Below are 57,671 nucleotides of genomic sequence, written 5' to 3'. Positions count from 1 at the left end.
TCATCACTAACATGACAATAAGGGAAGATTGCATCACGATGTATACCTTCAAGTTGGATTTTATTTTGTAACTTTGGATAGACAAGCATTAAAGAACCTTTCTCTTTAATAAGATTCTTGCTGTCACTTTCAAGTATTGCCACTAACATTTCTTCTAAGTCTTTTATGTATACGATTCTTAAATCTACAGGATAACTTGCATTATATGGTGGAAGTTTGTCGTCAAAGGCATGTGGATCTTCACTATGTATTGTCTCGTACTTCTCTAGTTTAAGTTTTTGAATCAGTTCGGCTGTCATACGATCTCCTTTTTCTTTTATTGTAACGATACTTAAGTTCCTGTGCAATTAAGACGATAAAAAAAGATGCTTTCGCATCTTATTCGGTCACTAACCATAAAACTTGTTGAGTATTTTCTAAGAATTGGCTAATAATGAGGCGTTCACGTAATTCGTGGGCAAATTCTCCACCTGCAGCAAGTGCAATAGCATCAATGCCATTATAACTTAGACCACTTACATCAGTTCCTCCGCGCATCACGAGAGTACGATAGTCAAGATTGTGTCTTTCACACATTGCTTTGAATCGTTTTAAGACAGGATTGTCTTCACTATGATGATAGGCATGAAGTGATTGATCAACACTTACTTCTAGCTTAGCACCAAACTTATCAACGGATGCTTGTAGGGTATCTAAAACATGTTGAACTTGTGCTTTTCCTTTTTCTGTATCGAGGCTTCGGACTTCCATCGCAAAACGAGTCACTTCCGGTACAACGTTTGTAGGATAATCACAGATTACACGACCAATATTAGTTGTGGTATCTTCATCAATCTTCAAAAGTTTCATATTAGAGATTGCATCTGCCATGACTTGAATTGAAGAAATTCCTTCATCAGGAGCTTGACCAGCATGAGCTGCTCGTCCTGTAATTGTTCCAAGAATATCATAGTAGTCAGGTCCTCCAATTACTGCAGCACCAGGTCCGCCACCACCATCAAGAACATAAGCGATTTTCCCTTTGACAAGTTCTTTATCAATATTAAAGGCACCTAGGATTCCAACTTCTTCACCAATTGTAAAGAGTAGTTCGAGTGGAGGGTGGTCTAAGTTGTTTTCACGAAGGACAGCTTCCACTTCTATAATTTGAGCAATACCTGCTTTGTCATCAGATCCTAAAATTGTAGTACCATCTGAGACAATATACAAACCATCTTCACTAAAGGAAGGTTTTACGCCATTCCCTGGTTCAACAGTATCCATATGTGCTTCAAGAATAATAATATCTTCATGAGCTTTTGAGCCCTTACCAGGAACCTTGACAATAACGTTTCCAGCATTAGACTGCGGTACAGCTTTACGAGACACCATATCCTCATGAACTTCATATCCAAGCTCAGTAAAATATGCAATTAAGTAATCAGCAACGCCACGCTCATTCATGCTTTGGCTATCAATTTGTACAAGTTCCATAAAACGTTGTAATGCACGATCTCTATTAATCATTAGAATCCCTCTTTTCTATTAGTATAAATTGTAACAGAAGTCAAAAAATTGTCTATACCTTATTATGTTTAAAATGTTAGTTAAAAGTGTTAAAATGAAATTATATAATTGGTGAAATACTGAACAAGAGAAAGATACACGAGAGGAAGTTAAAATGTACATACTCACACTAATTAGTATTATTCTTATTCTTGCTTTTGGATTGTATAAAAAACGTTCGTTGCTTAAAGATAATAAAGAGGCAGATACCAAATCGTTTTTTATGAAGTATGGCGTTGTTGCGATAGTTATTCTTGGTGTTGTGTTTACAATTGATTATCAAAATAGAAACATTAGTACAAGAAATCAATGTATTAATGACACTGTAATTCGTAATCATAATTCCTATTTCAAAGACAGTGATGCTTATAATCTCTGTACTACCGAAGGGAACCGAGAAGTCTTTGTAAACCCAAATAAGGCGTATCAACGTTTCATGCTCGACTATGGCTTTGATGCCCTCGGATTTGCTGCCTCAAACTTTGAACCGCAAGTTATTACTAAACAAGGAATGCGAAGTTTTAGTCCTTGTTGTGATCTCTATCGAGACGAAGACAGACCTGTGTTAAAATTCATCGATATATTCCAGATATCATATATGAAGATTCCAATTAATCTTGTCACAAAGGAAGGTTACAGCGTTACGATTACTGGTAACTCATATTTTGATTCGTATACCGACAGTAGTGGAAAGCTTGTGAAAGCGGAACCCGGTCGTATTTTTCTTGAGTCAAGTGTATCTATTAGTAATCCAACGATTCATGAATTTGACATAGGGGTCAAAGATATTAAAGTAGTATCCGAAAAGGGAGAAACTGCTAGATTTATACCATTTGATAATTATTTAAGTTTAGAAACAGAAACGATTGATGAAAATGGTAATAAAAGATTTGTGCATCTAAAAAGTGATGAAGGTGTACACTTCAAGATTATTTCGGAGTTACCACAAAATGAGAAACACTTTTTTGAGTTTGACACATTTTTGGGTACTAAAGAAAAGTATCAGGTAAAACTATAGACGTTTATTAGATTAATTTTGAAAGGAAGGGCAGATAATGATCAAAGATAAATCAAAACTGCGTTTTGCTCAAGCCATTAAGAGATGTATGCTTAAGGACTCGATTGATAGTATCTCTGTTGCTCAAATTGCTGAGGAGAGCGGTTTATCACGGCAAACTTTCTACCGACATTTCCTTGATAAGTATGATCTTATTAACTGGTATTTTGATCAACTCTTGTTTGAGTCATTTAAAGAAATGGGTAAAGGAAAAACTGTCTTTGATGGACTTGTACGTAAATTCAAGTATATACAGTCGGAGCAACTATTCTTTACTGTAAGTTTTCAATCCGACAGTCAGAACTCTTTAAAAACTCATGATTATGAAATGATTCGAGACTTCTATATTGATCTAATTACAGATAAAACAGGCAATAACCCTGATGAAAGTATGACATTTTCAGTAGAACTCTATTGTCAGGGTGCAGTCTTTAAAACGGTGGATTGGCTTCAAAAAGGAATGAAGGAAACACCTGAAGAACTGGCACATTTAATGATACAGGCGATGCCTGATCCTATGAAAATACTCTTTAAAACACTCACGATTCTCTAATTGTGAGTGTTTTTGTGACAGTACAAGGAAAGTGTAACTCCACAAACAATTAAAACTTGTTAAAATAATAACAAGAGAAGGAGGGACTTTATGAATCGAATTATTTTGAATGAAACATCGTACCATGGTAAAGGTGCAATCGAAGCTATTGTTGATGAAGTAAAACTACGTGGGTATCAAAAAGCACTCGTTGTAACGGATGCTGACTTGATAAAATTTGGTGTAAGTACTAAAGTTACAGATTTATTAGATAAAGCTGGACTAGACTATGCAATTTATTCTGAAGTAAAACCAAATCCGACTATTGAGAACGTTCAAGATGGTGTAAAAGCATTTCATGACAACAATGCAGATTACATTATTGCTATTGGTGGTGGATCACCAATTGACACTGCAAAAGGGATTGCGATAATTGCTACAAACCCAGAATTTTCTGATGTACGCTCACTTGAGGGAGTGGCCGATACTAAGAAAGCATGTGCACCAATCATTGCAGTTGCAACAACAGCAGGTACAGCGGCTGAAGTAACGATCAACTATGTAATTACTGACGTCGAAAGAAAACGTAAATTCGTCTGTGTCGACCAACATGATATACCAGTTGTAGCGATTGTTGATCCAGACATGATGGAAACAATGCCAAAATCATTAATCTCATCAACAGGTATGGATGCATTAACACATGCAATTGAGGGCTATACTACAGTAGGTGCATGGGAAATGACAGACATGTTCCATCTTAAAGCTATCGAGCTTATTTCTAAATCATTACGTGATGCTGTAAAAGGCAATGCTGAGGGTAGAGAATCAATGGCCCTTGCTCAATATATTGCGGGCATGGGGTTCTCAAACGTTGGTTTAGGAATTGCGCATTCAATGGCTCACACATTAGGTGCAGTTTATGATACACCTCATGGAGTAGCTTGTGCAATGATGCTACCGATTGTAATGGAGTTTAACCAAGAAGCAACAGGAGAACGTTTTAAAGAGATTGCGAAAGCAATGGGTGTAGAGGGTACAGATACAATGTCACAAACAGAGTATCGTAAAGCAGCCATTGATGCCGTAAGACAACTTTCTGTCGATGTAGGAATCCCTACAAAGTTACCAGAATTAAGAGAAGAAGATCTTGATTTCTTAGCAGAGTCAGCATTAAATGATGCATGTACTCCAGGTAATCCACGACAAGCGACAATTGAACAATATAAAGAATTATTTAGAAAACTTATGTAATCAAAGAAAAAGCGTTAATCTCACATCATACGAGATTAACGCTTTTTTTGTGCTTAATGATACATCAATAAAACAATGAAAAATGTATTCGTTAGGTTAATTGGTAATTACTTCTGTTCCGATATTGTTTAATCTTGAAATTATTGTTTTAGGAACAGAAGATTCGGTGATAATTATATCTATAGCTTTTGCATTATCTACGAAATATGTAGAAGTGCTCCCGATTTTGTCGGAAGTAATTATTGATATTGCTTGCGAACTTTGTTGGATGACTGTTTTCTTTAATATTGATTCTTCAAGGGATGGTACAGTAATACCTTGATCAACATCTATTGAAGATACTCCCAGTACACATAAATCAAAGTGTATATCCTTTATTGCCTGAAGTGTAGTTCCGCCTTGTAGTATTTTGCTTTCTTTGTTCAATTCCCCGGGAAGTAAGTAAATGTTAATCAACTTGTGATTGGTTAAAGAAAGTGCAATAGCGGGGCTATTTGTAATAATTGTTCCAGAATAATCTAGTGGAATTTGCGTTGCAAGACTTAAGTTAGTTGTGCCACTGTCAAGGTAAATAACAGAACCGGATTGCAATAGTGGAATAGCTAATCGTGACAGTTCTTCTTTTAGCCCAGGATGTTGTCCAATTCTTTGTTCGAAAGCTACAACCGAAGCATCTACCCTAAGGGCTCCGCCATGTACTCTCTTGATTAGACCTTCTTTTGAAAGTTCCTGTAAATCTTTGCGTATGGTGTCTTCAGTAACACTTAATTCGTTTGTTAATTCATTAACAATAACTCTTCCATTTTCTTTTAATTGATCTAATATGTACTCGTGACGCTCTCTTTTTAACATTTCAACCCTCGATTCTAATCGATTCTAATCGATTTTAATTGACTTTTATTGATTTTACATATAATCTAGATATGTAAACGCTTTATATAATCGTTTATCATTGATTTTCGCGAAACAATGAATTTCAATTAATGTAATTATACCAAAATTACTGCAGAAAGGGAGGATGAATTTTGAAATTAGGAATTTTTTCAAAAGTATTTATTGATTATTCAGTTGAAGATGCGTTTAAAAAAATTGCGTCATATGGATTACATCATGTACAGTTTAATTTTTCCAACGTTGGACTTAACAGTCTGCCAAAAAGTGTAGGAAATGATATTATTTCAACAATTAAGAAAGTAAGCGATGATTATGGAATAGAAATACCGATTGTTTCTGGAACCTTTAACACTTTGGAGTTAAACGATACTAAGCGCCAAGACAACATGAAACGCTTTGACGAAGTGTGTAGAGTTGCATCAATCCTTAATATTCCATTTGTATCAATTTCTACCGGTAGTTTCAATCAAGATGACTTTTGGAGCTCTCATCCTGATAATCACTCAGAAAATGCTTGGAAGATGTTGTACCAATCATTGGATGTGATGCTACAGTCAGCCATGAGGTACGATATTGTAATTGTCGTTGAACCCGAGCAGGCAAATGTTGTGAGTTCTGTTGAAGATACTATAAGACTTATGAAGCATTATGATAGTAAACATTTACGTGTATTATTTGATGCCGCAAATATTGTGACTTACGAAGATAGAAATACTTTAGAAGAAAAAATAAATGATTCTTTAAAAAAATTAAAAGAATATATTGTAATAGCTCATTGTAAAGACTGCAAGTTTATAGAAGGTAGAATTGAATTTGCTAGTGTTGGACGAGGGGACTTACCACTTCGTGAATATATAAACTCTTTAAGTGAGTTTTACCACGGTCCAATTATAATGCACGGTCTTAGTGAAGAAGATGTAGAATTTGCCTTAAACTATTTAGAAAACGGGAGATAAGTATGAGTAAAGAGAGAATAGTAAAAATTGGAGTACTAGGAGCTGGTCAAATATCACAAGCTGGACATTTTGATTCGATTCGTCGTTCAAGCAATGCTATGTTATATGCAATTTGTGATGTCGATACATTCCTACTTAATGAAATGAACAATATATATCACCCAACGAAGCTTTATACAGATTATGATGAGATGTTGGCAGATCCTGAGGTAGAAGCTGTTGTAATTGGAATTGCTGACCAATATCATGTTGCTATGACAGAAAAAGCAGTAAAAGCAGGTAAACACGTTTTAGTTGAAAAACCCTTAGGAATGTCAATTGAAGAAGTTGTACATCTTGGAGAAGTTGTTAAAAAAAGTGATGTACATGTACAAGTTGGAAATATGAAGAGGTTTGATGAAGGGTTGCAAGAAGCTAAGAAATTTATTGATGATGGAATGGGAGAAATTATTGGCTTAAAGGCATGGTATTGTGATAATACTTATCGCTATACAACCACTGATAATGTACAACCACTCATTATCGAAGGGAAAAATGTAAAACGTCCTTCTGGCGATCCAAAAGCAGATAAACGAAGATATTATATGAGAGGACACGGTAGTCATTTGTTTGACACTGCACGTTATTTGGGTGGAGATATAGTTGCTGTTACTGCTTGGCTTACAGAAAAATACGGATCGTATTCATGGTTTGTAACTGCTGAGTATAAAGACGGTTTCGTTGCTCAATTAGACTTAACACTTCAAGTTCGAATGGATTGGCACGAAGGGTTTGAAGTATATGGAGAGTTTGGATCAGTTATTGGGAAGACATACAATCCTTGGTTTTTAAAGGCAAGTGATGTTGAAATATTTAAGTCTGAAGATAACAGTTACCATCGACCTATAGCAGCGGACGGTCATGTATACCGTAGACAAATTGAAGATTTTGCCAACACTATTATTACGGGTAAAGTTGGAGATGGCGCGACTATCCAAGATGGAATTGAAACTATGAAAATTATGAGAGCAGTACAGTTATCAGTTGAAAGAAAAGAAAGGGTAGTCGTAGCGGATGTAACAGGTGATTTATAGGTATGAAAAAATCATATTTCATAAATGAAGGAATAAAATTTTATTTTGAAGATGATGAAAATGATGGTTTTCCATTTCTATTTATGCATGGTTTAGGTGGGAGCACAGAACAAACCATGTCAGTTTTACAAGCTACCCCAGGGATTAGGAGAATAAGTTTTGATTTTCGAGGTCATGGGAAAACTATTGATATTGGTGGAGTATCAAACTTAAGTTTTAGTCAATTTTCCAAAGACGCTTTAGCATTACTTAAGCATCTTGGAATAAAAAAAGCAAACATTGGGGGATTTCTACAGGAGCGGGTGTATCGCTACACCTGGCACTCTCTAATTCAGATGTTGTGAATAAGCTAGTATTGTCAAGACCTGCATGGAATGATGGTCCTCAGGAATTGAACATTCAAGAAGCTTTTGAGAGTATATATAAAATTCTGATTGATGAGCAAATTACGGATAAAAAAGACGCATATAAGAAAACAAATATTTATATTATGATGAATGAAATTTCGAAATATGCATCAAGTACATTGCTCGGACAATTTGATTATATTAATGCATCTGAGACTGCTGAAAAACTTAATTACATACCAAAAGATGCACCAAATCATGACAGAAATGAGTGGAAGACTATAGAATGTGAAACTTTGATATTGGTTTCTAAAAATGATCCAATTCACCCATATAAATATGGCTATCTACTTAATGAGTATATTCCAAACTCCAAACTTGTTGAGATTACATCGAAAGATGTATCGAGTGTTCAGCATAATATTGATTCAAATATTACAATAAAAGAATTTCTAGAATAAAAAATCATATAAAGGAGAAGAAAATATGAAAAATATGTTTATGAAGTTCATCAATAAATTAACGAATATTGGTGGTTCTTTACAAACACCAATTGCAATTTTGCCAGCTGCGGGGATCTTACTTGCGTTGGGAACAATATTTACTAACCCTGCGTTCGTCGAGATGATGCCTTTTGCTCAAAATGAAACTATGAATAATGTGTTTAATGTTCTGTTGTCTACTGGTAATATTATATTTGCAAACTTACCATTGATTTTTGCAGCAGGTGTCGCAATCGGGCTTACTAATAATGACGGAATTGCAGCGCTTTCTGCAATCGTAGGATACTTAATAATGAACGTTACAATCGGTGGAACCATGGGTATTACACCTGAAATGGTTGCTGATTCTAATATGTATGCAACTATTTTGGGCATTCCTACAATCCAAACAGGAGTATTAGGGGGATCTTTGTAGGTGTACTTGCATCTTCGATTTTCAATAAATTCCATGATGTAAAACTTCCAAGCGCTCTTTCATTTTTTGCAGGTAAACGAAGTGTTCCAATTATAACTGCATTTGCATCACTTCTTCTAGGATTTGTTTTAATTATCGTTTGGCCTCCAGTTCAAATAGGAATCAATAATCTTTCTAGTTTTATAGTAAATCTCAACGCTGGTGTTTCTGGCTTTATGTTTGGATTTATTGAAAGACTAACTATTCCATTTGGTATGAATCATGTTTGGTGGCCAACATTCTGGCTACAAGCTGGTGAGTATGTTAATAAAGCAGGTCAAGTAGTAAATGGGGATCAACTGATTTTCTTTGCACAGTTAGCTGATGGAGTTCCAATTACGGCTGGTAACTTTATGAACGGACTATTTGTGCTTAAGATATTCTCAATGCCTGCTGTCGCTTTAGCAATTTATCATACAGCAGATAAAAAACAAAAAAGCAAAGTTTATGGGATTTTAGTATCAGGTGCTCTAACTTCACTGATTGCTGGTGTGACAGAACCACTAGAGTTCCTATTTATATTCAGTGCTCCTGCCCTTTTCTTGGTATATGCAGTAGTAACAGGGTTAGGATTTACAATTATGAATTTACTTGGTGCGCACTTAGGTCTATCTTTCTCGGGAGGCTTACTGGACTTCTTGTTCTTTAACTTATTAACAACTCGTACAAATTGGTGGATATTAATACCTGTAGGATTAGCGTTCTTCGCAATTAACTACTTTATGTTTAGATTTGCAATTGTTAAGTTCAATTTGAAAACTCCTGGACGTTCTAAGGATTTAATTGAAACCAAAAGCACGGTAGAGTATGACGGAGATCAAATAAGTAATATCATTAAAGCGTTGGGTGGAAAAAATAATATTAAGAATGTGAATGCATGTTATTCACGACTACGAGTAGATGTGATTGATACTTCAATTGTTGATAAAGACATATTTGCTGAACAACTAGAAGCTTCAGGAATAAGTGTTTTAGGAAATAATGTTCAAGTAATCTATGGTAATCAAGCAGTTCCAATTAAAGAAGGCGTTCTAGCAGTATTAAGTGGAAAAGAAGCAGAAGTGTTGAGTTCAAAAGTGGAAGCTAATATCTCTAAAGATCCAAAAAAATTAATTGAAATTGCTGCTCCAGCTACTGGAGAAATATTAGAACTTGAAAGAGTAGAAGATAAAGTTTTTTCTGAAAAAGTAATGGGGGATGGCTTTGCGATTGAGTTGACAGAAAATACAATATATGCACCAGTGTCGGGTAAAGTAATCAGCGTTTTTCCGACTAAGCATGCAATTGGTATGGTAGACGATTTTGGTAACGAAGTGTTGATACATATCGGTTTAGATACTGTAAAACTAGACGGAGACGGTTTTAGATTACATATGGCTGTCGGTGATTACGTAGAGCAGGGTGATTTAATCGCGGAGATTGACATTGACCTAATTAAGAGTAAAGGATACTCAGTTGTTACGCCGATAATTTTCACAAATCTTGACCAAGCAAAATATTCAGTCAAAATTGTAAGTGAGAAGATGGTAAAGTCAAATCAAAAAAAAATTATTGATTTATAAAAAGGTATTTAGTATATAAGTAGTAATAAGCAACAAATATATAAAAGCGTTAATCTCACATCAAACGAGATTAACGCTTTTTGCTTATGGTAAACGATTACCAGCTGCTTTATAAAGATCATACCATTCACGATGTGTAATCTTTACTTCTGATGCCTGGCAGATTCTTTGAATTCGTTCAGGATTCATACTTCCGATAATTGTTTGGATGTTTGCTGGATGACGTAGTATCCATGCTACTGCAACTGCTTCATTGGAAATGTTATAGTTTTTACCAACAATTGACATTGCTTCATTCAATTCAGGAAAGTCAGGATGGTCGACAAATACTTTATCAAAGTAACCACTGTAGAATGGAGACCATGCTTGTAAGGTCATATTATTTAGACGTGCATACTCAATAATACCACCATCACGGTTAATTGCAGGACCATCACCCATGTTTACATTAAAACCAAAGTCTAACATTGGTGTATGTGCAATACTGAACTGTACTTGATTACAGAGTAATGGAACATCGAGTGAGTTAGCAAGTAATTGTGTTTGATATGGATTTTGATTACTTACGCCAAACCATCGTACTTTACCTGAAGCTTTTAGTTCCTTGAAAGCTTCATTAATTTCTTCTGGCTCCATCAATGCATCTGGACGATGAAGTAATAATACATCGATGTAATCTGTTTGTAGTCGCTCAAGAGATTCGTCAACTGACTTCAAGATATGTTCTTTTGAGAAATCAAAAGTTCCTTGATTAATTCCACATTTTGTTTGAATAATAACAGAAGAACGCTCAATGCCCAACTCTTTAAAAGCTTCACCAAAGATTACCTCTGCTTGTCCTTTTCCATAAATATCAGCATGATCAAAGAAGTTAATTCCACACTCAAGTGCTGTGTTAATAATCTGTTTAGCTTCTGCTAATGTCTTTGAACTCATTCTCATACAACCAAGTCCAATATTTGAAACATTTAAATCACTATTTCCTAGAATTTGATATTTCATGTTATACCCTCCATGATTGAATAATATCATAATTAAAGAAACATTGAGACTTAATGTTCGTGATTTCAATACAATACTTTAAGCAAATTGACTGAATGGTTGTATAGTTTCATAAATATATGAAACTATATTGAATTGTTTTCTGAAACAATATACAATTTACATATTATACATTTGGGGGAATTAATTTATGGATATTTCAAAGCGCAAAAAATATACAAACAGGCTCGTATTATCATCCTTACTTTTTGGCTTGTTTTTTGGTGCAGGTAATCTTATCTTTCCGGTAAGTCTTGGGCAGAATGCTGGAGCATCCGTCGTCGTTTCCTCAATTGGTTTTATTATTACAGGTGTAGGCTTTACGTCACTTGCGGTTATTGCATGTGAGCGCAGCAAGGCAAAATCATTAGTAGAAATGCTTTCGCCATATGGTAAAACCTATGCGTTTATCTTTACTAGCTTACTCCTCTTAACAATAGGGCCGATGTTCGCACTTCCTCGTACCGCAACAGTACCTTATGAAGTAGCAATTCATGCTCTATTTCCAGAAGTAAATCATACGGTTGGTCTTGCATTATTTTCTGGTATCTTTTTTGGACTAGCGTATATAATGGCGCTAAAACCAAATAAGATTAATGTTTTTGTAGGGAAGGTAATTAACCCACTCTTCCTTACCTGTCTAGCAGTATTCTTCGTAGTATTTATCTTTAATTCTATGGGTGGCTTTTCAAACTATGAAGCAATGGGTGGCTACAATTCTAATGCCTTTCTCCAAGGTTTTGAAGATGGCTACCAAACGATGGATGTACTTGCAGCATTAATTTTTAGTTTTGTAATTATTGGAGTCAATTCCGAGTCAAAAAGCAGTAATTCGATGAAACATAAGGATATTATTGTTGCTTCACTATTTGCTGGATTGATGATGGCATTCATTTACACAGTACTGGCACTCATTGGCGCTTCTTCACTTAATCAAATGGCTATTGCTGTTAATGGTGGCGTTGCTTTAGGTCAAATATTCAATTTCTATTTCGGTAATTTTGGATCCTTCTTCTTATCTATAACCATCACATTAGCTTGCTTAAAAACAGCAATCGGATTGATTACATCATGCAGTAATTTCTTCATGAACTACAGTTCAAAGCTTAATTACAATCGCACAGTAACGCTTGTAACACTCCTTGCATTTATCGCATCGAACTTTGGATTGAATGCAATCATCCAACTTGCTTTACCTGTATTGAAGTTCCTTTACCCACTCGCGATTATGCATGTATTTATGAATTTAATGTACAAGGACTTAAGTCATAAACAAAGCTTAATTCGTATTGTTCTCATTACTACGATGATTGCAAGTGTCTTTGAAATTCTTGCAATGCCTGGTGTTTTCGAGAATCTTAAGTTTAGTAAAGAATGGGTACTCATCTATAAGACATCCTTGCCATTATCATCAGTAGGTTTAGCATGGGTTAACTTTACAGTAATTGGACTTGTTTTAGGATATCTAATCACGCTTATCCATTCACCGAAACAAAGCTTACATCATGAACACTAATTGACTCTCTTGCGGAGTCTTTTTTAATCCTTAAGAAAAGCTTAAGAATTCAGGCAAGCCTTTATTAAGAATTAATCGTCATACTAGGTGGTGTAAAGAGGTGAGAAATATGAACTTATGGATGTTAGGAGCATTTGTTCTTATTATATATGGAATGGTAGTACATGATGTATAATAAGGAAAGAAGTGGGGATGCGTATAATGAAAAATATATTAATCGTTGAAGATGATGAAGGGATTCGCGAAGCAATAGCTGTCTATATGACACAACAAGGTTACAATCCAATCCTTTGTGGCAATGGAGAAGAAGGTTTACAAGCTATGAAGCTTCATACAATTCATCTTGCAATTGTAGATATCATGATGCCGGTAATGGATGGCATTGAGATGACCCTCCATGCACGAAAAACATATGATTTTCCAATCGTCTTTTTAAGTGCGAAATCTGAAGACATTGATAAAATTACGGGATTAAACATCGGTGCAGATGACTATGTTACCAAGCCATTTGGTTCCATGGAACTTATCGCTCGTGTGAAAAGTCATTTAAGACGTTATGAACGTATGCTTGAATATAAGGAAAATACGAAACAACCAAAGGAAAAAACAAAACTTCAAGTTGGACTAATCGAACTTGATATTTATCAAAAGAAAGTATGGGTTGAGGACAAGCGTGTTCATTTGACACCGAAAGAATTTCAAATTCTAGAACTCTTCATGAATAATCCCAATCGTGTTTTATCTGCCGAACAAATTTATGAATCAGTTTGGCAAGAAATGGCAATAAATACAGAAACTATTATGGTTCATATTAGGAAATTAAGAGAGAAAATAGAAGTAGATCCAAAGAATCCACAATACATAAAAGTAGTATGGGGAGTTGGCTACATTCTAGAAGGAGATGTTACCACGTGAAAAAACGTACAATAATATATTATGCGATACTTCTGCCAATTATTATTGCCTTAAGTATGACGATGTTTGCAAGTTATCAAAGTAAGGGTGTTACTTACAATGCCGTTAACAATTCAATTGACAATGATTTACCAAATCTAGTTTTAAAACTTACCCAAGAAGCTGGATTCGATGTTGATATAATGACTAACGGTGAAAGTAATGCGACCTTGAAGGAAATTTTTGAAAAGCGTGTTTCTCAAAATGCTAAAAACATACTTGAAGACTCACATCTTCAATATACAGTTGTGGACAAACTGAGCAATGAGGTTCTATTTACGAATGTGGAAGATACTTCTTCCGTTTATGAAAATAAGGCTTACTACTTTCCCTTAGAATTATCGTTTTCAGACGAAGGTTATATATCAAGAGACAGCAGTAGTTACACACGAAGATACTCAGTAATGGAGTCCGTTGTATACTATGGCAATCGTTACCTATCGGAATCTGATCCTTTGATGAAACTTCTAGATTCTAAAGAATCAGTGAGCCTACCTAATAATTTAAAATTTATCATTAACGTTGATGAAGGTGTCCTAACAGATACAAGTAGTTACCTTTACCAGCAGTCAATCCGATATAATGATGAATTCATGGTATATTCTATTATAGGAATGGCAATTGCTTTCGGAATACTCTTCATCTTTATCTTAGTATATCCTCTAAGTATTACTCGTGAGGTTGGAATTCATAGTTTTATGATTCAACAAAAAGCGTTGTTTAATGTTATTGCGGTTGGGATTGTGGCGACAGCTACAGGTCTATTATCGATGTTTATGACAGACATTACATCAACTGGAAAACTAACGGTGTGGGTCCAAGAATACATTGTCGTTCCGTATGGACTCAAGTCACCTACAGGTCTTGTCGCAATCATTAATATTTTATCCTGGTCAATACTCTTTTATGTAATGACGCTGATTGCTTTCTACATTAAATATATGTTTGCGGATGGTTTTGGTCGATTCTTAGTTGAAGATACAGTGCTTGGTAGTATATTACGATTCTTTAAACGAACAATCCATTCAATCTTAAGTGTAGATCTCACGAAGAAAAATAATGTAATGATATTTGTCGCTGTCTTTGCGACCCTACTGCTAATTGCTTTTCTTCTTCAACTAGGACTATTTGGGCTCTTACTTCTCTTTATTCTATCCTTTGCATTTATTGTCCTCGTATTAAAGAAACAAGATCAGATCCAACTTCAATATGTGGAACTCTTAGAGACAATTCGTCGTATTGGAAATGGGAACTTTAATGATATTAGTGAAGAAGCAGAACATGGAATATTTAGATTAGCATATCAAGCTTTATCTCATGTTCGGATTGGGTTTAAGAAAGCTGTTCGTGATGAAGTAAAATCTCAAAATATGAGAACAGAATTATTGACTAATGTATCCCATGATTTAAAGACTCCTGTGACAGGAATTCGTAATTACGTAGAGCTACTACAAAATCCAGAGACAACACAAGAACAACAATCAGAATATGTTGAGAAACTTGATTCGTATTCAAAACGCTTAACAGTACTCATCGAAGACTTATTTGAGTTGAGTAAAGTAAACAGTGGTAATATCCAATTAAATAAAGAACCACTGAATATTGTCTCGCTATTAGAACAAGTATATGCAGAGCATCATGATGAGTTTGATAAACAACAACTTACTGCAGTGTGGAAAATAGATGAAGACATTCCTCTTATATCTTTAGATGGTAATAAAACACAACGTATTTTCGATAATATCTTCAGTAATGTTCTAAAGTATAGCTTGGAGAACACACGGGTCTATATAAGTATTGAACATCGTGATGGTGTAAGTATTGAAGTTAAAAACATTGCCCGTCAACAGCTTGATTTTGAACCTGAAGAGATTGTAGAACGCTTTGTACGAGGAGATCGTTCAAGGAATCAACAAGGTAGTGGATTAGGTCTTTCAATCGTTCAAAGTTTTACTCAAGCACAAGATGGTGACATGAAAATTGAGACCGATGGCGACCTCTTTAAGATAATTCTAAACTTTCAAAAATAAGAAGACTTAGGTCTTCTTTTTTAAATGTGATATGCTAGTAATGTAAGCTAGAAAATCTCAAACAGACAGTATTGATTTTGATAGCGCTTTGTTAGTGAAATATCACAATAAACAGTGAATATTTTGATGCTTTTCATTGTAATGAAATAGCCATTGTGATATTATCAACAAGTGGGTAAACCATAATGCTATTAAAGGTCAAACTTAAGTGTTTGAGGCGTTGTTTTTCTAGGGCGGGAAAAACGGTGTCCCAGGCACTTTTCTGCATTTTTAGAATAAGGGGTGATAAAGAATGAATATGAAATATAGTGTAGTAGCACTATTCATCGGTATAGCGTTAATGTTTGTATCTCTACCTATTGGCGGAGGCTTTATCGTTGGTGTTATTGCATTAAGTGTTCTAAAGTTTCTTAGGAAGAAATTCTATACAGTTATTTTAGAACAAGAGACATTTAATGTCCGTCAATACATAGGATATGTCATCATGACAATGATTCTTATCATTGGTCCATTAGGATTGTCATTTTTTATGCAAGATATTATCAGTCCATATTCAGTGTTTGCAGTATTTTTCTTAGATAGAATCTATCTTTACCTTTCAAATCTCTTTAAGAAAGAAGGTGAATCACATGTATCAAGCTGAGCAGATATCAATTCTCATAATAACGTGTGTATTATCAGCTGCATTTATATTTGTAGGTTCGAAGATAAGAAAATTATCGCCTAGGGATGTTCCTAAAGGACCCCTATTAGCGGTAGTACTTGGAGTTGAGATGTTGATCAACTTTACTGTTGAGAACATGGGGAAGAAACACGGAAGAACGATGGCAGCATATATAGGAAGTGTCTTTATTTATATATTTGTTGCGAATATATCGGGTCTCTTTGGTTTACAAGCACCAACATCTAACTTTAGTGTAACCTTAGTATTAGCACTGATTACGTGGCTTATGATTCAGATTACAAAAATACGAGAGAATGGCTTTAAAGGATACCTTAAAGGATTCCTGGATCCATTTCCCTTATTCCTTATTCCGAATATATTCTCAACGGTAGCGCCCTTAATTAGTATGTCGTTGCGTTTATTTGGGAACGTTATTTCAGGATCAGTTATTATGGGCTTGATTTATACATTTACTGCATGGTTAAGCTCGTTTATTCCGTTTAACGTAGCAGGATTTAACTTTGTATCTTTGGTTGTTACACCATGGTTACATTTATATTTTGATTTATTCTCTGGATTTCTCCAGGCATTTATATTTATATCGTTAACATCTATTTTTATAGCTATTGAATATAGCGATGAGGAGGAAAATTATGGATAGCGTAAGTATTGGTAAAGGATTGGTTGCTATTGCAGCCGCACTCGCAGTTATGACAGGTATCTTTTCTACAATTGGACAAGGATACGCAGCAGCTAAAGCTGTTGAAGCAGTTGGTAAAAACCCAGAAGCAAACAAAGAAATCCGAGCAATGTTAATTCTTGGTGCTGGTATTGCTGAAACAGCTGCTATTTATGGTATGTTAATTGCATTTATTTTAATCTTTGTATTCTAAAATAGGAGGCTAGTATGGTAGATATTGCAGCAAAATTATTTCCCAATGTTGTGACAATTCTTAGCCAACTATGTGCAACCTATATTATTTATCGTTTATATCGCAAATACATCCATCAATCAGTCTTGAACTATCTTGATGCGCGTGAACAAGCTATGACAGAAGCAAGTGAAACTGCTGAATTTGTTAAAAAAGAAGCAGAATTAAATAAAGAAAAACTTGCTCAAGAGCGCAAGCAAATGCTTCGAGAAGTTGATGACGTTAAATCTGCATTAATGAAAGAAGCAAATGATAGCTACGCAAGTCGTTTGGATGAAGCAAATCGCGTTATGGAACAAGAAGAAAAATCATTTAGACAATCTTTAGAAGTTCAAAAACAAGAAATGGTCAAAGATGTTGAAGAACATGCTGTTGATCTTGCTTATGAGCTTTCGAAGAAGACATTAAATGAATTTGATATGAGCGAAGAGATGATGTTAAAAAGACTTGAAGAATCGATTGGTAAAGTGAAATGATCGATCTTTATGCTCAAGCGCTTTATCAATCAGCTCAGGATGTTTTAGTTTGCTATGATGCACTGGATTCATTAAATAAAGTCACGACATCGATTGAACGTTTTGTAAATCGTTGTGAACAATCACAACAGTTTTATGGTGAAGTACTCGAAATATTCGAAGAAACATATCCTAAAGAACTGGTGTCATTTATTAACGTATTATATGAAGACGGCATGTTACGTCAAATTCCAAGAATCTTGGAGTATTATCGTGACGAGTTAATCAATGATAATAAACTGTGTGTTGCACGTATAGAAATGAGCAAGGAATTATCAAATCAATTTAAAGAACGTATAGAAGCTCTTATCAAAGAAGAACATCCAATGCGTTTAGAAATGACATATGTATTAAATGAAGACTTAATTGGAGGTTTACGAGTCACAATAAATCATCAACAATTTGATTTATCGTATCTTGGTAAACTTCAAAGTATTGTAAGTGAGGTGAGGTCATGAGTTTACAATCAGAACAAATCATTGAAAAATTAAAAGAGAGAATTCAATCGATTGAACTGCCTGATCTATCAGAAGAACACGGTGTTGTTAGTACTGTTGGTGATGGTATTGCTTTCGTTCGTGGTTTAAGAGATGTAGTTTCTGGAGAATTGCTAAAATTCGATGGGGATACCTATGGTCTTGCATTAAACCTCGAAGAAAATCAAGTTGGGGTTGCTCTTTTAGGGAGTGATATGAACATTCGTGAAAACGACATTGTTCGTAGAACCTCACATGTTGTTCAAGTTGGTGTTGGAGATGCTTTACTTGGTCGTGTTGTTGATGCTTTAGGGCGTCCAATCGATGGTAAAGGGGATATTAAACCTGACGCTATGTTAAACCTTGAACGCATGGCACCTGGTGTTATGACACGTGAGAGTGTTCATGAGTCATTATTTACTGGAATGAAAATCGTTGATGCTATGATACCAATCGGCAAAGGTCAACGTGAATTAATTATTGGGGACCGTCAAACTGGTAAGACAAGTATGATTTTAAGTACAATCTTAAGTCAAAAAGGTCAAAACGTTAAATGTGTTTATGTAGCAATCGGACAAAAAGCTTCAACTGTTGCTCGTGTTGTTAAAAAACTTCAAGATCATGGAGCTCTTGATTATACTGTAATAGTTTCAAGTGCTGCTGATGAGTCTGCACCACTTCAATACATTTCACCTTATACAGGGTGTGCAATTGCTGAATATTGGATGGATAAAGGTGAGGATGTTTTAGTTATCTATGATGACTTATCAAAACATGCTGTTTCTTATCGTACCATTTCACTCTTGTTACGTCGTCCTTCGGGTCGTGAAGCGTATCCTGGTGATGTTTTCTACTTGCACTCACGTTTATTAGAGCGTTCTGCAAAACTTAACAAACAATATGGTGGTGGGTCTATGACTGCTCTACCAATAATTGAAACTCAAGCAGGAGATATTAGTGCGTATATTCCTACAAACGTTATCTCAATTACTGATGGTCAGTTATTCTTAAACTTAGATGCATTCAATGCAGGACGTCGTCCTGCGGTAGATAGTGGACTTTCTGTTTCACGTGTTGGTTCAGCAGCTCAAACAAAAGCAATGAAGCATGTTTCATCATCACTAAAACTTGAACTCGCTTCTTACTATGAACTTCTATCCTTTGCACAATTTAGTAGTGACTTAGATCCAGAAACAAAACGTATTATTGATCATGGGGAACGTCTTGTCGAACTTCTTAAACAAGAAGATTCAAGTCCACTATCTCATGAAATGATCGTTTTAAGTTTATTCCTAAACAAATACGGATATCTCGATGAACTAGAAGTAAAAGATGTTCTACCGTTTGAAGCATTAATGCACAAACGTATGAGTACCGTCTATAAAGAAATAGTAGATACGATTGCAGAAACCCATGAGCTTTCCGATGAAACAATCGAATCATTGAAAACAATCATGCCGCAACTGATTCAAGAGTATCGGGACATGAATTATGGCTCGTAGTCTAAGTAGTCTTAAAAAAAGAATGGCGACCATAACAACAACTCAAAAGATTACAAACACAATGAAGCTTGTATCAATGAGTAAGTTACAACGTTATGCAAACCTTAGAGATCAGTTCAAAGATTATTACAATGCGTTAATGGATCAACCTTTAGAAGCAATCCAATCTGATAAAGAAAAACTAGCAATCTGTATAGTTCCTGATTTAGGATTGGTATCAACATTTACTAAAGGTATCCTTAACTATTGTTTGAATCATGAGATTAAACATGTCTTATGGATTGGTCATCAAAATTATGAAACAATCGAACGACATCCATCGTTGTTTGTTCATAATGACAAAATTTCAAGTGAAAAAGTAACAAAAGCACAGCTTCAAGAAATGATTGATGAACTTAAAGATTCATACAATCTTGTGGCTTTAGAGGTAGGATTAATTCAACGTTCAACCATGAAAATTGAAGAAATCCCTGTATTCTATTCCTTAAAGTTTAGTGATACAACACTCTACGAACCTAACTTTGAAGAAGTCTCTACAAAGACATGTCAAGTTGTTGCTTTAGCAATCCTTGAACACATTCGATTATTAAATAAAGCCTCAGAACACATGCTTCGTCAAATTGCTATGGATAAAGCAAGTGAGAGTGCTGAAGATATGCTCGACAGTTTGAAACAAGATTACAACAAACTTCGTCAAGAACGTATTACCCAAGAAATATCGGAAATTGTTTCCGGAAAGGAAGTGAGTGAATGATAGAAGGTAGAATTAGTCAAGTTATTGGTCCTGTTGTGGACGTAGTATTTGATCGCGAATCAATGCCAAAGTTATACCATGCATTAATCGTTGAATCGACTCCTCCTATTACATTAGAAGTTGCTCAACACGTTGGTCATGATAGTGTTCGTTGTATCGCAATGAATCCTACCGATGGCTTGTCACGTGGTATGAAGGTATTAAGTACGAACGCACCAATCAAAGTACCTGTTGGTACAGAAATATTAGGTCGTATGTTTAATGTCCTTGGCGAGCCTATTGATGGCTTTGAATGGGATTTTAAAGGTGAAAAGAAATCAATTCACCGTAGTGCACCTTCATTTGAAGAACAAATGACATCAACACAAATCTTAGAAACAGGAATTAAAGTTATTGATTTACTTTGTCCTTATCCACAAGGTGGTAAAATTGGATTGTTTGGTGGTGCTGGTGTTGGTAAAACAGTCTTAATGCAAGAGTTGATTCATAACATTGCAACCAACCACAATGGTCTATCCGTTGTTGCTGGTGTTGGAGAACGTACTCGTGAAGGAAATGACTTGTATCATGAAATGAAAGATTCAGGCGTTCTCGACAATACAGTTCTTGTATATGGTCAAATGAATGAATCACCAGGAGCAAGAATGCGTGTTGCATTATCAGCTCTTACAATGGCAGAACATTTCCGTGATGAGAAACATCAAGATGTTCTCTTATTCATCGACAATATTTTCCGTTTCACACAAGCGGGTTCCGAAGTATCAGCGCTTTTAGGTCGTATGCCTTCAGCTGTTGGATACCAACCAACCTTAGCAACTGAAATGGGACAATTACAAGAACGTATTACATCAACTCGTAATGGATCTATTACTTCAGTACAAGCAATCTATGTACCTGCTGATGACTTAACTGACCCAGCAGCCGCAGTTGCTTTCTCGCACCTTGATGCGAAAACTGTTCTTGATCGTAATATCGCAGCACTTGGTATTTACCCAGCTGTTGACCCATTAGAATCAGGCAGTAACTTATTAACAGCAGATGTTGTTGGAGCAAAACACGTACGTGTTGCTAATGAAGTCCAACAATATCTCCAAAAATATAAAGAACTTCAAGATATGATTGCAATCTTAGGGATTGATGAGCTTAGTGACAGCGATAAATTAGTTGTTAACAGAGCTCGTAAGATTCGTAACTTCTTATCTCAACCATTTACAGTTGCGCAAACATTCTCAGGAATAGAAGGTGCATACGTTTCAATTGAAGATACGATTCGTAGTTTCCAAGCAATTCTTGATGGCGAAGTTGATAACATTTCAGAATCACATTTCTTATTTGCGGCAACAATTGATGACGTAAAGGAACGTGCAAATCATGTTTCAGCTTAATGTTTACTGCATGAACAAGAAAATATACTCCGATGACGTGAGTTCATTAACCATTCCCACAGTTGACGGAATGAGAACTTTATTACCCAATCACATGGATACTCAAATTGTATTGGGCAAAGGGCACGGATATATAAAAATTGATAAGCAAAAGCTCCCATTTTCAATGTATAATGGAATTATTAGTTATGAAAGTAATAAGTGTACACTTTTTGTGGATGCTTGGGTGTTTGATTCATCATGGCAAGAAGACAATCGTGATTTGATACAATCAATGATCGCAAGTCTATCGAAACCGGATCAAACAGCTTTTGAGAGGTTGATTAAAGAGTGAGTAAATTAAAGAACAAATTAAAGACGTGGTCAATCCTCCAACTCATCGTTGGAGGATTTAGTACGGTTATCCTAACGGGAACCCTGCTATTAATGCTACCAATATCCACGCAAACTGGGGAAATAACGCCATTTCTTGATGCACTATTTACAGCTACATCAGCAACCTGTGTAACGGGGCAAGTAACCCTCAACACAGCTGCACATTGGAGTTATTTTGGTAAGACAGTAATCATTACGATGATTGAAATCGGTGGCTTAGGTTTTATGACTGTCATCGTCTTACTCTTCTTCTTTATTGGTAAGAAACTGAATATTAAACAACGTAAAGTAGTTTCAGAGTCATTAAACCTGGACAGTATCTCAGAAGCATCTGATCTCGTTAAATATGTTATTCGCTTTGCGGTTGTTGTACAAATCGGGGGAGCACTTCTTTTATCCATTGATTTCCTTCCGCGTTTTGGACTATGGAAAGGAATTTATTTCTCGCTATTCCATAGTATATCAGCATTCTGTAATGCCGGTTTTGATTTGTTTGGTGATAGTCTTATCTCGTTCCAATCAAACCCATTGGTTCTCTTAACAATTAGTTCACTCATCATTATTGGTGGTCTAGGATTTATTGTGTGGAGAGATCTTCTTACGTTTAAAAGAAATAAGAAATTACTACTTCATACACGTATTGTTGTGATTATCACTTCGATACTCTTAGTTGGAAGCTTTCTTCTCTTATTTATGAGTGAAACAAAAAATGGTACCTTCTCATCCTTATCACTAGGTGATCGTATCATCAACGTTTGGTTTATGGCTGTTACACCACGTACTGCTGGATATGCAAACATTGATTATATGATGGTATCTAAGTTTGGTATTCTCCTAACAATCATTCTAATGTTTATTGGGGGATCATCAGGTTCTACTGCTGGTGGAGTTAAAGTTACATCTATTGCGGTTATTGCTATCTATTTAGTTAAAGCAATGCGTGGCGAAGAACCGGTGTACAATCACCGTACCATTCCTATAGAACGTGTTAAACGTTCCCTCATGCTCGTAGCTATGGGGATCACTGTTGTCTCCGTAAGTGCCTTAATACTTACCGCTACAGAGACGATTCCAGCAGGGGTAGGTATTGAATACATCTTAGTAGAGGTATTCTCTTGCTTTGGTACTGTAGGCCTTACAATGGGCTTAACACCACATCTTACAGCAATTGGTAAACTTGTACTCATATTCTTAATGTTTGTCGGACGTATTGGTTTAATTACATTCTTCTGGTCCTTCAAACCAACAAACAAAGATCAAAAAATACGTTACCCTGAAGGTAATGTGCTCGTAGGCTAGGAGGATTCTTATGAAAAAACAAACAATCGCAGTTTTAGGTCTTGGACTTTTTGGAACTGCCGTAGCTCGAGAATTAGCAGAAAATGGTGCTGATGTTATTGCATTAGACTTAAACATGGAACATGTTGAAGAAGTTATTGATGTTGTAGAGCATGCTGTTCAAGCAGACTTTACTAAGATTGAACAACTTGTCGCAGCAGGTGTTGATACGTGTGATATCGCAATTATTGCGACAGGTGAAAAACTAGAAATCACTATCTTAGGAATTATGAACCTTAAGAAGCTTGGTATTAAGGAAGTTGTTGTTAAAACAAAGAACTTCACATACCAAGAAGTGCTTCAAAAAGTTGGAGCTGACCGTGTCGTACTTCCAGAAGTTGAAATGGGAGTAAGACTCGCTCATGAACTCGTAAGTACAGATGTGCTTGATTTAATTCGCCTCGATGATCAATACCATGTTATCGAAATGCATGTACTCCCTGAATGGGTAGGTAAAAGCATTGATGAGTTAAACGTCCGTGAGAAACACGGTATTAACATTATTGCCATGCGTCAAACAGGTTCTAAACAATTAAACATCACAATTAAACCAGATTACATCGTTCAAGAAAGTGATATTATCATCGCTTTATCAGAAGATGAATTCGTAGTAAAATCTAAGAAACTCTAAAGAAGGTGTTACTCATTGCGAGTAGCACTTTTTCTTTACTTAGTAAAAATTGATAGGAATTAGAAAATGCGATGGTATAATGGGGATGGTGATAAAGATGGATATTCTAGCACAATTACAACTTCTCGAGGACTTAACAAACTCAGAAAAGACTTTAGCTAACTATATTATTAATAACGCTCACAACATCCCCAACATGAGTTCACAAGAAATCTGTGAGGGAGCTTTTGTTTCGGTTTCTACGATATACCGTCTCATTACAAAATTAGAACTTAGTGGTATTAATGATCTAAAAGTTAAGATTGCGAAAAGTAAAGGAAGTAATACGACTGCATCACGCATTGATTTTAATTTCCCAATTGTACCAACAGATCACATATCAGATCTATCTGATAACCTTAAGAATCTTTATGAAGAAACTTTATCCAGTACACGTGCTCTGTTTAATAAAGAAGTCCTTTTAGAAGTATCAAAGGAAATGTTGAAAGCTAATAGGATAACACTCTTTACCTCGAGCTCCAATGTCTATTTCGCTCAGAACTTTCAATTTCAAATGCAAGAGATTGGTGTGTATGTTGATGTTCCTTCCGAAGATTACATGATGCGACTCGCTGCATCCAATTCAAGCGCTGATGATCTTGCGATTGTTATTTCGTTTGGAGGAAGAGGTAAGACTACCCGAGAAGTAGTGAAAATCCTTAAAGCGAATAAGACAAAGATTGTCTTAATTACTTCAACACAAGATAACCCGTTAAAGGAGATTGCCGATTACCATATTTTCATGACATCCTTTGAAGATCACTATCAAAAGGTATCGTCATTTTCGTCTAGACTGTCTCTTTTATATATCTTAGACATGCTATACTCAATCTATTTCACAGAAAACTATGAACAAAATGTACACAATAAACTACAAAGTTACAGAAAGATGGAACCAAGTTTGGAATAAATCTTTCTTTTTTTATGTCTTACGATAGAAGTTTGAGAAATTAGTACCATTATTCGTTGTAAAGCTTCAAAATAACTATTCACTTGATATAATCAAAGCATAAGTGAGGGACAATATGACAATAAAAGCAATCGTGCTAGATATGGATGGCACATTATTAAATAGTAATAAAGAAATTTCAGACTTAACTCGAAAGGCTCTTATTGAAGCTCAAGAAAAAGGCGTAAGGGTTATTCTTGCTTCTGGAAGACCTACTCAAGGTATGACACACTTCGCAAAGGAACTTAAGATGGACGAACATCATGGATTACTTGTTTCTTATAATGGAGCATGTGTTATTGATGTTTCGACGAATGAAACAATCTATGAAAAATCATTAACTGTTGAAGAGGGACAAAAGATTTTACGTCATCTAAGCAAGTTTAAAGTAATTCCAATGGTTGAAAAAGGCGACACGATGTATGTAAACGATGTATTCTCAGGAATGATCAATACCTCTCGTGGTGAAATTAATATTATTCAATATGAATCCCGTGGTGGTGGATACCTCTTGGGTGAAGCAAAAGATTTATCATCAATCGTAGATCATCGTCTTCCTAAGATTCTCGTAGCAGCAGAAAAACAATATTATGATGAACATATACATGAAATATTCAGTCCTTTTGAAGGTCACGTAAATGGTATGTTTAGTGCAGAATTCTATTTTGAATTTACAGCACTTGGTGTTGATAAAGCACAAGCTTTAGATACGGTACTTCATATGTATGATATTGAGGCAGAAGAACTTATTGCGTTTGGTGATGGAGAGAATGACTTGTCATTGATTAACTATGCTGGTATCGGTGTAGCAATGGGTAATGCCGTTGAATCTGTTTTAAAAGCAGCAGATGACGTAACTTTATCGCATGACGAAGATGGAATTGCAGTTTCACTTCAAAAATATCTCTAAAAGGCTTGACTTGGAGTTGACTCCAACTGATATCATGAAATCAAACATACAGGAGGTCGCTCTATGGAATATGTAAAATTAGGAAATACAGGTTTAGAAGTTTCTAAAATATGTTTAGGTGGTATGAGTTTTGGCGATCCAACAAAATGGTTTCACCAATGGGTGCTAAATGAACAAGAAACGGAAGAAATTGTAAAACGTTCCCTAGACTTGGGAATCAACTTCTTTGATACTGCCAATGTTTATTCAATTGGTACGAGCGAAGAATACATGGCTAAGGCATTCAAAAAGCATGCAAATCGTGATCAAATTGTAATTGCTACAAAGGTTCATGGCAAGATGGGCGATGGTCCCAATCAATCAGGACTCTCTCGTAAAACAATCATGCAAGAAGTCGAACATAGCTTAAAAAGATTAGATGTCGACTATATTGATATTCTTTACATTCATCGATGGGATTATGATACTCCTATTGAAGAAGTAATGTGCGCACTCAACGACTTAGTTCGTTCAGGTAAAGTATTATACTTAGGTGCTTCATCGATGTATGCTTGGCAATTTGCGAAAGCTCAACGTATTGCGAAAGAAAATAACTGGACACAGTTTAGCGTAATGCAAGGTCACTATAATTTATTGTATCGTGAAGAAGAACGTGAAATGAATCCAATGTGTAAAGATATGGGAGTTGCTTTGGTACCGTATAGTCCTTTAGCAGCAGGACGTCTAACACGTGATTGGGAATCAACATCCCTTCGTTTTGAAACAGATGCAACTGCTAAACGTAAATACGACAGTACTGAAGATAGTGATCGAGTAATCGTTGATAGGGTTAAAGATATTGCTGATAAGTATCAAGTAACTCGTGCACAAATTGCGATTGCTTGGTTATGGCGTAAAGGTGTAGTATCACCAATCGTAGGTGTTACAAAGGTAAAATACTTAGATGACTTTGTAGCGGCACTCGATGTAACATTAAGTGATGAAGACATGGAATATTTAGAAGAAATGTACGTACCTCATAAGATTATGGGGTATGAGTAATCTCTTAATTTTCTTTAAGAAAGTTAAGAATTAAGAAGTTTGTTTCCATAGAACAAAGCTATAAATAGCGGATAATACCGCCTTTTATAGTGTAATCGACCAGATTTTGCAATCTCATTGTGCAAAATTTGGTCTTTTTATTTGAAGCGGTTTCACTTAAGATAAGTTCATAGGATCCTAACTATAAAAACATAAAAAAGGAGAAGTAAGTTCTATGGAGACATTACAACGAGTTCTTTTACCGGTAGCGGAAAAACTCGACCGAAATCGTTACTTAACAGCAATTAAGAATGGTTTCTTCGTCGCAATGCCATTGTTAATTATCGGTTCAATATTCTTATTGATCACGCAATTACCAATTCCACCATACTTAGCATTTATGAAGTCGGTGCTCGGGGAAAACTGGATGAGCATCTTCCTAAAAGTCAACAGTATGGCTATGGATGTTATGACATTCTACGTTATCTTTGGTATGGCAAAAAGCCTTGCAGGTTTCTACGGTATCGATGAGGGCGCCGGACAAGCTGCATCAATTTTTGCATTCTTAATTCTTACACCAGTCGTAGCAGTAGAAGGTGCAAACTATTTCCCTATTGGTAACTTCGGGGCAGCAGGTTTATTTGTTGGTATGATTACAGCTGTACTTGCAGTTGAAATCTTCCGTTTTATTGATGCACGTGGTTGGAAAATTAAAATGCCTGAATCAGTACCAGGAAACGTTGCTCGTTCATTTGAGGCATTAATTCCAATTCTATTTGTAGCTATTATCTTTAACTTTATCCGTTTAGGATTCGAAGCAACATCATATACAACAGCACATAACTTTATCTTTACAGTGCTACAACAACCACTATTATCACTCGGTAATACATTACCAGCGATGTTAGTAATTATGTTACTTGAATCACTATTCTGGTCATTTGGTCTTCACGGTTCAAACATTGTTGGTGCCGTTATGACATCAATTTGGACAGCATTAACAGTTCAAAATGCTACAGCAGTTCAAGCAGGATTAGCTCCTACAAATATCATTACAAGCCAATTCTATTCAAACTTTGTTAAGATTGGTGGATCAAGCGGAACCATCGGTCTTGCTCTAGCAGCAGTGTTCTTCTCGAAGTCACAACAATACAAGACATTAGGTAAACTTGCAATTGGACCTGCAGTGTTCAATATTAACGAACCATTAGTATTCGGTGTTCCAATTGTGCTTAACCCTATTATGTTAATACCATTCATCATTACACCATTGTTATTAACAACAATTACATACTTAGCAATGTCATCGGGTATTGTTCCGTTAACGAACGGTATCAACTTACCATGGACAATGCCTCCAATTATTTCAGGATTTATCCTAAGTGGATGGCAAGGTGCAGCATTACAAGTTGGGCTTATTGCATTGAGCTTCGGTATCTATTATCCATTCTTTAAAGTTCAAGATAATAAAGCATATGCAATTGAAATTGGTGAAGAAGAGTAACCATACTTTATTCATTTATATGATATGATAGGCATGTATAAACATGCCTATTGTGTTTGAATGGAGGGGTCATTATCAACAAAAAGATATTGATAGATGCAATCACAGGTGATGAGCCAGTACACATAAATCAGTTGATTGAAATTCTTGATTTAAAAGAAAGAACCATTCGTGAATTAATTCGTGTACTAAAAGAAGATGGTAAAGATAATGGCTTTGAAGTGTGTACTGTTCCGAGTAAAGGCTACATGCTAGATGTTAAAGATCCATCAATTTTTGAAGCATATTATTCTAATTTAGATGAAGATGTATATAGCAATAAACGCTATCGCATTATGAAGACTTTGTATTATCTTTTGCAACAAAGTGATTACGTAAGTATGAATGATTTGGCAGAGATGTTATCGGTAAGTAGAAACACAGTGATATCAGACAGTCAACTTATTCACGAGTTCCTAGTTCCTTTTGACTTAGTATTGGACTCAAAACCACATTATGGAATTAAGATTGTTGGAGATGAACATAATGTTCGTCATGCAATCTCGAAATATGTCTTAGAATCTGAAAAACCGTTAGAAAATACTGAAACTTATTTTGATTATATTGCGAATCTTGACGTAGAACGTCTAAGAGATGTTACTAAAAAGTTGTTTGAGCAGTATAATGTAAGTGTAAGTGTGGATGCAATGAATTCCATTGTTGACCACATTAAAATATTATTTTATCGTGCTAAAGATCATAACTTTATTAGTTCTATTACTGAAAGTACCAGCCATATTCCACAAGAGTATTATGATATTGCTACTAAATTAGGAATGTGGATTAAAGAAGAAGAGAAGATAGATTTACCAAAAGAAGAAATCTATTATCTTGCTTCACAGATTGCAGGAAGAACATCAATCTCCACAATTTCTGATTTATATAAATATCTTCTGGTATCACAAATACATGATAACTTAAAAATAATAGATGAAGAATTCGATTCTGAATTCTCTGAAGACGAGATTATTAAAGAAGCTCTATTTATGCATATGTATCCCTTGTTGATGCGTATTTCGCATAAAATGGAACTTCAAAATCCACTAATCGACCTTGTAAGTAGTCGTTATGCAAACGTCTTTCTTGTAGCGTTACGATTTGTGGAACTATGGAATACGATTGAGTTTGTAGATATATCTATTGATGAAATTGGTTATATAGCGCTACACTTTGCGGGTCATTTTGAACGTAAAAAACTTGAAACGTTAAATTCTGTGCGACGAGTTCTGATTGTATCCGAGTTAGGACGTGGCAATATGTTCTTAAACAAACATAAGATATCAAGCATACTACCTAACGCAACAATTGGTACTGCCTCAATTATTAGTCTTGATGAGATTGATGCTATGGACTTAGATGTTGTCTTTTCATCAGTTGACTTTGAGAGTGACAGGGACGATTGTCAGACACCTATTATAAAAATTGATGAGCTTATTGAAGAGGAAGATCTTCCAAATCTTAAGGAGTCAGTAATAGCTTGCCAGAATATCCAGCGTACGACCTTAAATCGTAATTATATGAGTGAGTTACTAAACGAAAAATTTTATCGCAAAATTAAATCAGGAGACTATTTGCAAGAGATTGAATCCCTTGCGAATAGTATGGTTGATGAAGGCTATGCCGATGCATCATTTCCTGAACTTGTATTAAAAAGAGAGCGCATTGTAACAACCGTTTATGGTAACGGAGTTGCTGGCCCTCATGGGATGAAACTGAATGCAATAGAAGAAAGTATAGGGGTTATTATTGTTGAAGAGGATATGACCTACAATGATAGTAAGATTCGCATTATCTTCTTGCTTAATATTTGTAAGGGTAGTTTATTCCTCTATCGTGAAATTACACGTTTCTTAACAGCAATAATGAATGATTCTGATTTAGTTGATCAATTAGTTAACGCATCAGATTATAAAGCTTTCTTAAAAACAGTTGACACTATCAAATATTAGAGAACGGAGGGTGTGTATGATCAAAGTATTGCTGGCCTGCGGGGCAGGCATGTCCTCAAGTTTGTTATTGTCGAGAATCAATAAAGAAATTAACGAAAGTGAGTTGGATATCATTGCACAATCGGTATCCAGCACTGAAATCGAAAACTTCGTTAATGATATTGATGTACTCCTACTTGGGCCACAACTGGCGCATTTGTTTAGATATTTTAAAAAAGAATACGAACCCTATAACATTGCTGTTGGTGTTATCAGCATCAGTGCTTATGGGAATATGGATGGGAAGAGTGTTGCTTCCCAAATTGTAGAACTCAACAGTCAAAGGAGGAAAACTGACAATGAGTAGATTAAGAAAAGATTTTTTATGGGGTGGAGCTACTGCTGCAAACCAATGTGAAGGTGCATACAACCTTGACGGACGTGGTTTAGCAAACGTTGATGTCATTCCTCATGGTAAAGAACGATTTAATGTCGTTACTGGTAAACGCAAAATGTTAGAGTTTGAAGAAGGATTCTATTATCCAGCTCAAAACGCAATCGATATGTATCATCACTATAAAGAAGATATCGCATTGTTTGCGGAAATGGGATTTAAGACATACCGTCTATCCATTGCATGGACACGTATTTTCCCTAAAGGTGATGAATTAGAACCTAATGAAGCAGGACTTCAATTCTATGAAAACATCTTTAAAGAGTGTAAGAAGTATGGAATTGAACCTTTAGTAACAATTACACACTTTGACTGTCCAATCCATTTAATCAAAGAGTATGGTTCATGGAGAAATCGTGAGATGATTACATTCTATGAACGTCTCGTACGTGTTCTCTTTACACGTTATAAAGGACTCGTAAAATACTGGTTAACATTTAATGAGATTAACGTCTTACTTCATGCACCATTTATGGGAGCAGGTATTGTTTTTGAAGAAGGTGAAGATCAAGACACAGTGAAATATCAAGCAGCTCACCATGAACTTGTGGCAAGTGCATTAGCAACTAAGATTGCTCATGAGATTGACCCAGAAAACATGGTTGGTTGTATGCTAGCGGCTGGTGCTGTTTATCCATTAACACCAAAACCTGAAGATGTCTTTGCATCTGTTGAAATGTCACGTGGTAACTTATTCTTAATTGATGTTCAATCATGGGGATACTACCCAAGCTACTTCCTAAAAGAACTTGAGAGAAAGAATATTAAACTTGATATTACAGAAGAAGATAAGAAACTTCTAAAAGAAAATCCAGTTGACTTTATTTCCTTCTCATACTATTCTTCACGAGTAGCAACAGCAGAAAAAACAGTTGAACAATCAGAAGGTAACTTAATCAATACAGTTAAGAACCCATACCTTGAAGCAAGTGATTGGGGATGGCAAATTGATCCACTAGGACTTCGTACAACAATGAATGAATTGTATGATCGTTATCAAAAACCATTGTTTATCGTTGAAAATGGTCTTGGAGCTTATGACAAGGTTGAAGAAAACGGTGAAATCATTGATGACTATCGTATTGATTATCTACGTGCACACATCGAAGCAATGCGTGATGCAGTCGATATCGATGGCGTTGATTTATTAGGATACACAACTTGGGGCCCAATTGACTTAGTATCAGCAGGTACAGGTGAAATGACCAAACGTTACGGATTTATCTATGTTGATCGTGATGATTATGGTAACGGAACTCTTGCACGTAGTAAGAAAAAATCATTTGATTGGTATAAGAAAGTTATCGCATCAAATGGTGAAGATTTAGCTTAAATTGAATAAATATTTAGAAAGTCTTCGGACTTTCTTTTTATATTGTGAAATTATTGTTAATGATTGTTAATATCTGATGAAAAGGAATTAATGACTTAGCTTATGACACCTAAAATTTGATATAGTAATCTTTAAAGCTAAATGCTTGAGGGAGAATTTATGCATATACTAACGGATAGTGCTTCTGATATTACTCTTGAAGAAGCAAAACTTTTAAAAATTGATATCGTACCATTAACAACTACCTTTGGTGATGAAGTATTACCACAAGAGAGTCATGAAGACTTCGACAAATTCTTCAAACGACTGATGGAAAGTGATACCTTACCAGTTACAAGTCAACCATCACCAGCAGCTTACCTAGAGTATTATAATAAGTATGATGAGGACATTCTCGTTATTACTTTATCAACAGGACTAAGTGGAACCTATAACTCTGCAAATCTCGCAAAGGATACCAGTGGTAAAGATAATATTTGGATTGTAGATTCCAAGACTGCGATTTTGGGACAAAGAATTCTTGTTGAACATGCAGTAAAGCTTCGTGATGAAGGAAAATCAGTTCAAGAAATCGCTGAGAAACTGGAATCAATTAAAGATCGAGTTCTTACTTTTGGTGCTTTGGATACCTTAAAATACTTAAAAATGGGAGGTAGAATTCCCACAACACTAGCGACAGTTGGTGAATTCTTACGTATTAAACCTACAATCGTTTTACAAGATGGTGAGTTAAAAGAACTTGGTTTGTCTCGAGGTAGAAAAAAGGCAGTGGAAATGCTTCAACATCAAATCGATAAATATGGTATCGATACTGATTACCCAATCTACTTTGGCTACACTCTTGATAGAGAAAATGGTGCTGAATTTATGGAAGAAACAGAAATGAAGTATAATATTAATGATGCGAAAATGGTTCCCGTAGGGGGAATCATAGGAACTCATGTTGGACCAAACTGTTTAGCATTTGCGTTTGTGATAAAGGATAAATAATGAAGGAAAAATTAAGTCAAAAAGAATTACGAATGAAAAAGAGAAAGACACGGTATGCACAGATACTTTTAGTACTATTAGGTCTTTCCGTATTTTATGCTGCATATATGTTTACACAAGCGCCATCAGGGGTCTCAAATAAAGCCCATGAGTATGTAAAGAGTGATTATATCTTAATGATTCTACAGTGTTCTGTAGGATTTGTGGTCGTGTTTTTACCGTCGCAAGTTGAGAAACGTTTTGGTGTCGAAATACCAGATATAATGGAAATCATCTATTTTGTATTCTTATTTTGTGCAATCTATCTTGGTGAAGTTCAAAACTTTTATTATGTAGTTCCTTACTGGGATAACATACTTCATGCCTTTAGCGCAGCAATGCTGGGTGCATTGGGCTTTGTGGTTGTAAACTTCTTCAACAATAAAGATAATAAGATTATAGAGTTAAGTCCATTCTTTGTTTCCTTCTTTGCTTTAGGATTCGCAACAATATGTGGAGTCATTTGGGAAGTCTATGAATATCTTGCTGACCATATCTTGGGAACTAATATGCAGAAATTTATGACTGCAACGGGTGAAATATTAACAGGTCACGCAGCTCTTGCTGATACCATGGAAGATATCATGATTAATTTTATGGGGGCACTGGTCATTGTAACGTTAGGTTATATTCATTTGAAAAATGTTCAAAGAAAGAATCAGCTAGAATCTAAGTAAAGGAAGTGATTGAATGCTGACTTTACGTAAACTTAGGAACTCACTGTTTCTACTTATACTTGCTATCTTGACCCTTTCTTGGTTACCGTTTATTAAAAGAAGAAAAGTAAGTCAAGAAGCGAAGAATCGAGTAGAAGCTGTTTTTAGTGATGCTCAAAATACAAATGCACAGGTATGCATTCTTGAAGATGGACCGGAAGCATTGGCGGCACGTATTGGACTTATTAATGAAGCTAGGAAGTCAATTGACATTAGTTACTATCGAATCGATACGCATAGTAAGGTAAGCTCTATCTTCTATGGTGCCTTGATAAAAGCTGCTGAGCGTGGAGTCAAAGTAAATCTTGTCGTTGATGCTAAGCTTGGAGGAATTGATTCAGACTTTTTATCAGTCTTAACGAATATTGAAAACATGACAGTCTATTTCTATAATCCTGTATCCTGGTTTCACCCATCAACACTCCAAACAACCTTACATAATAAATACTTGATTGTGGATGACAGATGGATAATCAGTGGAGGAAGAAATATTAAAGATACTTTCTATGAACCAATTCATTCGAAATCATCAACTTCATTAGACTTAGATTTATTGATTGAATGTGAGCTTGAGAGTCACATTTACCAAGATTTTTCGAGCTTGCGTCATTCGTTAATGGATAGTACTGTCTCAAGTATTATGCATAAAAAAAGAAATAAAAGAACTCAGAGCATTGAGGATAAGTTTATCGATGCATATAGAAGGTACAATGAAGAGACAAAGATGGATCTTGCTTCGCTTCAATCAAGAATGTATGAAGTGAGCCGTATCCGAGCTGTTCATAATAATTGCAATCTTGGTCTTAAAGAACCGATTGTTGCTTATGCTTTATATTACTTGGCAAAGCATAATAGAGAATCGATACGAATTCAAAGCCCGTATGTGACTGCAGACAAACGAATATTGGAGATACTTAAAGACATAAATACAAAGTCGAGTCTAAATTTGTATACCAATTCCCTAAAAACCTCACCCAATTATCCAGCCTTCTCAAACTATTGGACTCAAAGAGACAAGTTTATGAATACTGGTACTACGGTATTTGAATACCAAAATCACGAAAATATATCCGTGCATACAAAAGCATACTTATTTGATTCATGGGCTGCAATGGGTTCATTTAATCTTGATAATCGCAGTATTAATATCAATACAGAGACGATGATATTTAGTGATGATATTCATTTTCATGAAGATATCCGCAAGATCTTGGATCGCATTGAAAATCAATCGGTGAATCTAAAGAGTTATGGAGATACATATCATCGTGACTATGATAAACCCGTATCTTTTAAGAAACGATTCGTAATGAGACTCAGCGGTATCTTTTCACGTTTATTTAAATCTTTAATCTAAAACATGGTAAAATAAAAGGGTCGAATGAAAAGAGGCGTACTATGAAGTCGATGTTACCGGGAATGCGGATCATTAAGTCAGTTGTATCTGTCTTTATTGTGTTAGTAATAGCTCATATCTTGAACTATTCAACGCCGTTTTATGCATGCATTGCTTGTGTCATCGTCATGAAATCAAATCCAGATGCAAGTTTAGTTTTTGGAAAAGGTCGAATGATTGGAACCTTGTTAGGGGGATGTATTGGCGGCGTCTTTATTCTGATTACAGGATTTTTATCAGTAGATGCATCAAGTCTTCTCTACATTTTATTGATTAGTTTAGCGCTTCTTGTTGATTTTATGATTGCTAAGGGATTAAAAATTGGTGAATATGCGACCTCAATGTCAGCAATTCTTGTTCTATCAGTACTAATTACTCATAACAGTGATGTAGCGACAATGCTTAGATATATGATTAGTAGAACGGTAGAAACAATGATTGGTATTATTGTGGCGATTCTTGTAAATCGTTACTTAAGTCTTGCTACGATTGAGAAGCATCAAGAATAATAAGTTAAGAGAGGGATACTTATGATAGACAATCAAGTCATACTGAATAAAGTAAAAGAATACAATGATTATATAATTAACACACGTCACTACCTTCATGAAAATCCAGAGTTATCACTTGAAGAATTCAAGACTTCTGAGTTTCTTCAAGAAGAAGTAAGAAAACGTGGTTTAGAAGTAACGATGGTCACAGAAACAGGTTTCTATGCCGTACTCGATACAGGAAGACCTGGAAAGATAATTGGAATGCGTACAGATATTGATGCACTTCCAATACAAGAACAAGATAATAACCTTGCAGGAAAGCGTTTATGTAAGTCTAAGATAGATGGAGTTATGCACGCGTGTGGTCATGATGGCCACATGGCAGCGATGCTTGGTGCTGTGAACATTCTATCGGATCTTAAAGATTCACTAAGTGGAAAGATTGTATTTATTTTTGAAGCAGCAGAAGAGATTGGTGCTGGTGTCAAGGAGATGGTGGCTGCACTTAAACCACTTGGAATTAGTGCAATCTACGGAACTCACCTTGCTTCATTTATGGAAACAGGAACAATCTGTGTTGATGCTGGACCTAGAATGGCTGGATCTGCACTTATCGACATGAACATTATTGGACGTTCAGGTCATGGCTCACGTCCTGACTTATCAATCAATCCGGTATTTGGAGCAGCACAAGTTCTTAATGCTTTATCTGTTGCGTGGGTTAATCAACTGGATGTCAATAAAACTGTTACTCTAGGAATTACCCAAATTATTGGGGGAACTGCTAATAATGTTATTCCTGATAAGGTATATATTTCTGGAAGTCTTCGTTTCTTTGATGTAGAAGCAGGACAAGCTGCACTTGATGTCTTAAAACGTGTCAGTGAACAAACAGCTGCAGTCCATAATTGCCGTGTGGAATTTGGTCCTAATACACGAATGGGAACGCGTCCAGTTATTAATGATGATGCCCTAGCTGCTAAGCAAATTGAAACAGTAGCATCACTATACCCAGGTAAGCTTGTTCATGATGTGAAATGGTATGCATCCGAGTCGTTTAACCGTTACCGAGATGTTGCACCAAGTTTATTCGCTTTTGTAGGAATCGCCAACGAGAAGTATGGAAGTGGTGCTGAGCATCATAATGACTACTTTGATTTGGATGATGATGCCCTTCAATATTCACTAGGTTCAACAGTGCTCTTCGCTCTCAACAATCTATAATATCAATGAATACAAAGAAGTGAACTGCTTAGGTGGTTCACTTTTTCATTACGATTTCAGATAGCTTTCTTTGAACTTAGTAGCTTAGAGGTCTATAATTTAAGTAGGAAGGAGAGTAACATGATGAATGATAAAAGACTGAATAGAATGCGAACTGGCAAAGGATTTATTGCTGCTTTAGACCAAAGTGGAGGAAGTACTCCAAAGGCATTGAAGGCTTACGGCATTGATGAATCAGCGTACAAAAACGATGAAGAAATGTTCTATCTTGTTCATGAAATGCGAACACGAATTATTACATCTCCTGAATTTACTTCTGACAATATCTTAGGGGCGATCCTCTTTGAACAAACAATGGCCCGTTATATTGATGGTCGCTATACGGGTGATTATCTTTGGGATGTTAAAGGGATTCTTCCATTCTTAAAGATTGACCAAGGTCTTGCAGATCTCAATATGGGAGTTCAACTCATGAAAGAGATGCCTTTACTAGACACACTCCTAGCACGTGCAGTGGAAAGAAATATTTTTGGTACAAAGATGCGCTCTGTTATAAAAGAAGCAAACAAAGAGGGGATACGAGCTGTAGTAGACCAACAATTTGAAATTGCGAAACGTGTCTATGAAGCAGGACTTATCCCAATAGTTGAACCAGAAATTGATATCAATATACCTGACAAGCAAGAAGCGGAAGCAATTCTTAAAGATGAACTTGTTCGTGCACTTGGAGAATACTCAGATATTCTCGTTATGTTTAAGTTAACACTTCCAAATGAAGAAAATCTCTATGAAGACTTACTTAAAAATGAACAAGTAGTAAGAATCGTGGCATTATCTGGTGGTTATTCACGCGAAGTTGCCAACCACAAGCTTGCAAGCAATAGAGGTTTGATTGCGAGCTTCTCAAGAGCACTTGTAGAAGGCTTGAATGCCAATCAAAGTGAAGAAGAATTCAATGAAATGCTTGGACACTCGATTGATGATATTGCGAAAGCATCCAATAAGTAAGGAACTCCATCAGGAGTTCTTTTCTCTGATAAGGCATGTTAGAGGATAAATATTACAACTTAGCAAGAATACACTCCAGAAAGATTCAATTTGATGTATGATACATTCAAGGAGGCAGAGTCCTATGAACTATCAAAAAACGATTTTAGATTCAATTCGAAATATAAGCATTACCGGTGGAAAGATTAAGACAATTCATGTACGCTTTGTCGAAGAAGATGATATTAGTATTCGGGTAGAAGGTGACCTTAGCGAGTATAAAGAAGAAATAAACTTCCAACATCTTGATATTTATACGATTAATGAAGAACATAAAAATGTAAATATTAATGATCTACCTCGCATCGAACGCATGGAAATAGATTTACCACTACACTATTCAGGTGGTATGGATGTGGATGCAGTTGGAACAATCGTAAGCATTATGTCAAAAGAAATACGAACACTTTCTAGCTTAAGCTTTGATGGTGTTGATCTCGATATAAACGTTCAAAACATTCATTCAAGTATTGAAATTGATGGTGTAAATACTAAGTTGAATGCTAATGGTGTCTCAGGATCCATTGATAGTGATGGTGTCAAGAACCTTGTCTATGTACGAAATGTTCAAAACAGCTTAAACATTGAGATGGATGGTGTTTCTTCCAAAATCTATTTAGTGAATCCTAAAGATGCAGTAAATTATAAAGTTTCTTTAGATGGCTTGAAGTCAAAGATTTACTATAATGGCAAGGTAAATAAAGGTTTTGGCTCCATGCACTTTACATCACCATCGTACAATCCACAATCTCCAACCATCACAATCGATGCAGATGGTCTAAGTTCAACTGTACATATTGATGAAGAATAAAAAGACACGTTACAGTGTCTTTTCTTGTGTGTAATATCTTTGTGATAAATGTAATTTCATTCACAATATTATTGCACAGGAGGGATATTTGGGCAAATGTTTCAAAGAATCATGAGAATACACTGCCATTCACACAAAGAATGTTAAGGCGCTTCGTTATAATATCTTTAGTGAGGTGGAGTAATGAAACGAATATTATCATTAAGTTTATCAATATTTTTCTTATTATTGGGAGTCATCGGTATTATTCTACCTATCTTACCGACAACCCCTTTTTTAATCTGTTCAGGTATCTTTGCGGCTAAAGGATCCAATCGTTTTCATAAATGGTTAACCTCTACCAAAATGTATAAGAAGCATGCAAGTGACTTTGTGGAAAGTAGAAGTATGACATTAGATTCAAAGATAAAAATATTAAGTATCGCAAGTGTGTTGTTGGCAATCGGTTTTATCATGTCGAAGAATACAATTGCTCGTATCGTAATCGTGATACTTGTGATCACAAAATACTATTACTTTATTTTTAAGATAAAAACTATACCTAATAATACTGGAGTCGTTAAGTATGATTGATAAGAAATTAGTAGCTTCTAGCTCAGAAGCAAAGAAACCTATCGCATTCTTGGTGGGCCTTAAGCTTATCCATTTGTGTGTAAATATCATTGTGATAAGTAGTTTAGTCAATGCCCTTGTTCACCAAACTCTAAAGCCTCTGACATCGCTTGTTTTCTTTGTCAGTTTTATTTTGAAAGTGATTCTACCTTACTTTCAAACAAAACTCAATCATACTATTTCCAAACAAGTAAGTTCTACACTCAGAACACGTATCTTAACGACAATGTTTGAGAACCCTGAAGCAAAACATCAATTAACAGATAGTGAATGGGCACAACTCACAACAGAGGGTATTGAACACATTGAAGTATACTTTTCTCAATACATACCACAGTTTTTCTACAGTATGATGGCCCCAGTAATCTTAGTGGCTGTTCTTGGAAGAGTTCATCTTGGAATTGCAATTGCTTTATTTATTGGCGTTCCACTGATACCCATATCTATAATCGCTGTACAGAAGTTTGCAAAGAAACTACTCAGTAAATACTGGGATAAGTATACAGGCCTGGGTAATTCCTTCCTTGATAATCTTGAGTCACTCACAACATTAAAAGTGTTCAATATTGATGAAAAGGCACAAGAAGTGATGGATAAAGAAGCAGAAGAGTTCCGTAAAGTTACAATGCGTGTCCTAATAATGCAATTGAATTCTATTTCAGTTATGGATTTAGTTGCTTATTGTGGTTCGATGATTGCTATCGGTTTATCCCTTCTATCCTATAAAAATGGTGGAATGAGTCTTTATGGAGTACTTATGTTTATTCTTTTGTCTTCAGAGTTCTTTATTCCAATGAGGCAACTAGGTTCTTATTTCCACGTTGCCATGAATGGACAAGCAGCAAGCGATCTACTGGATAAAGCATTAAGCATAAAAGATGAAACTAAGGAACACAGCATGAGTGTTGATGAAAATCTTGGATTTGAAGTCAACAATCTACATGTCACAATCGGTCAAACTGAGATACTCAAATCGATTTCTTTATCATTAAGACGTGGGGAAAGCGTAGGTTTAGTTGGTCCGAGTGGAGCAGGTAAGAGCATGCTTATTCAAAGTCTTCTAGGTCGAGTAACCACAAGTAGTGGTGAAGTTCTATTTGGTGGAGAATTGATTCTGAATCAGAACATCTTTAATCACGTGGCTCTTGTATCCGCGAAACCTCATTTATTTAAGGCAAGCGTTCGCGATAATTTAGAAATGGGTTATCACTATGCTGACGAAAACATGGAGAAAATTCTATCGTTATTAAATCTTGATGATATTAAACTGGATGACATGATTTTAGAACGTGGTGAAAACCTATCAGGTGGACAAAGACAACGTTTAGAGCTCGCAAGAGCACTCCTCAAAGATACGTCATATTATATTTTTGATGAAGCAACTGCCAACATTGATATGGAGAGTGAAGCAATTATTAACGGTATTATTGATGCATTAAAACAAGAAGGTAAGGGGATTCTCTATGTATCACATCGCCTTAAGAATGTGGAATCAATGGATACGATAATGGTCATGGATAAAGGGCGTTGTGTAGAGTTTGGGAATCATCAAAATCTTCTAAGCAATGAAGGACTTTACTATGACATGTATCGAGAACAATCTTCCCTTGAAAACTTTGAATACATGGAGGAACAAGCATGAAAAAAAGATCGTCATTATCAATCATGGTTTCTCTAGTTGTTCTAATGGAATCAATGTTGTTACCAATGATTGCCGCAATTCTACTTGGAACACTCGGACATCTTGCTGCCATTGCGATTCCAGTATTGGGTTCATTAATTCTCTATAGTTTTTCCCAAGGAGAATCTGTTCAACTCTATACAATCTTATTAATTGCATCTGGAGTCTTACGTGGATTCTTACGTTATGGTGAACAATCCTTAAATCATTATATTGCCTTTAAACTTTTAGCGAAAATTCGTCATGAAGTCTTCAAGAAACTTAGGACACTTGCACCTGCTAAGCTTGATGAGAAAGACAGAGGTCAAATAATCGCAACAGTAACCAAAGATGTAGAGTTGCTTGAGGTATTCTATGCTCATACGCTATCACCGATTGCGATTGCAGTTCTAGTTTCCATAATAATGCTTACATTTATTGCATCCTTTGCAGGGATGTATGCAATGATAAGTTTAGTTAGCTACTTACTCGTAGGGGCAGTGCTCCCAATGATTGTCTACAAATATGGCTCACAATCTGCAGACTTAAAACGAGCATCAACTTCAGAGATTAATGCACGACTCTTAGAAATGAGTAATAGTTATGAATCAATTATGGAATACGATGCAGATAAGAAATCACTCGATTCAATCATTTCACTGAACACTGAGATCCATAATGCTCAAGGAAGACTTAGCCATTACACAGGGATAAATAGACTTTTAACTGAACTTAGTGTCATTGGTGGTGCCTTGATGTATCTGGTACTTGCTAAGGAAATAGGTCTTAGCTCATTGATTGTGGCAGTTGTAGCGCATCTTTCAAGCTTTGGTCCCTTAATCTCACTGTCTAACTTAAGCTCTGATTTAGTGCATACTTTTGCAGCAGGTAGAAGAGTCCTAGATTTATTGGATGAAGAACCTGTAATTCAATCGTATGGAAGTCATACTATAAACGATAAGAGCACAGTAAGTGTTGAAAACATTTCCTTTGCCTATGTGGATGAAGATGTACTTAATGATGTGTCGATTCAATTTAAACCAGGTACAATTTATGGTATAGAGGGAGCATCAGGGAGTGGTAAATCAACATTACTTAAACTGCTAATGCGTTACTGGGATAGCCAAAATGGAAGCATACGCTTTGATTCAACATCTATTGCTGATATCACCAATGATTCTCTTCGGTCCTATGAATCAAGTATGAGTCAAACGACAGAGATTATGACAGGAACAATCTATCATAACATCGCAAGTGTTAATGAGAATGCTACAAAGGAAGACGTTTTTGAAGCTGCGAAGAAAGCTTCAATCCATGATTTTATTATGTCATTACCTAAAGGGTATCAGACATTAGTGGATAAGAAATCAAGTTTCCTATCTGCTGGAGAACGTCAACGATTAGCCCTTGCACGCATGTTTTGTCATGACGGAGAAATGTTTATTCTGGATGAACCAACATCAAATATTGATAGTCTTAATGAGGCACTTATCTTAAAGTCATTATATGCTTCGAGTAAGGACAAACTAGTGGTGCTTGTATCCCATCGTCCATCAACTTTAACCATTGCTAATCAGCGCTATATGATGGATTCTGGCAAACTAACAATGAAGAACTCTTTATGAGTTCTTTTTCACGTTTCAAATAGAATGAGATTGCTGTGTTATAATATTTGCAGGAGGGAATAAAAATATGAAAATTGCAGTAATCAGACATTCTTATAAAGATGGAGAGCGCCGCGTTCCCATCCACCCGAAGTTTTTAGACGACATTAACGAAGATGTACTTAGAAATCTAATCTTTGAAAAGGATTACGGTATGTATTTTGGTGTTGATGATGAGGTGCTTGAATCGTATACAGGGAATGCGTGTTTGCCGAAAGATGTTCTCTTACGAGAGTGTGATAAGGTGATTATCACGAAACCAACGTATCAAGATATTGAAATGATGAAAGACGGTGCAACTTTATTTGGTTGGATCCACTCTGTTCAAAACAAAGAGCTGGTAGATTTAGCACTTGAAAAGAAACTAAGCTACGTAGCATGGGAAAACATGTACTATGAGACGAAGCGAGGACGCGTGCATATCTTTCAAACAAATAATGAATTAGCTGGCTATTGTGGTGTCCAACATGCTCTTCAACAAATTGGTGTTGACGGATATTATGGACCTCAACGAAAGATTAAGATAGTAAGCTTTGGTTCAGTTAGTCGAGGAGCAATCCATGCCTTAATGAGTCAAGGTTTTTATGATATAGAAGTATATAGCTGGAGACCATCTCATTTGATTGCCGATCAAATTCATGCAATTACTTATTCACAAATGTACTTTGACGAAAATCATATCCTTAGAGTCGATAAGCCAGGAAAACCTCGGATTGTGGATGAGTTTGCTGCATCTGACGTTATTGTTAATGGAATACTACAAAATCCAAATAAACCGGTCATGTACTTTTATGAAGATGATATTCATCTCTTCAAGAATAATACTCTTATTATAGATATTAGCTGTGATGAAGGAATGGGATTCCCATTTGCACAAGCTACAAGCTTTGAAGAACCAATCCTCAAGTTTGGAAAGATACAGTACTATGCTGTAGATCATATCCCTACTTTATTGTGGGATAGTGCAAGTTATCAGATATCGAAAAGCCTAAAACCTTATCTCTATCAATTTGTATATGATAACTATGGTGAAGTATTAGAGAATGCCATTGATATTAAAGACGGAAAGATTGTTAATAAGAGAATCATTGAATTCCAGAATCGATAAAATAGTGAGTACACTAGAACATGCTCCCCTAACGTTAATACAGGGGAGCTTTTCTTTTGACTGAGAGAAGTGGTATGATGAATGAAAGAGAAACACTACACAATTTGATTGTTTAATACTGATTGATTCACTGCTAGGTATCTAGGAGGGTCTATGAGAAAGAAAACGAAACGACTCTTGATTCTTGTGACAAGTGCAGTTTTAATTGCACTTTTTACTACGTTCTTTTTATGGAATCGAAGACCTCGTGCCCATGTTAGCTTTAGAGACTTAGAAACGTACGAACGCTATGAATTCATTTCGGAACAAAGTTTTTATGATCTCATCGATGAATCAAAGAGCTACTACAAAGACTTAACGATTCTTGTTGATGTCGGTAGTGATAAAGAATACGAAAGTCTTGAGACATACTCAAAGAAGCTTTCTACAGAACTTGGGATTGAGTATAAAGATGATATGGTTCCTTTGTATAAAGATATGAATCTTATCTATATGATGATAGGTAATGATGATGCTAGTGTTGAAATTCCAGTAGAAATAAAGACGCAAGATACAACGGCTCCAAAAATATTCTACACTTTTAATCAAACAGAACATGAAGAAGCTACTGATATCGTAATATCTGAAGGCAGTACAGTAAAGGATAATCTTGCAGTTAGTGCAAAGGACTATTTTTTTGGAGACTATGTTCAAGATATAAGTGTGACTGCAAGCGAATCCTACACTGAAATATTAGATATTGGTGAACATAGTGTTGATTTCACTGCAGTGGACGAGGGAGGCAATGAAGCAAGTTTGAACTTAAAGATAAGTGTTAAAAAGAAAGTAAATAAAGCAGAGCCTTTCTCAGAAGCAGTTGATATTCCAACCACAAGCCTTGTACCTGAGTCAATGCTTAATGATGAACAAATCCTCGTAAATCGCAAGAATTCTTTACCAAAAGACTTTGAGCCTGTGCTAGCTACAATACCTGAAAAGTATGCAGTATCATCAGGATATCGAGCGACTGCGAATACAGTTAATGCCTTTGAGAAACTCGCAGATACCATGGTTAAAGAAACAGGACTTAAAATGTATGTGACATCTTCTTATCGAAGTTATGATTATCAAAGTCAGTTGTATAATGGTTACGTAGCGAAACATGGACAAAAAGAAGCCGATAGATTTTCAGCGAAGCCAGGACACTCTGAGCACCAAACAGGTCTAGCATTAGACTTAGTTGCAGAAGGTGGAACGATGATGACCTTTGGAGAAACGCCTCAGTCGAAGTGGGTAAGTCAGAATGCCCATCGATTTGGATTCATTATTCGATATCTTGAAGGGAAAGAAGATATTACAGGATACATGGCAGAACCATGGCATCTTCGATATATTGGTATGGAAACAGCTACAAAGATATATAACTTAGGATTAACCTATGAAGAATACTTAGAACTAGAATAGAAGGTGGGTGACCACCTTTTATTGTGCACTCAAATAAAAGAAACATAATAAAAAACAAGGATTTAGGAATCCTTGTTGTAATGATACTATGTGTTGTTAATACTAGATTTCTTCAAATAATGTGTCTACTGCTATTTCTACAAGTGTATCGAAAGCTGCCATCTTTTCAGACTGAACCTCTGCAGGCATACTTACTGAATATAAGAGAGTGTTTAAGGCCATATAAGCCACATTAACATCACCTTTAGCTTTTAGCTGCGCTTGTGTAATAATGAAGTTCGTATACTCGATACTACTATCTTTGAGATCTTTAAGTTTTTCTTCAGACAGCTTTTGGTAGAATGAACGGAAGTCAGGATTAGAGAAGTCATATAAGAATTGTGACTTTTCATATTCTCTATATATCCATTTCATCGATTCAATTAATCCACGTTTATTGGGATTATCAATAAGAATTCTTTGAATCTGTTCTTCTAAACGTGTACGAATTCTAATTAATGTATCAACAAAGACATCTTCTTTGGTATCGTAAAGCAAATAGAAAGCACCTGTTGATATCTTAGTTTGAGAAGTTAGATAAGTAATGGAAGTTTTCATATAACCATTTTTTCTCCAACTCTCTTCGCAAATCGCACACATCTTAGTTCTCAGCTCAATTTTATCTTTTTCTGAAAAAGCGTTTGATTTCATCGGATCACCCCTGTTCGTCCTAATAATATCATGTTTATCTAGGAAGATACAGAAGATTTACTTTTTCTTAGTTACTATTTGATTAGAAGCGATAGAACCGGCTCCTAATGCAATTAACCACTTATGTCGTGTGAATAAACCAAATGCAATAAGTGATGTACCAACTGCAAAGTTTACTGCCTTTCCGAGCTCCATTGCTTTATCACTTGGTACAGGAATTTTAGGTAAGGGTAATGGATCAGTTGCTTTATTTACTGAAATAATTGTTTTGCGTATCATTTGTTACCTCCATGTAAAATATAGTACTTGAACTGAACTATTCAATGTTAGTAGAACAGATAGAATCATTGAGATATACAAAAACTTGTAGACTTGGATCTTACTTTTCTTAAGTTTTAAAATATATACCGTAGAAATTATTATACCAGCTAGACCAAAAAGTAGTGTTCCGATATTTATCATATAACTAACTTCTGATGTCACTGCAGACACAAAAAGATTATAGAGATTTTGAATAAGTAATGTAGGTGTTGTAAGTTTAAACATGGAAAATCCTCCTCCGTGAATATTGTCGGTAATTTATTCACAACTTAAGTATATGCTTTCTGTGAATATTTGTCAAATAATATTCAGAAAAAATTTAAAGCGTTTGCGAATAAGAATAAAGCCATAGAGGGGATTCCTCTATGGCTGGTATTTTATTATTGTTTATTCTTTTTTCTGTTAGTTGAAAGTATCGCATAGCCTGACAGTGTTAGTATACACGATGACATGAGAATACTTGATTTTACACCTGTATTTGGAAGTGCTTCTTCTACTGGAACATCTGGAGTAATATCTGGAATAACATCCTCAATATCAATTATCTTCCAGTCTGCAGTATAAACTGCATCTTCTGTAACAGTAGCTGCAATGTTTGGAGTCCACCCTAAGAAAGTATATCCTTCTCGTATTGGAGTTCCCTCGAATACAGGGGTGTTACTGTTTTCAACAATATCCGAATAGACTTGATCATCAAAGATGACTTCACTCTCCACACCGTCTGTATAGATAACGGTAAATGTTTTTACAGGAACAGGAAGTTTTTCCCATTGAGCAGTATATACTGCATCTTGAGTAACCGTATCTGCAATTTCGGGATTCCATCCAGTAAATTTGTATCCTTCTCGTGAAGGCGCACCAATAAACTCTGGTGTCTTACTATTTTCAATAATTTCCGAGTATACTTGGTCTTCAAAAATGACTTCATTATCAACCCCATCTGTATAGCTTACAGAATACTTGTTAATAATTGATTTTTTCGAATAGACTACATTGAATTCTCTATTTTCGAAAGTGAAATTGTAGTTTGTACGTTCAGTATCAGGTTTGGTACGTTCTTCTATTCTTTCAAATTGATAGAGATCTATTTCAGGTACATCAATACTAAATGGAGTATCGTAATCGCCTTGTAATACAATATCATCAGCTATAGAGTTCCCCAACTCATCAACATAATGAATTGTTACATCAGATTGATGTGTAAATTTCACATTTAAGTGGAAACGAACATCTGCAAACGTATAGTTTATGTTGCCGTCATAGTATGTAGTACCTGTACCAAATTGAAGTGCTTCAATACCGTCTTCGTAGGTTGACGTATAAGAATCTTTTAATAATACTTCTAAATCATCAAGGGGAGTATCATTCCACAAGAAGCGGTACGTATCACTGGGCACAAAAATGTGTGCTGATTCATCAGTCTTATCGGAATCGTAGTGAGAGTCCTCTTCGTAAAGGTAAGCATACTCTTCTTCAGAACTATTACTAATGTAAAAGTCATCTGTAGGTGATAACGTGTCAAAGACTGATACATTATCTACTTTACTGAACTCAAAAACACCTAACTTCGGTAATATTAGTCCCCAATCTTTTGTAGTAAATTCAAGTGTCTGATAATCTTGAACACTCAATTCTTTATCTATAACTATAGTGTTATCAGCGAAAAAGATAGACCCAAATGAATTTAATAAGTTTGTAAAGTGATTAAAATCTAAGCCATTACTAAATATGTTTCTAGCAATATATAACACATCGATATTCTTGAGTTTTGCAAAGGAAGAGAAATCATAATCCATGAGTCTTTTCGTTTGTAGAGCATCCAAACCTTCAACATATAATCCTTGAATATCCATTAATTCAATTCCAGTGAAATCAACTACATCAAAAAAATGAAGATTTTCTGGATTCAAGGATATTGATGTAATGCCATCGAGACTCTCGAGAGATAAGTCATCAACGGAGTCTAATCCCATCATTGTTGCAAAGAGTCGTCTTAGATTAATATCTGGCATGACTTCTACGATGTTTTGATCGTTTACATCTTCTGCAAAAGATGTATCGGCATGGATGTTAATGGGCAAGCTTATTACTAGAAACGCAGATAAAATGAATGCCATCAGTAGTTTTTTATATCTCATCATAAATCCTCCCTCAGTGAAAATGCTTGATGATAGAGCATTTTTCAGTATAATTATGGCACCACTCTAACACATTGTGAATATAAGTCAACATTTATTCACGGACTGAAATGTTGTTCATGACGAATTACAAAGTGTTAAGTACTAATAAAAATTAGAGGGTTTTAAGATTTTCAAAAAGACACGATAATGCTTGTGCGAAGTGCCTTATTCTACATTATCGATGTGAAGATTTGTGAGACATCTTATTAAACTAGAAACAGGATAGCAAATATGTAATATGAAATTTTAGTGAAACAATATTTCTATATTCAAATATTGTTTTTTTATTCACTGCTTTTGAATGGTATAATGATTGTATATTAGGTAAAAATACAGGAGGGTGTATGTTTTCTGATTATCATGTACATAGTTACTACAGCGATGACTCAATCTATGAGATGGAAAATGTAGTAATTGATGCAATTAACTTAGGACTTGAAGAGTTATGTTTTACAGATCACGTTGATTATGGAATCAAAGCTGATTGGGGAGAAAAGGGTACAGGTGTTTTTTACTTAGGAAAAGAAGTAAGAAATGTAGATTATCCTCGATATTTTGATGAAATTGAGACGCTTCAAAAGAAATATAAAGATAAAATTGTTATAAAAAAAGGCTTGGAATTTGGTATTCAAATGCATACTATTCCTAGATACCAAGAGTTGTTTAATACGTATGAAATGGACTTTGTGCTTCTATCAATTCATCAGATAAACGATCTTGAATTTTGGACAGGAGAGTATCAAAAAGGTCTGACAATGCAAGAGGCTTATGACGGCTATTATGATGAGCTCTATAATGTCGTTCAAAACTTTCATGATTACAGTGTTTTAGCACATATGGATCTCATTCGTCGTTATCTCGATAAGAATCTGGATTATTTTGAAGAGACTAAAGATGCAATACGTAAAATCCTAGAAGTTGTTATTGAAGATGGAAAAGGAATTGAGATTAATACATCATCCTTCCGTTATGACATAAATGGATTAACTCCTTCTATCGAAATTCTTAAACTGTATCATGATTTAGGTGGAAAGATTATTACTATTGGAAGTGATAGTCATAAAAAAGAAGACTTAGCTCAACATATTGAATCATCAAAGAAAGTTCTTAAGGATATTGGTTTTAAGTATCATTGTACCTTTGATAAGATGCAGCCTATCTTTCATGAACTATAAAAATTACGTGTATAATCTATGCAATTGATAAATGATATCCGCCAATAATAAGTCTACAGTAAGGGGAAAATAATATGACTGCTTATGGTACATTATTTAAGCAATTTAGAGAAGCGAAAGGTTATAGTATTCGAGAAGTATCGGAAGATATTGTATCCTACCAGTTCTTAAATAACTTTGAAAAAGGAAACTCAAATATTTCTTTATCAAATTTTGTAAAAATATTAGAGAAAATAAATTTAACCTATGAAGAATTCTTTGTAGCATACGATGAAACCTTGGAAAAGATAATGGAAAATGCCATAAAAGATTTGCGAGTGGTAGGTTCCTCTTGGAATGCTTTAACGGCACAACAGTTAATTCAAAAGTATAAAAAACTATACCTTGAAACAGAATGGATTGTTTATCATCATTTTGCACTTGCGATAGAAATGATTTCAATTATGGGACGGGGCAATCAAGAAGAAGTCAGTGCTGAATACTTTCAAAGTATGAAACATGAAATTAAAGATTATCTATTCAAGATAGAAACATGGACAGAGTATGAAAGAACGTTGTTTAATAGTTTAAATTTCTTATTTTCAAAAGATGAAATTGTAAGTGTGATGGATCGTTTAATAAGAAATATGAAAACAGGCTCCAATAAACTTAGAATGATAGATGATGAAAGTGCTGGAGAAATAATTGGAAATGCCATTCTTGAGTTATTAAGAAAAGACGCAATAAAAGAGGCAGAAGATTTATTTATTAAAATGAAGGCCAGTATCAAGTTTGATAAGACGATTGCTAATATATCGAATATAATCGAAATGCAATATTTAGAAGGCCTTGTTAAGATTAGAAACAATGATGATTCGGGACTAGTAGATATTTGTAACTCGCTCAATGTCCTTGTGTTACTAAAAGGCTATGACTCGATTGCAAATGCAATGTATAATACCTACTTAATGCACCAAAAGGACAGTATTATTACCGATAAAATAATACCTGGAAGTCCACAATTCACAATTAAATCGTTAGAAGACAATTCATGATCAAAAAGTAAATTAGACTAGAATTATAAAGTAATTAATAACATGAAAAGACCAAGTATCATTTAAGATTCTTGGTCTTAGTTTTAGTGCTTTGGATTAGTCTTGCTCAAAACCACTCTTTTGGTAGAAGTATATAAATACTACACTAAACACTACCAGACTACTTATGAGAACGAAAACTTGTTGTGTATGAATGATGTATGATCCACCAGACATAAATGAATTAATCATCTTTTCTACGATACCTGTGTAAAGATAGTTTGAAAGATTATCGATAGATTCATTAAATTGTGAGAATGTAGGTAATAATGAAAGTATAAATATGAATGGTGACATAATATTACTTGCATTAACTTGTGAGTTTGCCATGATACCTATTACGAGACCAAGCATACAACTCGATAGGGAAGATATTACCGTTACAAATGTAAAAGTTAAGAAATTAATGTTTGCGATATCAATACCACTAACAAAGATAAGTACAAAGTTCATGATTACTGTAATAATGAATGGAGGAATCAAGCTTCCTAAAAAGAATTCAAGTCCGTTAACTGAGGAAGTCATGAGTGCTCGTAGTGTATGCTTCTCTTTTTCTTCTGCCAAGGGAAGGGACGTCATCATGACGGCACCCATTCCGATATTAAAGGATAAACCAAGGTTTAGTGCCATGCCTAGTAACATGTCCATTCTTGATGAATCACCATCAGCTAAAGAAGTATAAAGTATTCTAATAATGACTGTCATAATGACTCCCATTAGAGGGGCACTTAGTGCAGAAGTGTTATTCATAAGCATTCTTACTTTTAAGTATAATACAGCTTTTAATTTATGGAATGATAGTTTCATGATTCAAGGCTCCTTCCTGTTACCTTAATGAACACATCTTCAAGTGTCGGTTCATTTGAATGAATGCTTGCAATCTTTTCATTAAAGAAATAGTCATTAATTTTACTATAGTTTTCAACAGTGTCTTCCAACAATAGGGTGTCACCATTAGTGAGTGTAATATTGTATGATTTTTGATCGTTGTATCGAAGACAAAGTTCTTTTGGAGTTCCGTATTCAACAATATGACCTTCATTTAGGAGTGCAACAATGTCGCATAGCTTCGTTGCTTCATCCATATTGTGAGTTGTTAGAAAGATTGCCACTCCTTCTTTCTTGAGTTCTAAAAACATAGAGTGGATATGTTTTGCGGTTGCGGGATCTAGACCACTTGTAGGCTCATCTAAGAACAATATCTTAGGTTTGTGAAGGACAGCTCTTGCTAAACCAAGACGTTGTTTCTGACCTTTAGAAAGCTTACCAGCCTTTTGTTTACGATTCTCATAGAGACCAACTCGTTTTAAAACTTTGTCGATTTCTTGCTTGTCAACTTTTAGGATGTTGGCGAAAATATTTAAATTTTCTTGAACTGTCAAACGCTCATAGACTCCTACGGTATCAGTTACTAAGCCAATTTGTTCATAGATTTCCTCTCCAATATTTTTGGTATTATTTCCAAGAATGGAAGCTATTCCTTGAGATTGAAGAAGTTGTCCTGTTAGGATCTTAATTGTTGTGGTTTTACCAGCACCAGAAGGCCCCAGGAATCCGAAGATTTCTCCTTCATGAATCTTAAATGAGATATCTTGAATAGCGGTGTAGTCACCAAATTTCTTTCCAATATTTTGTAAGTTTAGTAATTCCTTAGGATTACTATTGAAGTGTAATGTTGTCATAATCATCTTCCTTTCTACTTCTATTTTATGTGAAGAGTATAAGGTAGTTAGAAAAATGAAAGTATGATTTTGAATTATTGTGGAATGGGTAGCTTGATAAGAAAAAATTAAACTATAGTTTAAAGATTTTATAGAAAATAACGTCTAGTACAATAAAAAATTACATTTAATAGTTAACACAAACGAGATTAAGATCTGTTTTAAGTCCTATTTTCACGTAAATATATTTGTGAAACCATAAGTTGCGTTACAGGATACGACACATACGCTATATTTAAACTAGAAAAGGGATGATAAAAATGGCAATTAAAGACCTATTAAAACTAAACCGAGAAAAAATGGGATTAACTCAAGAACAGCTTGCTGAAAAAATATATGTGTCTCGTCAAGCTGTTTCTAAATGGGAACGTGGCGAATCGTTGCCAGATTTAGAGAACATTATTCTACTAAGTGATCTGTATGATATTTCAATCGATCAATTACTGAGAGGGGCAAAATTTTTAAATAAGCCGTTTCAAATAGGGGAATATAAGAATAGTAGACGCCTAACTACGGGAATTTTACTTTCCATACTATTCGCTAGTTTAGCTTCTGGAGGGAAGTACTTAATTGCGTTTATAGTGGTACTGACTATGCTATTAGCTACTACGGTCATAAGCGTAATGGAGGGTAAAATACTAATAACGAAACAAGGAATCAAAATAGTTGAGTATAAGAACTTCATTCAAAAACTAATATCGATTTTTAAACCTAGTAATTCAGTGATTGAGTATTCTTTTGATGATATTGCAAGTTTTAAGATTATATATATAAAGAGAAGGAGATTAAGTCCTTTTGATTTTAATCCAGATATATTTAAGATTGAGTTTTATACAAAATCAGGACAGGTTTATCAACAAGAAGCTTCTCCATATGTGACTGAACATCTTCCAATCCTGTGTGACTACTTAAATAAAAAGGGAATCACAATTAATGATGAATTGGATATTGTTGGAATGATTGTAAGAGGCGATAACATTTATGATTCAGTCCATAACAAAGATACGTATCTAGCAAAAAATTAATTTTAGTAAATATGATATACTATCATAAAATAGTATGGTAATAAGGGAGGATTTTTTTAATGTTTAGGGAATATGGAAAATTAAGTACAATAGTGTATGAGCATACAAAACCTGTTGGTCGCTCACTACAGGGAGATATAGAATACTATACTAGTAAATTAGAGAATATTTCAGGTCGTGTACTTGAAGCAGGGGTTGGGACAGGTCGAATGTTGATCCCATTTATTCAAAGTGGAATTACAGTCGATGGAGTAGACTTATCATCAGATATGCTCAAGCAGTGTGAGCTTAATATGGAAGAATACAATGTTACGGCAAATCTGTATCACCAAGACTTAAGCGAACTATCCTTACCACACACTTATGGTGCGATAGTTATGCCGACAGGCAGTTTCTGTCTTATTGATAGAAAAGAAAGTAAGAAAGTGCTAGATAATTTCTACAATCATCTTAACGATGGTGGAAAAATAATTATTGATTTAGAAATGCCTTCTTACTTCAGAGAAAACGAGGTTACTTCAAACAGTTTTCATCTATCTCAAGATACAGGAATCGTATTAACTTCTTATAGTGAGAAAATGGATTGGTTAGCTCAGAAAACGTCATACATAAGTAAGTATGAACTCGTAAAAAGTGGTAAAGTAGTGGATACAGAAATATCAAACTTTACACTTTACTGGTATGGTATCGAAGAATTCATGATGCAATTATCACTATCTAGATACACCAATATCTCATATGAAATCGGTTATGGTAGTGATCAATCTGAGATAATTACTTTCACGGCTTATAAGTAATTCTTAGAAAAATTAGTGTTATTACCAAATAAAAACAAAGAGAGAGTAAAAAAATTAGCGGAGATCGAGTACTATGAAAATTTTGAAAAGAATATTACTTACTGTCATTAGCATAATAGTGGTATTTTTTTCTAGTATTTTCATCGTTAGAAAAATAAGGATAGAAACAATCCGAGAACTTGTTTATGAAGCTAACTCACCAAACAATTTATCAACCTTGAGAATCTATCAAAGAGGCGGAGATAACGAGGTATGGTTTGTGACCCCTATGGAAATAGAGTGTTCAAATAGTTTTGGTACTCAATCGACACGTACTGATTTAAAGAATGGACATATGATTGATTTTGATTCTGGAAAAAAAGTGGAAATAGTTTGGGATGAAACAGAAACAAGCGGAAAAGTTGTTACTTATCACAATGTTCCATTTAAATTTTTATGTAAGATAAATAAAGAATAAATATGTATTTGAAACAAGAATATTCCAACTGGAAGTAAGGTCTTGAGGTAACTTCCACTTTGATATTAGAAGTGGACTTTACCTTTTCAATTTACCAATAAAATTAATATATCATATATTGTTGACAATGTAAGCGTTTACTGTTATCATTAAAGTACAGATAGGGATATAGGTAAGCACATCAAGTGTAGTAGGTATCATCAAGAACCTCTAGGAAGTATCCTTATCCAGCTTAGGAAGACCCGCTAACGCAGACCACTAACTGTGAAGGGTCTTCTTTTTTAGTGCTCTATTTCACTTGAGTACGAATGCTTATCTACAAGTAATGTGTTATTATTAACGGGAGATAGCACTTTGGAGGCGTTACAATGAATTTATCTACCTTATTTATCACTGTCGTGTTAATAAACTTATTTGCATACATGTCAATTAGATTTAGACCTATACTATTCAAAACAAAACTATTTAAGCCAATGATATGGAATTTCAAACTATCAATGTTACCAATGATTATTCTCTTGGTTACTCTGTCATTAGTCGGGATTGCGATTACTATTGGAAATACATATGAAATTTTCTGGTTATTTGATGTAGCTATTGTATTATTACTTATTGGTGTAGTGATATGGTTAATAATGTTACCAAACTCAGGATATCTTATTACTGAGCTTAATATGACTCATAGAAGTGAAGATGGTGATTTGGTACCAATTTGGTATGATATCGTATCTGTTTCATCCTTTGCGATGTCAGGGATCATCAATACAATTGCGAATATTGCGATTATTCAAATCCTTATGCTTGTATTAATTGACCCTGAAGTCATTACACAAAAGAATCGAATCTTTCTTCTAATATCTGGGTTTATCATAAATACTCTTGTAGCCATAGGTGTATACTTAGGACGACAAATACGATTTAATTCCTGGGACTTATTACATCCTAAATCATTCATTAAGAAGTTAGTGAATCATTTTAATAGCTTGCAAGTATTTAAAGAGTTTGTACTGTTTGTATTTATGCATGCAAGTTTCTTCATGATAATATATTATGCTATGGGGATAACAAGAATAATATAAAAATTAAATACCGGATTTCGGTATTTTTTTTATCTTACAGAATTGTTATGTTATACTTGTATCGTTGTGTTACTATAGTGATACACCACAGGAGGAAGCTATGGAAACAAATGTTATTTCATTACAAAGTCTAACAAAAAAATATAACAAATTCACAGCAGTACAAAATGTAAGCTTAAATGTTCGTAAAGGTGATATTTACGGACTTATTGGAAAGAATGGTGCAGGAAAGACTACACTATTCAAAATGATTTTAGGATTATCTAACCCATCAGAAGGAAAAGTCTCTATTAATGGTAGCAGTACTCAATCTGAGCTATTAAAGGAAAGAAATAATATCGGATTCTTAATTGGATCAAATTTCTTTGGCTACTTAGATGCTTACCAAAATATCGAGTACTATCGTATTCTTAAAGGTATCAAGGATAAGAATGAAACAATTCGTGTATTAGAAATCGTCGGTCTTGCTGGTACGAAAAAACCATTTAAAGAATATTCTATGGGTATGAAACAACGACTAGGAATTGCGAATGCAATTTTAGGTAACCCAGAAATAGTAATTCTAGATGAGCCAGTTAATGGGCTTGATCCACAAGGTATTGTTGATATTCGTAATCTAATCAAACTGCTTAATGAAGAATATAAGATGACACTTGTAGTATCATCCCATATCCTTAGTGAGCTTGATTTAGTTGCTAATCGATTTGGAATTATTGATCACGGTGTTCTAATTAAAGAAGTGGACAAAGAACACTTACAAGACAGTGAAAAAGATAGTGTTATCATATCAACTAATAATAACGCTAGAGCAATGGAACTTATTCTCGCAAACTTTAAACTGGATGAAATTAAAGAACTAAATGGAAAACTTGAACTAATAAATGGGTCAATTGACACAGCTGAAATTGTTGATGTCTTAGTTAAAAATGATCTCAAGGTCAAAGAAATATATAAAGTGAAGAAATCACTTGAAGATGTCTATTTCCACCTAACAGGAGGCGCAAACTCAAATGCTTAATTATATCGTCGCAGATTTTTACAGAATTTTTAGAAAGAAAAGTTTCTACCTTTTCTTAGCAGTATGCTCACTAGGTTTTATAGCCTTAAACTTTATTATGAGTGGTAATAACTATACTTCTGAAATCTATACAATCTTAACTGGAACACTTCTAAACTTAGTTCCAATATTTGTAGGAGTTTACTCGTTTGGAGCAGTTTATACGGATGACTTACGATCGAAATCATTACAAACAGCTATTGGATTTGGTAAGAAGCGATCAGAAATTATCTTAGTTAAACTTATTGATGCTACATTATTGATGCTAATCTTTACATTATTGATTTTAGTTCATGTGCACGTAGTACCGATGGTTATGGGACTTAAACTTGAAGCAGGACATGTTCTTGGACTTAATACTGCAGTGTTAATATCATTCTTAAAATCAATTGGATTCTTCGCATTATCAAGTGTCGCAGTATTCTT

At 35.0% G+C, this 57,671-nt stretch carries 59 protein-coding genes and 1 pseudogene (2 of these 60 only partly in view); 50 read left to right on the top strand and 10 right to left on the bottom strand.

All coding sequences use genetic code 11. The annotated features are described in order from the left end of the window. Both G7059_RS10020 and G7059_RS10015 read right to left on the bottom strand, forming a co-directional pair. Nucleotides 1-299 carry the 5' end (the start) of a YdeI/OmpD-associated family protein gene (locus G7059_RS10020; protein WP_166081961.1) on the bottom strand. It extends 340 nt beyond the left edge of the window, so 299 of the gene's 639 nt are visible here — the first part of the coding sequence; it begins with the start codon at nt 297-299; its stop codon lies off the left edge, out of view. A gap of 79 nt (nt 300-378) precedes the next feature. Continuing rightward, complete coding sequence (locus G7059_RS10015; RefSeq protein WP_166081960.1) at nt 379-1,506, bottom strand: M20/M25/M40 family metallo-hydrolase; 1,128 nt, start codon at nt 1,504-1,506, stop codon at nt 379-381. Between the two features lie 154 nt (nt 1,507-1,660). Here G7059_RS10015 and G7059_RS10010 point away from each other — a divergent pair, with 154 nt between their 5' ends. The 3 genes from G7059_RS10010 (at nt 1,661) to fucO (ending at nt 4,388) form a co-directional block, all read left to right on the top strand. Beyond that, nucleotides 1,661-2,563 (top strand): hypothetical protein, encoded by a 903-nt coding sequence (locus G7059_RS10010; protein ID WP_166081959.1) that lies wholly within the window; start codon nt 1,661-1,663, stop codon nt 2,561-2,563. Nucleotides 2,564-2,600: 37 nt separating this feature from the next. Next, nucleotides 2,601-3,155, top strand: coding sequence for a TetR/AcrR family transcriptional regulator C-terminal domain-containing protein (locus G7059_RS10005; protein WP_166081957.1), 555 nt, complete (start codon nt 2,601-2,603; stop codon nt 3,153-3,155). Between the two features lie 90 nt (nt 3,156-3,245). Continuing rightward, nucleotides 3,246-4,388, top strand: coding sequence for a lactaldehyde reductase (gene fucO / locus G7059_RS10000; protein WP_166081956.1), 1,143 nt, complete (start codon nt 3,246-3,248; stop codon nt 4,386-4,388). A gap of 96 nt (nt 4,389-4,484) precedes the next feature. Here the strand turns inward: fucO and G7059_RS09995 are convergent, their stop codons facing one another. Then, nucleotides 4,485-5,240, bottom strand: coding sequence for a DeoR/GlpR family DNA-binding transcription regulator (locus G7059_RS09995; protein ID WP_166081955.1), 756 nt, complete (start codon nt 5,238-5,240; stop codon nt 4,485-4,487). Nucleotides 5,241-5,413: 173 nt separating this feature from the next. Between G7059_RS09995 and G7059_RS09990 the strand changes: the two genes are divergently transcribed. The 6 genes and pseudogenes from G7059_RS09990 (at nt 5,414) to G7059_RS10705 (ending at nt 10,177) form a co-directional block, all read left to right on the top strand. Then, entirely contained in the window at nt 5,414-6,238 is an 825-nt protein-coding gene (locus G7059_RS09990; RefSeq protein ID WP_166081954.1) for a sugar phosphate isomerase/epimerase, read from the top strand. Nucleotides 6,239-6,240: 2 nt separating this feature from the next. Then, nucleotides 6,241-7,311, top strand: a complete 1,071-nt coding sequence (locus tag G7059_RS09985) for a Gfo/Idh/MocA family protein (protein ID WP_205700213.1) — start codon at nt 6,241-6,243, stop codon at nt 7,309-7,311. Between the two features lie 2 nt (nt 7,312-7,313). Continuing rightward, a complete protein-coding gene (locus G7059_RS09980) occupies nt 7,314-7,655 on the top strand; it encodes an alpha/beta fold hydrolase (RefSeq protein ID WP_166081953.1) in 342 nt (113 codons plus the stop codon). Between the two features lie 146 nt (nt 7,656-7,801). Continuing rightward, on the top strand, nt 7,802-8,119 hold the full coding sequence (locus G7059_RS09975) for an alpha/beta fold hydrolase (protein WP_205700212.1): 318 nt from the start codon (nt 7,802-7,804) through the stop codon (nt 8,117-8,119). A gap of 25 nt (nt 8,120-8,144) precedes the next feature. Further along, nucleotides 8,145-9,121, top strand: a pseudogene (locus G7059_RS10710) (PTS transporter subunit EIIC); the annotation flags it as partial. Between the two features lie 75 nt (nt 9,122-9,196). Beyond that, the gene (locus G7059_RS10705; protein ID WP_370519193.1) at nt 9,197-10,177 is read left to right on the top strand and encodes a glucose PTS transporter subunit IIA; all 981 of its coding nucleotides are present in this window, start codon (nt 9,197-9,199) and stop codon (nt 10,175-10,177) included. 84 nt (nt 10,178-10,261) lie between these two features. On the opposite strand, the gene G7059_RS09965 is transcribed toward G7059_RS10705, so the two are convergent. After that, entirely contained in the window at nt 10,262-11,179 is a 918-nt protein-coding gene (locus G7059_RS09965; RefSeq protein ID WP_166081950.1) for an aldo/keto reductase family oxidoreductase, read from the bottom strand. A 190-nt stretch (nt 11,180-11,369) separates the two neighbouring features. Between G7059_RS09965 and brnQ the strand changes: the two genes are divergently transcribed. The 33 genes from brnQ (at nt 11,370) to G7059_RS09800 (ending at nt 45,670) form a co-directional block, all read left to right on the top strand. Beyond that, entirely contained in the window at nt 11,370-12,734 is a 1,365-nt protein-coding gene (gene brnQ, locus G7059_RS09960; protein WP_166081949.1) for a branched-chain amino acid transport system II carrier protein, read from the top strand. A gap of 201 nt (nt 12,735-12,935) precedes the next feature. Beyond that, nucleotides 12,936-13,649 carry a response regulator transcription factor gene (locus tag G7059_RS09955; RefSeq protein ID WP_370519182.1) on the top strand — a complete coding sequence of 238 codons (714 nt, stop codon included), beginning with the start codon at nt 12,936-12,938 and terminating at the stop codon, nt 13,647-13,649. Next, nucleotides 13,646-15,718: a sensor histidine kinase KdpD gene (locus G7059_RS09950; protein ID WP_166081948.1), complete on the top strand. Its 2,073-nt coding sequence runs from the start codon at nt 13,646-13,648 to the stop codon at nt 15,716-15,718. The genes G7059_RS09955 and G7059_RS09950 overlap by 4 nt, the downstream gene beginning before the upstream one ends. A 298-nt stretch (nt 15,719-16,016) precedes the next feature. After that, nucleotides 16,017-16,361, top strand: coding sequence for a hypothetical protein (locus G7059_RS09945; RefSeq protein WP_166081947.1), 345 nt, complete (start codon nt 16,017-16,019; stop codon nt 16,359-16,361). Next, nucleotides 16,348-17,043, top strand: coding sequence for a F0F1 ATP synthase subunit A (locus G7059_RS09940; RefSeq protein ID WP_166081946.1), 696 nt, complete (start codon nt 16,348-16,350; stop codon nt 17,041-17,043). Before G7059_RS09945 ends, G7059_RS09940 begins: the two co-directional genes overlap by 14 nt. Next, entirely contained in the window at nt 17,036-17,275 is a 240-nt protein-coding gene (gene atpE / locus G7059_RS09935; RefSeq protein WP_166081945.1) for an ATP synthase F0 subunit C, read from the top strand. Before G7059_RS09940 ends, atpE begins: the two co-directional genes overlap by 8 nt. A 14-nt stretch (nt 17,276-17,289) precedes the next feature. Beyond that, on the top strand, nt 17,290-17,790 hold the full coding sequence (locus G7059_RS09930; RefSeq protein ID WP_166081944.1) for an ATP synthase F0 subunit B: 501 nt from the start codon (nt 17,290-17,292) through the stop codon (nt 17,788-17,790). Beyond that, entirely contained in the window at nt 17,787-18,287 is a 501-nt protein-coding gene (locus tag G7059_RS09925; protein WP_166081943.1) for a FoF1 ATP synthase subunit delta, read from the top strand. Before G7059_RS09930 ends, G7059_RS09925 begins: the two co-directional genes overlap by 4 nt. Beyond that, nucleotides 18,284-19,807: a F0F1 ATP synthase subunit alpha gene (gene atpA, locus G7059_RS09920; protein ID WP_166081942.1), complete on the top strand. Its 1,524-nt coding sequence runs from the start codon at nt 18,284-18,286 to the stop codon at nt 19,805-19,807. Before G7059_RS09925 ends, atpA begins: the two co-directional genes overlap by 4 nt. Next, entirely contained in the window at nt 19,797-20,561 is a 765-nt protein-coding gene (locus G7059_RS09915) for a F0F1 ATP synthase subunit gamma (protein ID WP_166081941.1), read from the top strand. Before atpA ends, G7059_RS09915 begins: the two co-directional genes overlap by 11 nt. Next, on the top strand, nt 20,561-21,946 hold the full coding sequence (atpD, locus tag G7059_RS09910) for a F0F1 ATP synthase subunit beta (RefSeq protein ID WP_370519192.1): 1,386 nt from the start codon (nt 20,561-20,563) through the stop codon (nt 21,944-21,946). Before G7059_RS09915 ends, atpD begins: the two co-directional genes overlap by 1 nt. After that, on the top strand, nt 21,933-22,280 hold the full coding sequence (locus tag G7059_RS09905; protein WP_370519181.1) for a hypothetical protein: 348 nt from the start codon (nt 21,933-21,935) through the stop codon (nt 22,278-22,280). Before atpD ends, G7059_RS09905 begins: the two co-directional genes overlap by 14 nt. Beyond that, nucleotides 22,277-23,620, top strand: coding sequence for a TrkH family potassium uptake protein (locus G7059_RS09900; RefSeq protein ID WP_240920494.1), 1,344 nt, complete (start codon nt 22,277-22,279; stop codon nt 23,618-23,620). The genes G7059_RS09905 and G7059_RS09900 overlap by 4 nt, the downstream gene beginning before the upstream one ends. Before the next feature lie 10 nt (nt 23,621-23,630). Beyond that, entirely contained in the window at nt 23,631-24,290 is a 660-nt protein-coding gene (locus G7059_RS09895) for a TrkA family potassium uptake protein (RefSeq protein WP_166081938.1), read from the top strand. 97 nt (nt 24,291-24,387) lie between these two features. Further along, nucleotides 24,388-25,239, top strand: coding sequence for a MurR/RpiR family transcriptional regulator (locus G7059_RS09890; RefSeq protein ID WP_166081937.1), 852 nt, complete (start codon nt 24,388-24,390; stop codon nt 25,237-25,239). 115 nt (nt 25,240-25,354) lie between these two features. After that, nucleotides 25,355-26,188 carry a Cof-type HAD-IIB family hydrolase gene (locus G7059_RS09885; protein WP_166081936.1) on the top strand — a complete coding sequence of 278 codons (834 nt, stop codon included), beginning with the start codon at nt 25,355-25,357 and terminating at the stop codon, nt 26,186-26,188. Between the two features lie 63 nt (nt 26,189-26,251). Then, nucleotides 26,252-27,229: an aldo/keto reductase gene (locus tag G7059_RS09880; protein ID WP_166081935.1), complete on the top strand. Its 978-nt coding sequence runs from the start codon at nt 26,252-26,254 to the stop codon at nt 27,227-27,229. Nucleotides 27,230-27,443: 214 nt separating this feature from the next. Next, on the top strand, nt 27,444-28,712 hold the full coding sequence (locus tag G7059_RS09875) for a PTS sugar transporter subunit IIC (RefSeq protein WP_166081934.1): 1,269 nt from the start codon (nt 27,444-27,446) through the stop codon (nt 28,710-28,712). Nucleotides 28,713-28,768: 56 nt separating this feature from the next. Continuing rightward, nucleotides 28,769-30,700 (top strand): transcription antiterminator, encoded by a 1,932-nt coding sequence (locus tag G7059_RS09870; RefSeq protein ID WP_166081933.1) that lies wholly within the window; start codon nt 28,769-28,771, stop codon nt 30,698-30,700. A 16-nt stretch (nt 30,701-30,716) separates the two neighbouring features. Further along, nucleotides 30,717-31,046 (top strand): PTS sugar transporter subunit IIB, encoded by a 330-nt coding sequence (locus G7059_RS09865; protein ID WP_255489626.1) that lies wholly within the window; start codon nt 30,717-30,719, stop codon nt 31,044-31,046. Continuing rightward, nucleotides 31,039-32,466 (top strand): 6-phospho-beta-glucosidase, encoded by a 1,428-nt coding sequence (locus G7059_RS09860; protein ID WP_166081931.1) that lies wholly within the window; start codon nt 31,039-31,041, stop codon nt 32,464-32,466. The genes G7059_RS09865 and G7059_RS09860 overlap by 8 nt, the downstream gene beginning before the upstream one ends. A 159-nt stretch (nt 32,467-32,625) precedes the next feature. Then, nucleotides 32,626-33,456 carry a DegV family protein gene (locus tag G7059_RS09855; RefSeq protein WP_166081930.1) on the top strand — a complete coding sequence of 277 codons (831 nt, stop codon included), beginning with the start codon at nt 32,626-32,628 and terminating at the stop codon, nt 33,454-33,456. After that, nucleotides 33,456-34,172 (top strand): hypothetical protein, encoded by a 717-nt coding sequence (locus tag G7059_RS09850; protein WP_166081929.1) that lies wholly within the window; start codon nt 33,456-33,458, stop codon nt 34,170-34,172. Before G7059_RS09855 ends, G7059_RS09850 begins: the two co-directional genes overlap by 1 nt. Nucleotides 34,173-34,185: 13 nt before the next feature. Next, nucleotides 34,186-35,568, top strand: coding sequence for a phosphatidylserine/phosphatidylglycerophosphate/cardiolipin synthase family protein (locus tag G7059_RS09845; protein ID WP_166081927.1), 1,383 nt, complete (start codon nt 34,186-34,188; stop codon nt 35,566-35,568). A 41-nt stretch (nt 35,569-35,609) separates the two neighbouring features. Then, a complete protein-coding gene (locus tag G7059_RS09840; protein ID WP_166081926.1) occupies nt 35,610-36,116 on the top strand; it encodes an aromatic acid exporter family protein in 507 nt (168 codons plus the stop codon). Nucleotides 36,117-36,137: 21 nt separating this feature from the next. After that, entirely contained in the window at nt 36,138-37,325 is a 1,188-nt protein-coding gene (locus G7059_RS09835) for an amidohydrolase (protein ID WP_166081925.1), read from the top strand. A gap of 123 nt (nt 37,326-37,448) precedes the next feature. Further along, nucleotides 37,449-38,333 (top strand): fructose bisphosphate aldolase, encoded by an 885-nt coding sequence (locus G7059_RS09830; protein ID WP_166082111.1) that lies wholly within the window; start codon nt 37,449-37,451, stop codon nt 38,331-38,333. Between the two features lie 124 nt (nt 38,334-38,457). Next, the gene (locus tag G7059_RS09825; RefSeq protein WP_166081924.1) at nt 38,458-39,183 is read left to right on the top strand and encodes a hypothetical protein; all 726 of its coding nucleotides are present in this window, start codon (nt 38,458-38,460) and stop codon (nt 39,181-39,183) included. 183 nt (nt 39,184-39,366) lie between these two features. Beyond that, nucleotides 39,367-39,756 (top strand): YbaN family protein, encoded by a 390-nt coding sequence (locus G7059_RS09820; protein WP_166081923.1) that lies wholly within the window; start codon nt 39,367-39,369, stop codon nt 39,754-39,756. After that, nucleotides 39,749-41,437, top strand: coding sequence for an ABC transporter ATP-binding protein/permease (locus G7059_RS09815; RefSeq protein ID WP_166081922.1), 1,689 nt, complete (start codon nt 39,749-39,751; stop codon nt 41,435-41,437). Before G7059_RS09820 ends, G7059_RS09815 begins: the two co-directional genes overlap by 8 nt. Beyond that, on the top strand, nt 41,434-43,080 hold the full coding sequence (locus G7059_RS09810) for an amino acid ABC transporter ATP-binding/permease protein (protein WP_166081921.1): 1,647 nt from the start codon (nt 41,434-41,436) through the stop codon (nt 43,078-43,080). The genes G7059_RS09815 and G7059_RS09810 overlap by 4 nt, the downstream gene beginning before the upstream one ends. A 67-nt stretch (nt 43,081-43,147) precedes the next feature. Beyond that, nucleotides 43,148-44,227 carry a hypothetical protein gene (locus G7059_RS09805; protein WP_166081920.1) on the top strand — a complete coding sequence of 360 codons (1,080 nt, stop codon included), beginning with the start codon at nt 43,148-43,150 and terminating at the stop codon, nt 44,225-44,227. Between the two features lie 153 nt (nt 44,228-44,380). Then, complete coding sequence (locus G7059_RS09800) at nt 44,381-45,670, top strand: D-alanyl-D-alanine carboxypeptidase family protein (RefSeq protein ID WP_240920492.1); 1,290 nt, start codon at nt 44,381-44,383, stop codon at nt 45,668-45,670. 102 nt (nt 45,671-45,772) lie between these two features. On the opposite strand, the gene G7059_RS09795 is transcribed toward G7059_RS09800, so the two are convergent. The 4 genes from G7059_RS09795 to G7059_RS09780 form a co-directional block, all read right to left on the bottom strand. Further along, nucleotides 45,773-46,360, bottom strand: coding sequence for a TetR/AcrR family transcriptional regulator (locus G7059_RS09795; RefSeq protein ID WP_166081919.1), 588 nt, complete (start codon nt 46,358-46,360; stop codon nt 45,773-45,775). Nucleotides 46,361-46,417: 57 nt separating this feature from the next. After that, complete coding sequence (locus G7059_RS09790) at nt 46,418-46,639, bottom strand: hypothetical protein (RefSeq protein WP_166081918.1); 222 nt, start codon at nt 46,637-46,639, stop codon at nt 46,418-46,420. A 3-nt stretch (nt 46,640-46,642) separates the two neighbouring features. Next, nucleotides 46,643-46,906 (bottom strand): hypothetical protein, encoded by a 264-nt coding sequence (locus G7059_RS09785; protein WP_166081917.1) that lies wholly within the window; start codon nt 46,904-46,906, stop codon nt 46,643-46,645. 155 nt (nt 46,907-47,061) lie between these two features. Continuing rightward, nucleotides 47,062-48,822 (bottom strand): MucBP domain-containing protein, encoded by a 1,761-nt coding sequence (locus G7059_RS09780; RefSeq protein WP_166081916.1) that lies wholly within the window; start codon nt 48,820-48,822, stop codon nt 47,062-47,064. A 383-nt stretch (nt 48,823-49,205) separates the two neighbouring features. Here G7059_RS09780 and G7059_RS09775 point away from each other — a divergent pair, with 383 nt between their 5' ends. Together G7059_RS09775 and G7059_RS09770 are read left to right on the top strand one after the other, a co-directional pair. Continuing rightward, nucleotides 49,206-50,036: a histidinol-phosphatase HisJ family protein gene (locus G7059_RS09775; protein ID WP_166081915.1), complete on the top strand. Its 831-nt coding sequence runs from the start codon at nt 49,206-49,208 to the stop codon at nt 50,034-50,036. A gap of 74 nt (nt 50,037-50,110) precedes the next feature. Further along, nucleotides 50,111-51,070 (top strand): helix-turn-helix domain-containing protein, encoded by a 960-nt coding sequence (locus tag G7059_RS09770; protein ID WP_166081914.1) that lies wholly within the window; start codon nt 50,111-50,113, stop codon nt 51,068-51,070. Nucleotides 51,071-51,166: 96 nt separating this feature from the next. Here the strand turns inward: G7059_RS09770 and G7059_RS09765 are convergent, their stop codons facing one another. Both G7059_RS09765 and G7059_RS09760 read right to left on the bottom strand, forming a co-directional pair. Next, nucleotides 51,167-51,916: an ABC transporter permease gene (locus G7059_RS09765; RefSeq protein ID WP_166081912.1), complete on the bottom strand. Its 750-nt coding sequence runs from the start codon at nt 51,914-51,916 to the stop codon at nt 51,167-51,169. After that, nucleotides 51,913-52,791, bottom strand: a complete 879-nt coding sequence (locus G7059_RS09760; protein ID WP_166081911.1) for an ABC transporter ATP-binding protein — start codon at nt 52,789-52,791, stop codon at nt 51,913-51,915. Before G7059_RS09760 ends, G7059_RS09765 begins: the two co-directional genes overlap by 4 nt. Nucleotides 52,792-53,090: 299 nt before the next feature. On the opposite strand from G7059_RS09760, the gene G7059_RS09755 reads away from it, so the two are divergent. From G7059_RS09755 to G7059_RS09730, 6 genes are all read left to right on the top strand, one after another. Beyond that, the gene (locus tag G7059_RS09755; protein WP_166081910.1) at nt 53,091-53,855 is read left to right on the top strand and encodes a helix-turn-helix domain-containing protein; all 765 of its coding nucleotides are present in this window, start codon (nt 53,091-53,093) and stop codon (nt 53,853-53,855) included. A gap of 59 nt (nt 53,856-53,914) precedes the next feature. Next, nucleotides 53,915-54,652: a class I SAM-dependent methyltransferase gene (locus tag G7059_RS09750; RefSeq protein ID WP_166081909.1), complete on the top strand. Its 738-nt coding sequence runs from the start codon at nt 53,915-53,917 to the stop codon at nt 54,650-54,652. A 73-nt stretch (nt 54,653-54,725) separates the two neighbouring features. Next, nucleotides 54,726-55,109, top strand: a complete 384-nt coding sequence (locus G7059_RS09745) for a hypothetical protein (protein ID WP_166081907.1) — start codon at nt 54,726-54,728, stop codon at nt 55,107-55,109. Nucleotides 55,110-55,477: 368 nt separating this feature from the next. After that, nucleotides 55,478-56,188 (top strand): DUF1361 domain-containing protein, encoded by a 711-nt coding sequence (locus G7059_RS09740; RefSeq protein WP_166081906.1) that lies wholly within the window; start codon nt 55,478-55,480, stop codon nt 56,186-56,188. A gap of 100 nt (nt 56,189-56,288) precedes the next feature. After that, entirely contained in the window at nt 56,289-57,206 is a 918-nt protein-coding gene (locus tag G7059_RS09735; RefSeq protein WP_166081905.1) for an ABC transporter ATP-binding protein, read from the top strand. Beyond that, nucleotides 57,199-57,671 carry the 5' portion of a hypothetical protein gene (locus tag G7059_RS09730; RefSeq protein WP_166081904.1) on the top strand. It continues 277 nt past the right edge of the window, so the window shows 473 of its 750 coding nt (coding positions 1-473); the start codon lies at nt 57,199-57,201; its stop codon lies off the right edge, out of view. The genes G7059_RS09735 and G7059_RS09730 overlap by 8 nt, the downstream gene beginning before the upstream one ends.

Source organism: Erysipelothrix sp. HDW6A, from assembly GCF_011400295.1.
Taxonomy (GTDB): Bacteria; Bacillota_I; Bacilli_A; order Erysipelotrichales; family Erysipelotrichaceae; genus Erysipelothrix.
Note: the sequence above shows the minus strand (reverse complement) of the source record. Positions and strands in the feature narration are given on the sequence as shown.

Excerpts from the sequence above, each read along its gene's own strand:
- G7059_RS10015 (WP_166081960.1), bottom strand. The coding sequence starts at position 1,506 with ATGATTAATAGAGATCGTGCATTACAACGTTTTATGGAACTTGTACAA.
- G7059_RS10010 (WP_166081959.1), top strand. The coding sequence starts at position 1,661 with ATGTACATACTCACACTAATTAGTATTATTCTTATTCTTGCTTTTGGA.
- G7059_RS10005 (WP_166081957.1), top strand. The coding sequence starts at position 2,601 with ATGATCAAAGATAAATCAAAACTGCGTTTTGCTCAAGCCATTAAGAGA.
- fucO (WP_166081956.1), top strand. The coding sequence starts at position 3,246 with ATGAATCGAATTATTTTGAATGAAACATCGTACCATGGTAAAGGTGCA.
- G7059_RS09995 (WP_166081955.1), bottom strand. The coding sequence starts at position 5,240 with ATGTTAAAAAGAGAGCGTCACGAGTACATATTAGATCAATTAAAAGAA.
- G7059_RS09985 (WP_205700213.1), top strand. The coding sequence starts at position 6,241 with ATGAGTAAAGAGAGAATAGTAAAAATTGGAGTACTAGGAGCTGGTCAA.
- G7059_RS09980 (WP_166081953.1), top strand. The coding sequence starts at position 7,314 with ATGAAAAAATCATATTTCATAAATGAAGGAATAAAATTTTATTTTGAA.
- G7059_RS09975 (WP_205700212.1), top strand. The coding sequence starts at position 7,802 with ATGATGAATGAAATTTCGAAATATGCATCAAGTACATTGCTCGGACAA.
- G7059_RS10705 (WP_370519193.1), top strand. The coding sequence starts at position 9,197 with ATGAATTTACTTGGTGCGCACTTAGGTCTATCTTTCTCGGGAGGCTTA.
- G7059_RS09965 (WP_166081950.1), bottom strand. The coding sequence starts at position 11,179 with ATGAAATATCAAATTCTAGGAAATAGTGATTTAAATGTTTCAAATATT.
- brnQ (WP_166081949.1), top strand. The coding sequence starts at position 11,370 with ATGGATATTTCAAAGCGCAAAAAATATACAAACAGGCTCGTATTATCA.
- G7059_RS09955 (WP_370519182.1), top strand. The coding sequence starts at position 12,936 with ATGAAAAATATATTAATCGTTGAAGATGATGAAGGGATTCGCGAAGCA.
- G7059_RS09945 (WP_166081947.1), top strand. The coding sequence starts at position 16,017 with ATGAAATATAGTGTAGTAGCACTATTCATCGGTATAGCGTTAATGTTT.
- G7059_RS09940 (WP_166081946.1), top strand. The coding sequence starts at position 16,348 with ATGTATCAAGCTGAGCAGATATCAATTCTCATAATAACGTGTGTATTA.
- atpE (WP_166081945.1), top strand. The coding sequence starts at position 17,036 with ATGGATAGCGTAAGTATTGGTAAAGGATTGGTTGCTATTGCAGCCGCA.
- G7059_RS09930 (WP_166081944.1), top strand. The coding sequence starts at position 17,290 with ATGGTAGATATTGCAGCAAAATTATTTCCCAATGTTGTGACAATTCTT.
- G7059_RS09925 (WP_166081943.1), top strand. The coding sequence starts at position 17,787 with ATGATCGATCTTTATGCTCAAGCGCTTTATCAATCAGCTCAGGATGTT.
- atpA (WP_166081942.1), top strand. The coding sequence starts at position 18,284 with ATGAGTTTACAATCAGAACAAATCATTGAAAAATTAAAAGAGAGAATT.
- G7059_RS09915 (WP_166081941.1), top strand. The coding sequence starts at position 19,797 with ATGGCTCGTAGTCTAAGTAGTCTTAAAAAAAGAATGGCGACCATAACA.
- G7059_RS09905 (WP_370519181.1), top strand. The coding sequence starts at position 21,933 with ATGTTTCAGCTTAATGTTTACTGCATGAACAAGAAAATATACTCCGAT.
- G7059_RS09895 (WP_166081938.1), top strand. The coding sequence starts at position 23,631 with ATGAAAAAACAAACAATCGCAGTTTTAGGTCTTGGACTTTTTGGAACT.
- G7059_RS09890 (WP_166081937.1), top strand. The coding sequence starts at position 24,388 with ATGGATATTCTAGCACAATTACAACTTCTCGAGGACTTAACAAACTCA.
- G7059_RS09885 (WP_166081936.1), top strand. The coding sequence starts at position 25,355 with ATGACAATAAAAGCAATCGTGCTAGATATGGATGGCACATTATTAAAT.
- G7059_RS09880 (WP_166081935.1), top strand. The coding sequence starts at position 26,252 with ATGGAATATGTAAAATTAGGAAATACAGGTTTAGAAGTTTCTAAAATA.
- G7059_RS09875 (WP_166081934.1), top strand. The coding sequence starts at position 27,444 with ATGGAGACATTACAACGAGTTCTTTTACCGGTAGCGGAAAAACTCGAC.
- G7059_RS09865 (WP_255489626.1), top strand. The coding sequence starts at position 30,717 with ATGATCAAAGTATTGCTGGCCTGCGGGGCAGGCATGTCCTCAAGTTTG.
- G7059_RS09860 (WP_166081931.1), top strand. The coding sequence starts at position 31,039 with ATGAGTAGATTAAGAAAAGATTTTTTATGGGGTGGAGCTACTGCTGCA.
- G7059_RS09855 (WP_166081930.1), top strand. The coding sequence starts at position 32,626 with ATGCATATACTAACGGATAGTGCTTCTGATATTACTCTTGAAGAAGCA.
- G7059_RS09850 (WP_166081929.1), top strand. The coding sequence starts at position 33,456 with ATGAAGGAAAAATTAAGTCAAAAAGAATTACGAATGAAAAAGAGAAAG.
- G7059_RS09845 (WP_166081927.1), top strand. The coding sequence starts at position 34,186 with ATGCTGACTTTACGTAAACTTAGGAACTCACTGTTTCTACTTATACTT.
- G7059_RS09840 (WP_166081926.1), top strand. The coding sequence starts at position 35,610 with ATGAAGTCGATGTTACCGGGAATGCGGATCATTAAGTCAGTTGTATCT.
- G7059_RS09835 (WP_166081925.1), top strand. The coding sequence starts at position 36,138 with ATGATAGACAATCAAGTCATACTGAATAAAGTAAAAGAATACAATGAT.
- G7059_RS09830 (WP_166082111.1), top strand. The coding sequence starts at position 37,449 with ATGAATGATAAAAGACTGAATAGAATGCGAACTGGCAAAGGATTTATT.
- G7059_RS09825 (WP_166081924.1), top strand. The coding sequence starts at position 38,458 with ATGAACTATCAAAAAACGATTTTAGATTCAATTCGAAATATAAGCATT.
- G7059_RS09820 (WP_166081923.1), top strand. The coding sequence starts at position 39,367 with ATGAAACGAATATTATCATTAAGTTTATCAATATTTTTCTTATTATTG.
- G7059_RS09815 (WP_166081922.1), top strand. The coding sequence starts at position 39,749 with ATGATTGATAAGAAATTAGTAGCTTCTAGCTCAGAAGCAAAGAAACCT.
- G7059_RS09810 (WP_166081921.1), top strand. The coding sequence starts at position 41,434 with ATGAAAAAAAGATCGTCATTATCAATCATGGTTTCTCTAGTTGTTCTA.
- G7059_RS09805 (WP_166081920.1), top strand. The coding sequence starts at position 43,148 with ATGAAAATTGCAGTAATCAGACATTCTTATAAAGATGGAGAGCGCCGC.
- G7059_RS09800 (WP_240920492.1), top strand. The coding sequence starts at position 44,381 with ATGAGAAAGAAAACGAAACGACTCTTGATTCTTGTGACAAGTGCAGTT.
- G7059_RS09795 (WP_166081919.1), bottom strand. The coding sequence starts at position 46,360 with ATGAAATCAAACGCTTTTTCAGAAAAAGATAAAATTGAGCTGAGAACT.
- G7059_RS09790 (WP_166081918.1), bottom strand. The coding sequence starts at position 46,639 with ATGATACGCAAAACAATTATTTCAGTAAATAAAGCAACTGATCCATTA.
- G7059_RS09785 (WP_166081917.1), bottom strand. The coding sequence starts at position 46,906 with ATGTTTAAACTTACAACACCTACATTACTTATTCAAAATCTCTATAAT.
- G7059_RS09780 (WP_166081916.1), bottom strand. The coding sequence starts at position 48,822 with ATGATGAGATATAAAAAACTACTGATGGCATTCATTTTATCTGCGTTT.
- G7059_RS09775 (WP_166081915.1), top strand. The coding sequence starts at position 49,206 with ATGTTTTCTGATTATCATGTACATAGTTACTACAGCGATGACTCAATC.
- G7059_RS09770 (WP_166081914.1), top strand. The coding sequence starts at position 50,111 with ATGACTGCTTATGGTACATTATTTAAGCAATTTAGAGAAGCGAAAGGT.
- G7059_RS09765 (WP_166081912.1), bottom strand. The coding sequence starts at position 51,916 with ATGAAACTATCATTCCATAAATTAAAAGCTGTATTATACTTAAAAGTA.
- G7059_RS09760 (WP_166081911.1), bottom strand. The coding sequence starts at position 52,791 with ATGACAACATTACACTTCAATAGTAATCCTAAGGAATTACTAAACTTA.
- G7059_RS09755 (WP_166081910.1), top strand. The coding sequence starts at position 53,091 with ATGGCAATTAAAGACCTATTAAAACTAAACCGAGAAAAAATGGGATTA.
- G7059_RS09750 (WP_166081909.1), top strand. The coding sequence starts at position 53,915 with ATGTTTAGGGAATATGGAAAATTAAGTACAATAGTGTATGAGCATACA.
- G7059_RS09745 (WP_166081907.1), top strand. The coding sequence starts at position 54,726 with ATGAAAATTTTGAAAAGAATATTACTTACTGTCATTAGCATAATAGTG.
- G7059_RS09740 (WP_166081906.1), top strand. The coding sequence starts at position 55,478 with ATGAATTTATCTACCTTATTTATCACTGTCGTGTTAATAAACTTATTT.
- G7059_RS09735 (WP_166081905.1), top strand. The coding sequence starts at position 56,289 with ATGGAAACAAATGTTATTTCATTACAAAGTCTAACAAAAAAATATAAC.